The 53,715-nt window shown below is 72.1% G+C and carries 59 protein-coding genes; 17 read left to right on the forward strand and 42 right to left on the reverse strand.

The features are described from left to right. Window positions 1-119: 119 nt before the first annotated feature. From J5Y09_RS13980 to J5Y09_RS13990, 3 genes are read right to left on the reverse strand one after another with little or no spacing between them, the layout of a single operon-like run. Window positions 120-1,133, reverse strand: coding sequence for a cytochrome d ubiquinol oxidase subunit II (locus J5Y09_RS13980; protein WP_209352424.1), 1,014 nt, complete (start codon window positions 1,131-1,133; stop codon window positions 120-122). Next, entirely contained in the window at window positions 1,130-2,461 is a 1,332-nt protein-coding gene (locus J5Y09_RS13985) for a cytochrome ubiquinol oxidase subunit I (RefSeq protein ID WP_209352425.1), read from the reverse strand. Before J5Y09_RS13985 ends, J5Y09_RS13980 begins: the two co-directional genes overlap by 4 nt. A 4-nt stretch (window positions 2,462-2,465) precedes the next feature. Then, complete coding sequence (locus tag J5Y09_RS13990; protein WP_209352426.1) at window positions 2,466-3,029, reverse strand: GbsR/MarR family transcriptional regulator; 564 nt, start codon at window positions 3,027-3,029, stop codon at window positions 2,466-2,468. 143 nt (window positions 3,030-3,172) lie between these two features. Between J5Y09_RS13990 and J5Y09_RS13995 the strand changes: the two genes are divergently transcribed. Continuing rightward, window positions 3,173-4,144 carry a Bug family tripartite tricarboxylate transporter substrate binding protein gene (locus J5Y09_RS13995; protein ID WP_209352427.1) on the forward strand — a complete coding sequence of 324 codons (972 nt, stop codon included), beginning with the start codon at window positions 3,173-3,175 and terminating at the stop codon, window positions 4,142-4,144. Between the two features lie 72 nt (window positions 4,145-4,216). On the opposite strand, the gene J5Y09_RS14000 is transcribed toward J5Y09_RS13995, so the two are convergent. After that, window positions 4,217-4,699 (reverse strand): peroxiredoxin, encoded by a 483-nt coding sequence (locus J5Y09_RS14000; protein ID WP_209352428.1) that lies wholly within the window; start codon window positions 4,697-4,699, stop codon window positions 4,217-4,219. Window positions 4,700-4,801: 102 nt separating this feature from the next. Between J5Y09_RS14000 and J5Y09_RS14005 the strand changes: the two genes are divergently transcribed. Then, window positions 4,802-5,389, forward strand: a complete 588-nt coding sequence (locus J5Y09_RS14005; RefSeq protein WP_209352429.1) for a YqgE/AlgH family protein — start codon at window positions 4,802-4,804, stop codon at window positions 5,387-5,389. 124 nt (window positions 5,390-5,513) lie between these two features. Beyond that, a complete protein-coding gene (locus tag J5Y09_RS14010) occupies window positions 5,514-5,855 on the forward strand; it encodes a DHCW motif cupin fold protein (RefSeq protein WP_209352430.1) in 342 nt (113 codons plus the stop codon). Here the strand turns inward: J5Y09_RS14010 and J5Y09_RS14015 are convergent. From J5Y09_RS14015 to J5Y09_RS14025, 3 genes are read right to left on the reverse strand one after another with little or no spacing between them, the layout of a single operon-like run. After that, the gene (locus J5Y09_RS14015; RefSeq protein WP_342451476.1) at window positions 5,852-6,205 is read right to left on the reverse strand and encodes an MmcQ/YjbR family DNA-binding protein; all 354 of its coding nucleotides are present in this window, start codon (window positions 6,203-6,205) and stop codon (window positions 5,852-5,854) included. The two genes, J5Y09_RS14010 and J5Y09_RS14015, sit on opposite strands and share 4 nt — an antisense overlap. Beyond that, window positions 6,202-7,062 (reverse strand): TIGR01459 family HAD-type hydrolase, encoded by an 861-nt coding sequence (locus J5Y09_RS14020; RefSeq protein ID WP_209352431.1) that lies wholly within the window; start codon window positions 7,060-7,062, stop codon window positions 6,202-6,204. Before J5Y09_RS14020 ends, J5Y09_RS14015 begins: the two co-directional genes overlap by 4 nt. Next, window positions 7,062-8,120 carry a quinone-dependent dihydroorotate dehydrogenase gene (locus tag J5Y09_RS14025; RefSeq protein WP_209352432.1) on the reverse strand — a complete coding sequence of 353 codons (1,059 nt, stop codon included), beginning with the start codon at window positions 8,118-8,120 and terminating at the stop codon, window positions 7,062-7,064. Before J5Y09_RS14025 ends, J5Y09_RS14020 begins: the two co-directional genes overlap by 1 nt. Before the next feature lie 80 nt (window positions 8,121-8,200). Here J5Y09_RS14025 and J5Y09_RS14030 point away from each other — a divergent pair, with 80 nt between their 5' ends. After that, a complete protein-coding gene (locus tag J5Y09_RS14030) occupies window positions 8,201-9,058 on the forward strand; it encodes a DMT family transporter (RefSeq protein WP_342451477.1) in 858 nt (285 codons plus the stop codon). Here the strand turns inward: J5Y09_RS14030 and J5Y09_RS14035 are convergent. Then, a complete protein-coding gene (locus J5Y09_RS14035) occupies window positions 9,036-9,722 on the reverse strand; it encodes a hypothetical protein (protein ID WP_209352433.1) in 687 nt (228 codons plus the stop codon). The two genes, J5Y09_RS14030 and J5Y09_RS14035, sit on opposite strands and share 23 nt — an antisense overlap. 62 nt (window positions 9,723-9,784) lie before the next feature. Beyond that, the gene (locus J5Y09_RS14040; RefSeq protein WP_209352434.1) at window positions 9,785-10,141 is read right to left on the reverse strand and encodes a DUF952 domain-containing protein; all 357 of its coding nucleotides are present in this window, start codon (window positions 10,139-10,141) and stop codon (window positions 9,785-9,787) included. Between the two features lie 125 nt (window positions 10,142-10,266). On the opposite strand from J5Y09_RS14040, the gene J5Y09_RS14045 reads away from it, so the two are divergent. Both J5Y09_RS14045 and J5Y09_RS14050 read left to right on the forward strand, forming a co-directional pair. Then, window positions 10,267-11,691, forward strand: a complete 1,425-nt coding sequence (locus J5Y09_RS14045) for an ethylbenzene dehydrogenase-related protein (protein ID WP_209352435.1) — start codon at window positions 10,267-10,269, stop codon at window positions 11,689-11,691. A 3-nt stretch (window positions 11,692-11,694) separates the two neighbouring features. Further along, window positions 11,695-12,249 carry a DUF2231 domain-containing protein gene (locus J5Y09_RS14050; RefSeq protein ID WP_209352436.1) on the forward strand — a complete coding sequence of 185 codons (555 nt, stop codon included), beginning with the start codon at window positions 11,695-11,697 and terminating at the stop codon, window positions 12,247-12,249. Window positions 12,250-12,258: 9 nt separating this feature from the next. On the opposite strand, the gene J5Y09_RS14055 is transcribed toward J5Y09_RS14050, so the two are convergent. Next, window positions 12,259-12,678 (reverse strand): cell wall hydrolase, encoded by a 420-nt coding sequence (locus tag J5Y09_RS14055; RefSeq protein WP_209352437.1) that lies wholly within the window; start codon window positions 12,676-12,678, stop codon window positions 12,259-12,261. After that, on the reverse strand, window positions 12,675-13,010 hold the full coding sequence (locus J5Y09_RS14060) for a hypothetical protein (protein ID WP_209352438.1): 336 nt from the start codon (window positions 13,008-13,010) through the stop codon (window positions 12,675-12,677). Before J5Y09_RS14060 ends, J5Y09_RS14055 begins: the two co-directional genes overlap by 4 nt. Window positions 13,011-13,092: 82 nt before the next feature. On the opposite strand from J5Y09_RS14060, the gene J5Y09_RS14065 reads away from it, so the two are divergent. After that, entirely contained in the window at window positions 13,093-13,314 is a 222-nt protein-coding gene (locus tag J5Y09_RS14065; RefSeq protein WP_408904059.1) for a hypothetical protein, read from the forward strand. 1 nt (window position 13,315) lies between these two features. Here the strand turns inward: J5Y09_RS14065 and terL are convergent, their stop codons facing one another. The 14 genes from terL to J5Y09_RS14135 form a co-directional block, all read right to left on the reverse strand. Further along, on the reverse strand, window positions 13,316-14,755 hold the full coding sequence (gene terL, locus J5Y09_RS14070; protein ID WP_209352440.1) for a phage terminase large subunit: 1,440 nt from the start codon (window positions 14,753-14,755) through the stop codon (window positions 13,316-13,318). Further along, window positions 14,733-15,047 (reverse strand): hypothetical protein, encoded by a 315-nt coding sequence (locus J5Y09_RS14075; RefSeq protein WP_209352441.1) that lies wholly within the window; start codon window positions 15,045-15,047, stop codon window positions 14,733-14,735. Before J5Y09_RS14075 ends, terL begins: the two co-directional genes overlap by 23 nt. Then, window positions 15,044-17,323: a phage tail fiber domain-containing protein gene (locus tag J5Y09_RS14080; RefSeq protein WP_209352442.1), complete on the reverse strand. Its 2,280-nt coding sequence runs from the start codon at window positions 17,321-17,323 to the stop codon at window positions 15,044-15,046. Before J5Y09_RS14080 ends, J5Y09_RS14075 begins: the two co-directional genes overlap by 4 nt. 34 nt (window positions 17,324-17,357) lie before the next feature. After that, window positions 17,358-17,798 (reverse strand): hypothetical protein, encoded by a 441-nt coding sequence (locus J5Y09_RS14085; RefSeq protein ID WP_209352443.1) that lies wholly within the window; start codon window positions 17,796-17,798, stop codon window positions 17,358-17,360. Next, the gene (locus tag J5Y09_RS14090) at window positions 17,798-19,675 is read right to left on the reverse strand and encodes a phage tail protein (protein WP_209352444.1); all 1,878 of its coding nucleotides are present in this window, start codon (window positions 19,673-19,675) and stop codon (window positions 17,798-17,800) included. The genes J5Y09_RS14085 and J5Y09_RS14090 overlap by 1 nt, the downstream gene beginning before the upstream one ends. A 3-nt stretch (window positions 19,676-19,678) precedes the next feature. After that, the gene (locus J5Y09_RS14095) at window positions 19,679-20,248 is read right to left on the reverse strand and encodes a phage connector family protein (protein WP_209352445.1); all 570 of its coding nucleotides are present in this window, start codon (window positions 20,246-20,248) and stop codon (window positions 19,679-19,681) included. 168 nt (window positions 20,249-20,416) lie between these two features. Then, window positions 20,417-21,250: a phage capsid protein gene (locus J5Y09_RS14100; protein ID WP_198378299.1), complete on the reverse strand. Its 834-nt coding sequence runs from the start codon at window positions 21,248-21,250 to the stop codon at window positions 20,417-20,419. A 284-nt stretch (window positions 21,251-21,534) separates the two neighbouring features. Continuing rightward, entirely contained in the window at window positions 21,535-22,155 is a 621-nt protein-coding gene (locus J5Y09_RS14105) for a hypothetical protein (RefSeq protein ID WP_209352446.1), read from the reverse strand. Between the two features lie 10 nt (window positions 22,156-22,165). Further along, window positions 22,166-22,921 (reverse strand): hypothetical protein, encoded by a 756-nt coding sequence (locus tag J5Y09_RS14110; protein ID WP_209352447.1) that lies wholly within the window; start codon window positions 22,919-22,921, stop codon window positions 22,166-22,168. Between the two features lie 31 nt (window positions 22,922-22,952). Then, window positions 22,953-23,681 carry a capsid assembly protein gene (locus J5Y09_RS14115; RefSeq protein ID WP_209352448.1) on the reverse strand — a complete coding sequence of 243 codons (729 nt, stop codon included), beginning with the start codon at window positions 23,679-23,681 and terminating at the stop codon, window positions 22,953-22,955. Between the two features lie 5 nt (window positions 23,682-23,686). Continuing rightward, on the reverse strand, window positions 23,687-25,090 hold the full coding sequence (locus tag J5Y09_RS14120) for a portal protein (protein ID WP_209352449.1): 1,404 nt from the start codon (window positions 25,088-25,090) through the stop codon (window positions 23,687-23,689). Window positions 25,091-25,094: 4 nt separating this feature from the next. After that, the gene (locus tag J5Y09_RS14125; protein ID WP_209352450.1) at window positions 25,095-25,328 is read right to left on the reverse strand and encodes a hypothetical protein; all 234 of its coding nucleotides are present in this window, start codon (window positions 25,326-25,328) and stop codon (window positions 25,095-25,097) included. Window positions 25,329-25,487: 159 nt separating this feature from the next. Beyond that, on the reverse strand, window positions 25,488-25,916 hold the full coding sequence (locus tag J5Y09_RS14130) for a hypothetical protein (protein ID WP_342451478.1): 429 nt from the start codon (window positions 25,914-25,916) through the stop codon (window positions 25,488-25,490). After that, the gene (locus J5Y09_RS14135) at window positions 25,913-26,287 is read right to left on the reverse strand and encodes a hypothetical protein (protein ID WP_209352452.1); all 375 of its coding nucleotides are present in this window, start codon (window positions 26,285-26,287) and stop codon (window positions 25,913-25,915) included. Before J5Y09_RS14135 ends, J5Y09_RS14130 begins: the two co-directional genes overlap by 4 nt. A 183-nt stretch (window positions 26,288-26,470) precedes the next feature. Between J5Y09_RS14135 and J5Y09_RS14140 the strand changes: the two genes are divergently transcribed. From J5Y09_RS14140 to J5Y09_RS14145, 3 genes are all read left to right on the forward strand, one after another. Further along, window positions 26,471-27,121: a S24 family peptidase gene (locus tag J5Y09_RS14140; protein ID WP_209352453.1), complete on the forward strand. Its 651-nt coding sequence runs from the start codon at window positions 26,471-26,473 to the stop codon at window positions 27,119-27,121. Continuing rightward, window positions 27,118-27,249: a hypothetical protein gene (locus J5Y09_RS24625; RefSeq protein WP_280845654.1), complete on the forward strand. Its 132-nt coding sequence runs from the start codon at window positions 27,118-27,120 to the stop codon at window positions 27,247-27,249. The genes J5Y09_RS14140 and J5Y09_RS24625 overlap by 4 nt, the downstream gene beginning before the upstream one ends. Window positions 27,250-27,360: 111 nt before the next feature. Continuing rightward, the gene (locus J5Y09_RS14145) at window positions 27,361-27,921 is read left to right on the forward strand and encodes an imm11 family protein (protein WP_209352454.1); all 561 of its coding nucleotides are present in this window, start codon (window positions 27,361-27,363) and stop codon (window positions 27,919-27,921) included. A gap of 67 nt (window positions 27,922-27,988) precedes the next feature. On the opposite strand, the gene J5Y09_RS14150 is transcribed toward J5Y09_RS14145, so the two are convergent. After that, on the reverse strand, window positions 27,989-29,095 hold the full coding sequence (locus J5Y09_RS14150; protein WP_209352455.1) for a DSD1 family PLP-dependent enzyme: 1,107 nt from the start codon (window positions 29,093-29,095) through the stop codon (window positions 27,989-27,991). 37 nt (window positions 29,096-29,132) lie between these two features. Here J5Y09_RS14150 and J5Y09_RS14155 point away from each other — a divergent pair, with 37 nt between their 5' ends. Further along, window positions 29,133-30,383, forward strand: a complete 1,251-nt coding sequence (locus J5Y09_RS14155; protein WP_209352456.1) for a flavin monoamine oxidase family protein — start codon at window positions 29,133-29,135, stop codon at window positions 30,381-30,383. Window positions 30,384-30,460: 77 nt separating this feature from the next. Here the strand turns inward: J5Y09_RS14155 and J5Y09_RS14160 are convergent, their stop codons facing one another. The 6 genes from J5Y09_RS14160 to J5Y09_RS14185 form a co-directional block, all read right to left on the reverse strand. Beyond that, on the reverse strand, window positions 30,461-30,808 hold the full coding sequence (locus J5Y09_RS14160) for a gamma-glutamylcyclotransferase family protein (protein ID WP_209352457.1): 348 nt from the start codon (window positions 30,806-30,808) through the stop codon (window positions 30,461-30,463). Continuing rightward, window positions 30,805-31,785 carry a Bug family tripartite tricarboxylate transporter substrate binding protein gene (locus J5Y09_RS14165; protein WP_209352458.1) on the reverse strand — a complete coding sequence of 327 codons (981 nt, stop codon included), beginning with the start codon at window positions 31,783-31,785 and terminating at the stop codon, window positions 30,805-30,807. Before J5Y09_RS14165 ends, J5Y09_RS14160 begins: the two co-directional genes overlap by 4 nt. Before the next feature lie 185 nt (window positions 31,786-31,970). Further along, window positions 31,971-33,383, reverse strand: coding sequence for a phosphoglucomutase/phosphomannomutase PgmG (gene pgmG, locus J5Y09_RS14170; protein ID WP_209352459.1), 1,413 nt, complete (start codon window positions 33,381-33,383; stop codon window positions 31,971-31,973). 11 nt (window positions 33,384-33,394) lie between these two features. Next, complete coding sequence (locus J5Y09_RS14175) at window positions 33,395-34,699, reverse strand: UDP-glucose dehydrogenase family protein (RefSeq protein ID WP_209352460.1); 1,305 nt, start codon at window positions 34,697-34,699, stop codon at window positions 33,395-33,397. A gap of 63 nt (window positions 34,700-34,762) precedes the next feature. Further along, a complete protein-coding gene (locus tag J5Y09_RS14180; protein WP_342451479.1) occupies window positions 34,763-36,724 on the reverse strand; it encodes a lysylphosphatidylglycerol synthase domain-containing protein in 1,962 nt (653 codons plus the stop codon). Next, a complete protein-coding gene (locus J5Y09_RS14185) occupies window positions 36,721-38,346 on the reverse strand; it encodes a lysine--tRNA ligase (RefSeq protein WP_342451480.1) in 1,626 nt (541 codons plus the stop codon). Before J5Y09_RS14185 ends, J5Y09_RS14180 begins: the two co-directional genes overlap by 4 nt. A gap of 180 nt (window positions 38,347-38,526) precedes the next feature. On the opposite strand from J5Y09_RS14185, the gene J5Y09_RS14190 reads away from it, so the two are divergent. The 6 genes from J5Y09_RS14190 to J5Y09_RS14215 all read left to right on the forward strand — a co-directional run bounded on the left by J5Y09_RS14190 (window position 38,527) and on the right by J5Y09_RS14215 (window position 44,548). Continuing rightward, on the forward strand, window positions 38,527-39,525 hold the full coding sequence (locus J5Y09_RS14190) for an aspartate-semialdehyde dehydrogenase (protein WP_209352461.1): 999 nt from the start codon (window positions 38,527-38,529) through the stop codon (window positions 39,523-39,525). Window positions 39,526-39,645: 120 nt separating this feature from the next. Next, entirely contained in the window at window positions 39,646-40,503 is an 858-nt protein-coding gene (locus J5Y09_RS14195) for a trypsin-like peptidase domain-containing protein (RefSeq protein WP_209352462.1), read from the forward strand. Between the two features lie 79 nt (window positions 40,504-40,582). Further along, on the forward strand, window positions 40,583-40,828 hold the full coding sequence (locus J5Y09_RS14200; RefSeq protein WP_209352463.1) for a type II toxin-antitoxin system CcdA family antitoxin: 246 nt from the start codon (window positions 40,583-40,585) through the stop codon (window positions 40,826-40,828). Next, window positions 40,828-41,154 (forward strand): CcdB family protein, encoded by a 327-nt coding sequence (locus tag J5Y09_RS14205; RefSeq protein WP_209352464.1) that lies wholly within the window; start codon window positions 40,828-40,830, stop codon window positions 41,152-41,154. The genes J5Y09_RS14200 and J5Y09_RS14205 overlap by 1 nt, the downstream gene beginning before the upstream one ends. A 23-nt stretch (window positions 41,155-41,177) precedes the next feature. Beyond that, window positions 41,178-43,970 carry an ATP-dependent DNA helicase gene (locus J5Y09_RS14210; RefSeq protein ID WP_209352465.1) on the forward strand — a complete coding sequence of 931 codons (2,793 nt, stop codon included), beginning with the start codon at window positions 41,178-41,180 and terminating at the stop codon, window positions 43,968-43,970. A gap of 65 nt (window positions 43,971-44,035) precedes the next feature. Further along, window positions 44,036-44,548, forward strand: a complete 513-nt coding sequence (locus J5Y09_RS14215) for a cupin domain-containing protein (RefSeq protein ID WP_209352466.1) — start codon at window positions 44,036-44,038, stop codon at window positions 44,546-44,548. A gap of 64 nt (window positions 44,549-44,612) precedes the next feature. On the opposite strand, the gene J5Y09_RS14220 is transcribed toward J5Y09_RS14215, so the two are convergent. The 10 genes from J5Y09_RS14220 to J5Y09_RS14265 form a co-directional block, all read right to left on the reverse strand. Continuing rightward, a complete protein-coding gene (locus J5Y09_RS14220; RefSeq protein ID WP_209352467.1) occupies window positions 44,613-45,866 on the reverse strand; it encodes a TRAP transporter large permease in 1,254 nt (417 codons plus the stop codon). Then, window positions 45,863-46,390: a TRAP transporter small permease gene (locus tag J5Y09_RS14225; RefSeq protein WP_209352468.1), complete on the reverse strand. Its 528-nt coding sequence runs from the start codon at window positions 46,388-46,390 to the stop codon at window positions 45,863-45,865. The genes J5Y09_RS14220 and J5Y09_RS14225 overlap by 4 nt, the downstream gene beginning before the upstream one ends. Before the next feature lies 1 nt (window position 46,391). Next, on the reverse strand, window positions 46,392-47,381 hold the full coding sequence (locus J5Y09_RS14230) for a TRAP transporter substrate-binding protein (RefSeq protein WP_209352469.1): 990 nt from the start codon (window positions 47,379-47,381) through the stop codon (window positions 46,392-46,394). A gap of 37 nt (window positions 47,382-47,418) precedes the next feature. Next, the gene (locus J5Y09_RS14235; protein ID WP_209352470.1) at window positions 47,419-47,718 is read right to left on the reverse strand and encodes a putative quinol monooxygenase; all 300 of its coding nucleotides are present in this window, start codon (window positions 47,716-47,718) and stop codon (window positions 47,419-47,421) included. Next, on the reverse strand, window positions 47,715-49,064 hold the full coding sequence (locus J5Y09_RS14240; protein ID WP_209352471.1) for an NAD(P)H-dependent oxidoreductase: 1,350 nt from the start codon (window positions 49,062-49,064) through the stop codon (window positions 47,715-47,717). Before J5Y09_RS14240 ends, J5Y09_RS14235 begins: the two co-directional genes overlap by 4 nt. A gap of 51 nt (window positions 49,065-49,115) precedes the next feature. Further along, complete coding sequence (locus J5Y09_RS14245; RefSeq protein WP_209352472.1) at window positions 49,116-50,042, reverse strand: LysR substrate-binding domain-containing protein; 927 nt, start codon at window positions 50,040-50,042, stop codon at window positions 49,116-49,118. Next, a complete protein-coding gene (locus J5Y09_RS14250) occupies window positions 50,042-51,067 on the reverse strand; it encodes a transketolase family protein (protein WP_209352473.1) in 1,026 nt (341 codons plus the stop codon). The genes J5Y09_RS14245 and J5Y09_RS14250 overlap by 1 nt, the downstream gene beginning before the upstream one ends. After that, window positions 51,064-51,897, reverse strand: a complete 834-nt coding sequence (locus tag J5Y09_RS14255) for a transketolase (RefSeq protein WP_209352474.1) — start codon at window positions 51,895-51,897, stop codon at window positions 51,064-51,066. The genes J5Y09_RS14250 and J5Y09_RS14255 overlap by 4 nt, the downstream gene beginning before the upstream one ends. Continuing rightward, the gene (locus tag J5Y09_RS14260) at window positions 51,894-52,646 is read right to left on the reverse strand and encodes an SDR family NAD(P)-dependent oxidoreductase (RefSeq protein ID WP_209352475.1); all 753 of its coding nucleotides are present in this window, start codon (window positions 52,644-52,646) and stop codon (window positions 51,894-51,896) included. The genes J5Y09_RS14255 and J5Y09_RS14260 overlap by 4 nt, the downstream gene beginning before the upstream one ends. A 92-nt stretch (window positions 52,647-52,738) precedes the next feature. Continuing rightward, on the reverse strand, window positions 52,739-53,656 hold the full coding sequence (locus J5Y09_RS14265) for a LysR substrate-binding domain-containing protein (protein WP_209352476.1): 918 nt from the start codon (window positions 53,654-53,656) through the stop codon (window positions 52,739-52,741). Window positions 53,657-53,715 lie beyond the last annotated feature (59 nt).

Consider the following 53,715-nt stretch of genomic DNA (forward strand, 5'->3'; position numbering starts at 1 on the left):
ATCCGCTCCCACGCCGTGTCGCTCAGCACCAAACGATCCAAGACGCCCAAGGCCAGCTCCCCAAAGGCAGCCTTGAATCACGTCACGCCGCCTTCGGGAATCCCAAGAGTCCACACGACCTAGTAGTAGGTGAGGTCGCGCGCCTTGCCGCCGAAGATGCGCCAGGCGAGGAAGGTGTAGGCGAGGATCACCGGCAGCACGAAGATCGCGCCGGCCAGGATGAGCGTCAGGCTCTCCGGCGCGCTGGCCGACTGCCAGATGGTCAGCCTTTCCGGCACCACATAGGGGAAGAAGGACCAGGCGAGCCCCGCGAAGAACAGCGAGAACAGCGCGACCGCACCCCAGAAGGGCACGCGCCGCAGCGCATCGCCCGGCAGCGGCATGTGGCGCAGCAGGCTGCCGATGCCCAGCAGAAGTGCGGCCGTCGCGATGGGCAGCGGTGCGAGTGCCAGCACCTCGGGGAAGGCGAACCAGCGGTCGAAGATGCGGCTGCTGACCAGCGGCGTGACGGCGGAGACGAGCAGGATGCCGATGCCCATCGGCCAGATCGCCAGCCGCGCCCAGCCGATCGCCGCGCGCTGCAGATCGCCCTCGGTGCGCCAGATCAGCCAGGCCGCGCCGATGAAGGCATAGGCGATAGCGAGTCCGATCGCGGCCATCGCCGCGAAGCCCGTCGCCGCCCAGCCATCGGCGAAGCCCAGCACGTAGCGCCCGAGCATCCAGCCCTGCGACAGCGCCGAGATCAGCGAACCCGCGACGAAGGCGTGGTCCCAGCGCCGCTTCTGCCGTAGGTCCGCGGCCTTGGCGCGGAACTCGAAGGCGACGCCGCGCAGCGTCAGCCCCGCGAGCATCACCGCGACGGGCAGGTACAGCTCCGTCAGGATCACGCCATGCGCCGAGGGGAAGGCCACCAGCAGCAGCCCGACGCCGAGCACGAGCCAGGTCTCGTTCGCGTCCCAGAAGGGGCCGATCGCGGCGATCATGCGGTCCCGGTCCGCTTCCACCGAGACGCGCGGCAGCAGGATGCCGACGCCGAGGTCGAAGCCGTCGAGCACAACGTAGAGCAGGATCGAAAGCGCCATCAGCCCGGCGAAGATCACCGGCAGCCAGTCGGGCGGGACGAAGGGCGTCATGCCGGCAGGCCCTTGGGCAGCGGTTCCGCCGTGGCGCCGGAGGCCTTGGCCGCGAGCCGGTAGATCGTGCCGACATAGGCCGCGAGCAGCAGCGCGTAGAGGATCAGGTACATCGCCAGCGTCGCGCCGATGCTCGCCGCCGGCACCGGCCCCGCCGCCTGCGCCGTGGTCAGCACGCCGTGCACGAGCCAGGGCTGGCGGCCGATCTCGGTCACGTACCAGCCGGCCAGCGTCGCGACCCAGCCGGAGAAGGTCATCCCCACCAGCCCCCACATCAGCAGCCGCGGCAGCGTCCCGCGCCGCCACAGCAGCCATGCGCAGGCCAGGGCGGTCGCGATCATCAGCATCCCGGTGCCGACCATGACGCGGAAGGCGTAGAACACGGGTGCTACGGGCGGATGCTCGCCGCGGAACTGGTTGAGGCCCGGCACCTCCCCGTCGAAGCGGTGCGTCAGCACAAGGCTTGCGCCGTAGGGGATCGCGATCTCGAAGCGGTTCTCCCGCGCCTGGTCGTCCGGGATGGCGAAGAGCACCAGCGGCACGCCGCCGCGCGTCTCCCAATTGCCTTCCATCGCCGCGACCTTGGCCGGCTGGTGTTCCAGCGTGTTCAGCCCGTGCATGTCGCCCAGCAGCAGCTGCGTCGGCGCGCCGATCGCGGCCATCACGATGCCGGTGCGCAGCACGGCCATGACGGACGGCGCGCGGTCCCCGCGCAGCCAGCGCCAGGCGGACATCCCCGCCAGCAGGAACGCGACCGTCAGCGCCGAGGCCATCAGCATGTGCGACAGCCGATAGGGCATGGACGGGTTGAACACGATCGCCCACCAGTCGGTCGCGTGCGCCACGCCGTCGCGCAGCTCGAAGCCCTGGGGCGTGTGCATCCAGGAATTCAGCACCAGGATCCAGAAGGCGCTCATCGTCGTGCCGAAGGCCACCAGGAAGGTCGCCCCCGTGTGCACCCAGCCGGGGACGCGGCGGAAGCCGAACAGCATGATCCCGAGGAAGGTCGCCTCCAGGAAGAAGGCCGTCAGCACCTCATAGGCCAGCAGCGGGCCGGCGATGTTGCCCACGCGCTCCATGAAGCCAGGCCAGTTCGTGCCGAACTGGAAGGACATGGTGATGCCGGAGACGACCCCGAGCGCGAAGGACAGGGCGAAGACCTTCACCCAGAAGCGGTAGGCGTCCATCCACTTGTCGTCGCCCGTCGCGTTGAAGCGCAGCTTGAAGAACAGCAGCACCCAGCCCAGCGCGATGGTGATGGTGGGGAACAGGATGTGGAAGGAGATGTTCGCCGCGAACTGGATGCGGGCGAGGATCAGCGCGTCCATCGGATCAGACCTCCTTCCGTCCGCGGACGAACTCGACGACGCGGTCCTTCGCGTCGAGCAGCCGCGTCACCTTCGACCCCAGTTCGAGAAGTGCCGCGAGACGCTCGGTCTCGAGCCGCCTCACATCCTCGTACCAGTTGGTCAGGCGCTCGATCAGCCCGTGCATCTCGGCCATGCGGGCCTGGGCGTGGCGTTCGGGTTCGCTGCCGGGCGTCTGCATCAGCAATTCGCGCAGCACCGACAGGGTCGGGTCGACCTCCCGCTTCTTCCGCTCCTCCGCCAACACGCGCAGGATCTGCCAGACATCCTCGGGCGTGGTGTAGTGGTCGCGCCGGTCGTCCGGGATGTGGCGCGGCAGCACGAGGTTCCAGGCCTGCAATTCGCGCAGGCCCATCGAGACGTTGGAGCGCGAGACGCCGAGCGCCTCGACGATGTCGTCGGCGCAGAGCGGCCGCGGCGAGACGTAGAGCAGCGCGTAGATCTGCCCCACCGTGCGGTTGATGCCCCAGCGGGACCCCATTTCCCCGAAATGGAGGACGAAGGCCTGGACGAGCGGAGGAAGATTCATCGAATTCCGGCTTTTCAGAATTTTTTGAAATCTACGAAGAGGTTTGATCCAGATCAAGTCCCCTTCCCGCTGGAACGGACCTTGCGTGCCCCCCGCCCGGTCGCGCCATGCTGGCGCCCGAACCCGCCTTGCCGGAGACCGCCATGATCCGCCGCCGCGCCCTGCCCGCCCTTGCCGGCCTCGCCCTGGCCGCCCCGGCCCTTGCCCAGGCGCCCTGGCCGAACCGGCCGATCCGCCTCGTGGTGCCCTATCCGCCCGGCGGCGCGTCCGACATCTCGGGGCGGCTGCAGGCGGAGGTGCTGCAGGCCGCCCTCGGCGTGCCCTGCGTGGTCGACAACCGGTCCGGCGCGGGCGGAACCGTGGGCACGCTGCACGTCGCGCAGGCGGCCCCGGATGGCTACACGGTGATGATGGCCAGCCCATCGAGCCATCTCGGCGCGCCGCTGCTGTTCCGCAACGCCGGCTATGACGGCGTGGACGACTTCACCGCCATCGCCACCTTCGCCACCGGCACGGCGGTCGTCTGCGTCCATCCCGGCGTGCCGGCACGCACCATCCCGGAACTCGTGGCGCATCTGAAGGCGAATCCGGGGAAGCTGAACTACGGCTCGGCCGGCGCGGGCGGTGCGAACCACATGCTCGGCGTGCTGTTCATGCTGCGCACGGGCACCGAGATGGCGCATGTGCCCTATCGCGGCGCCGCGCCGGCGCTGGCGGACCTGATCGCGGGCAACATCCAGGTGGTGTTCGACAGCTATTCCGGCGTGATCGGATCGATCCGCGCGGGCCAGGTGCGCGCGCTCGGCATCACCAACGCCACGCGCTGGCCGCTCGCGCCCGAGATGCCGACGGTGCAGGAACAGGGCGTGCCGGACTACGACCTGCCGTCCTTCTCGGCCGTGATGGGGCCGAAGGGCATGCCGGAGCCGATCGTGCGCAGGATGAACGAGGCGATCAACGCCGGCCTGCGCGACCCCGGGCTGCTGCGCCGGCTGGAAGCCAACGGCAACGTGCCCTATCCGAACACGCCCGAGGAATTCGCCCGCATCATGCGCACCCAGCGCGAGACCTGGCGGGAGCTGGTGCGCGTCTCAGGCGTCGAACCGCAGGGCTGAGGCCCGGCACGCGCCGGGCCTCGCCGAAGCCTGTCGTGCCGCGCGGCCGGACCCCCGGCCGCGCGCGCAGGATCAGAGGGCGGCGAGAACCGCCTGGCCGGACGACACCTCGAAGGCGCCGGGCGCCTCGACGGCGACATGCGTCACCTTGCCGTCCTTGGCCACCAGCGCGAAGCGCTGGCAGCGCACGCCGAGGCCGCGCGCCGTCAGGTCGAATTCCAGGCCCATCGCCTTGGTGAAGACGGCCGCGCCATCGGCCAGCATCGCCACCTGGTCGGTCACGCCCTGGTCCTTCGCCCAGGCGCCCATGACGAACACGTCGTTCACCGCCATGCAGGCGATCGCGTCCACGCCCTTGGCCTTCAGCGCATCCGCGTTCTCGACGAAGGACGGCATGTGCTTGGCCGAGCAGGTCGGCGTGAAGGCGCCCGGCACGCCGAACAGGACCACGGTGCGGCCCTTGAAGAACTCCCCGGTATCGACTTCCTTCGGCCCCTCGGCGGTGGCCTGCATGACCTTCACGGCCGGAATGGCGTCGCCCACACTGATCGGCATGTCGTCCTCCTCGTTGGCCAGCCGATGTAGCGCGGGCGCGCCGGGCTGTCATCGGGGCGGACGAGCCTTGCGGGACCGCGCGGGGTGATCCACCTAGGGGCCATGGCCACTTCGAAATCCTGGGCGAGCGCGGGCGCCGGCTACCTTGCCGGGCATCTCCTCATCGCGATGCCGGGCATGCAGGACCCGCGCTTCGACCATACCGTCGTCTGCCTCTGCGCCCATTCGTCCGAGGGCGCGATGGGGCTGATCGTGAACCGCCCGCTCGCCGGGCTCGCCTTCGACGACCTGCTCCGCCAGCTCGAGATCGAGCCGACACCGCCGCAGCGGCGCATCCGCATGGTCTCCGGCGGGCCGGTCGAGGGCGGCCGCGGCTTCGTGCTGCACAGCGACGACTGGACGGCCGAGGGCAGCATGCCCGTCGTCCCCGGCCTCGCGCTGACCGCGAGCCTCGACATCCTCAAGGCGATCGCGGCCGGCGGCGGGCCGAAGGCGGGCGTGCTCGCGCTGGGCTATGCCGGCTGGTCGCCGGGGCAGCTCGAGGAAGAGATCCAGCGCAATTCCTGGCTCAGCGTGCCGGCCGACGAAGGGCTGGTGTTCGGCGACGACACCACCCGCACCTGGGACGCGGCGCTGGCCAAGCTGCGCGTCGACCCGGCGCTGCTCTCCGCCGCGGCGGGGCACGCCTGAAGCAGCATCCGTCGCGCGGCACGGAGCCCGATCGCACACATCCGGCATGACCGGATGGCGCCGTATGGACGGCCGCGGCGCGCGCGGGCACGGTCCCGGGCGCGATACGCCCGAGGACCCGACCATGCGCATGTCCGCCATCCCCTTCGACACCACCGACTGGTCCGCGGTCGAACCCACCCGCCATGCGGGGGAGGAAGGCGAGGCGCTGTGGCGCACGCGCCATGTCGGCCCGGCGGACAACCCGATCCGCGTCCGCATGGTCGAATACTCCCCCGGCTACGTTTCGGACCATTGGTGCGAGAAGGGCCATGTGCTGCTGGTTCTCGACGGGGAACTCGAGACGACGCTGGCCGATGGCCGAGTCTTCACCCTGACGCCGGGCATGTCATACCAGGTGGCCGATGGGGCGGAGCCGCATCGCTCCCGCACCGCAAAGGGCGCGCGGCTGTTCATCGTCGACTAGTCCGGCAGCGTCGCGGCGAGCCGCTTCGGCGCCGTCATGCGCCAGGACCGGCGGACCAGCGCCGCCACCTCCTCCCAATCCGCGTCGCCGTCCAGCACCACGCCGATCCAGCCCTTGTGGCCGACATAGGGGGGCACGAAGAAGCGGTCCGGCGCGGCGGCGACAAGCACCTCCTGGCTGCCGGGCGGCGCCTTGCACCACATGGCCGCCTGCAGCCGGTCCGTCGTCGACCACATGCAGAAGATGCGGTCGCGGATGCGCCAGGTGGCGATGCCCCAGGTCTCGCGTTCCGCCGCATCCGGCAGGGCGAGGCAGATCGCCCGCAGCCTTGCGAGCGCGCGCAGGTTCACCAGCGCAGAGAGCGCAGCGCCGCGATCGGGCGCACGCCCTCCTCATGCGCCACGGCGGCGAGATGCTCCGCGGACGGATCTTCCCCATGCGCATCGGCCGCGAGGCCCGTCAGCGCCCAGAGCGCGTCGAGCCCGGCCGCCTGAGCGCCGGCGAGGTCGGTGTGCGGGCTGTCGCCGATGGCCAGCACGCGGTGCCGCGGCGGATCGCCGAGCAGTTCGAGCACCGGCTCGTACACCTCGGGGTCCGGCTTGCCGACCTCCCGCACCGCGCCGCCCAGGGCGAGGTAGATGTCGGCCAACGCGCCGGCGCAGATCACCTTCTTGCCCGCCACCATCACCGCGCGGTCGGGATTGACGCAGACCATCGGCAGCCGCGCCGCGGCGCAGGCTTCCAGCACCGGGCGATAGGGATCGGCGCTTTGCGGGCCGAGCCTGTCGTCGGGGCCGGTGTTGAGCAGGAAGGTGGCCTCGCGCGGCTCGGCGACGATCTCGGCCACGCCTTCCTCGACCACCGACAGGTCGCGCTCCGGGCCGATATGGACGCAGCGCTGGCCCAGCGACGCGAAGAAGGAATCGCGCCGCGCCTTGAGATGCCGCCAGGACACCTCGCCCGAGGACATGATGCCGTCATAGAGCGCGCGGTCGAGCCCCATGCGGTCCAGCATGGACGCGACCATCCAGGCCCGGCGCGGCGCGTTGGTCAGGAAGACGATGCGCTTGCCGCGCGCCTTCAGCGCCGCCAGCGCCTCGGGCACGCCCGGGTAGGGCTTGCGCCCGTCATGCACCACGCCCCAGAGGTCGAGCACATAGCCGTCATAGCGGTCGGCGATCGCTTCGATGCCGTCGAGGATGTCCATCACGCGTCCCTGCCGACGGCGTCGGCGACCGAAGTGAATCCATCGCGCTTCAGCAGCGCGGCGAGGCCATCGGCGATGCGCCGCGGCAGCACGGGCCCGGCATAGGCGAAGCCCGTATAGATCTGCACGAGCGAGGCGCCGGCGCGGACCTTCGCGTAGGCCTGCTCGGCCGTCGCGATGCCGCCCACGCCCACCAGCGCGATGCGCCCGCGCGCGATGCGGAACACCTTGCGCAGCACCTCGGTCGAGGGCGCGAACAGAGGCTGTCCCGAAAGGCCGCCCGCTTCCTTCACGAGCGGCGACCGCAGCGACGCCGGCCGCGCGATGGTGGTGTTGGAGACGATCAGCCCCGCCACGCCGCGCGCCAGGCACGCATTGACGATCGGCTCCAGCGCGTCGTCCGCCAGATCGGGCGCGATCTTGACCAGCAGCGGCGGCGTGCGCGGCAGGGTGGACCGCTTCGCCGCGATGGCGTCGAGGATCGACGCGAGCCGTTCCTCCCCCTGCAGGTCGCGCAGGCCGGGCGTGTTGGGGGAGGAGACGTTGACCGTGACGTAGTCGGCATGGGGCGCGACGGCGGCATAGAGCGCCGGATAGTCGCGCTCCGGATCGGCACCTTCCTTGTTGATGCCGATATTGGCGCCGAACACCGCGGGCAGCGGGCGCGGAAGTGCTGCGATCCGCGCGACGTAGCCGTCCAGCCCGCCATTGTTGAAGCCCATGCGGTTGATCACCGCCGCATCTTCCTGCAGGCGGAACAGGCGCGGGCGCGGATTGCCCGGCTGCGGGCGGGGCGTGACGGTGCCGGCCTCGACGAAGCCGAAGCCGAGCCGCATCAGGGGTGCGACCGCCACCGCATCCTTGTCGAAGCCGGCGGCGAGCCCGATCGGGTTGCGGAAGCGCAGGCCCAGGCAATGGGTCTCGAGCACCGGGTCGTCCGTGCCCGCATCCCGGCCCGCGAGCCCGGCCGCGAGGGCCTTCAGCGCGAGCCCGTGCGCGGTCTCGGCATCCAGGCCGCGGATCAGCGGCATCAGGGCGGAAGCGATGGCGGGGGTCATGGCGGGCGTCTTCTGCCCCGGTTGACGCGGCGGGGGAAGCCCGTCCAGAAGCGGGCACAACGGCACGGCGGGATCAGAGGGTGCGGGGCCCGGTCTTCCTGGTCGCGGCGATGGCGCTGTTCGGCGTGCTCGACGCGAATTCCAAACTCCTTGCCGGCACCTATCCGGCGAGCCAGGTGGTGGCGTTGCGCTACGCGACGCTGCTGCTGGTGCTGTTCGCGGCGCGCGCGGCCGTCCCCGGGGCGGGCGGGACGCTGTCCACGGCGCATCCCTTCCTGCACCTCGCGCGCGCGACCTGCATGCTGGGCTCGGGGCTGGGCTTCTTCCTCGCGCTGCGGGAGATTCCGCTGGCGGAAGGCTACCTAGTCTATTTCACGGCACCCTTCCTGACGCTCGGGCTCGCCGCGCTGGTGCTGAAGGAACGGACGGGGCCGGCGGTCTGGTGGTGGTCCTTCCTCGGCTTCGCGGGGGTGCTGCTGGCGATGTGGCCGGGGCTCGCCGCGGGCGGGCCGGTGGGCGCCTATTTGTGGGCACTGCTGGGAACGGCCTGCTACGCGGCGGTGCTGACGATCAACCGCCTGCTGCGGCACGAGACCGGGGCGGCGGTGCTGATCCTGTGGTCGTCCCTGCCCGGGCTGATCGTGCTGTTCCCCTTCGCGGCGATGGAATGGGTGGCGCCGGGGCCGCGCGACCTGCTGGCGCTGATGGCGAACGGGCTGTTCGCGGGCGCGGCGACGCTCTGCCTCGCCATCGCCTTCCGCCACGATTCGGCGGCACGGCTCGCGCCGCTCGAATTCTCCGCGCTGATCTTCGCGGTCGGCTTCGACCTGTTGATCTGGAACGTATGGCCGAGCGGCTGGACGCTGGGCGGGGCCGTGATCGTCGTCTTCGCCTGCCTGATGAGCCAGCGGGCGGCTAGTTCAGCCGCACGACCTTGAACAATTCGCGGTTGTTCTGGCTCGTGTCGTAGACCTGGGCATAGAAGGTCCAGGCGGTGCCGTTGCGCACGCCGATCACCGTCGCGCGGTTGTTGCCGGCATAGTCCCGCCCGCCGCCATTCGGATCCTTCTCGAAGGTCGCCGCCGTGCCGCCGCCGCCCATGCCGCCGGTCAGCGCGCCATGCACGCTGGCCCCGGCCACCGCCGGCTGGATGTGGGAGAGGATGCGGTCCCCGCCCCCGTTCGGGCTGCCGATGCCGAAGCCGCAGCCCGACAGCTGCGATGTCAGCATGATGTCCGGCCCGCCCGCGCCCGGCACGACGACATGGGTCGTCGCCGGCCCGTCGGCGGCCTGCGTCATGGCGATATAATGCGCCTCGAACTCGGTCGCCGGGTCGGGCGCCGGCTTGGGCGGCAGCGCCACCTTCATGAACTTGATCAGCCGCCGCTGCTTCTGCAGGCCGAGCAGCCCGCTCAGCCCGGTCGTGAAGCCCGGCATGGAGATCGTCTCGTTGTCCTGCTGGTTCGCGTTGGCGTAGCGGAAGGTGGCGACGCCGGACGCCTTGGCCGCGCCGCCCGCGATGTCCAGGCGATAGTGCCGCAGGAAGGCCTCGGGGGTCGCCCGCATCTCCCCGAGCAGGGCCGCGAGGGTCGGCATCGGCATCGCACGTCGCCCCGTTCCTGGTTCGCGCCACGCTATGTCGCGGCCGATGCCCTCGGCAAGGTTCAGGCGATATCGGCCGGGAACACGTGGAGCCCATCCGCGCCGAGCGGCACCGCCACGACGCGCGTGACCGCCGAGAGCGGCAGCGGGGCGTACAGATGCGGGAACAGCCCCGGCCGCTTGCCGCCCGATGCGTGTTCCCATTTCAGCGCATCGCCGAGCGCCGCGGCATCGGCCTCGACCAGCAGCAGGTCCGGCACGCCGGCGCGGTGCTTCGCCGCACTCGCCCGCACCTGGCCGGCCGCGGAGAAGTGCAGGAAGCCGTCGCGCGCATCGTCCGCGCTGCCGGCATAGGCGCCGGCGGCCTCGGCGGCGCGCCAATCGGCTTCGCGCACCAGGGTGTAGATCTTCGCGTCCATGGGCCCTCGCCTCCGACCGCCTCCCTGAACTTGCGCAATCGCAAGGACACGGGACGCATGCCCGCGCATTTGCTCCGTCGACGCTGCCCGCGCAAGCCGCCGGCACGCGCGAGGGGGAGAACCAAATGCGCCGTACCGCATTGCTGGCGACGGGAGCCGTCTTCGTCGCCGCGCTCGGCTATTCCTGGCTGACGCATGGCCGCGGCGTCGTGCGCGACGACCCCGCGCGACACATCAGCGTTCCCGCGACGCTGACCGTGCCGCTCAGCGTGCAGGTCGCGCACAACGGCACCGACGTGCTGTTCCGCTACCGCTGGCCCGCGCCCAATCCCGGCATCTTCCACGACATGCTGCGCTACGAAGGCGGTGCCTGGCAGGTGCGCGGCGCGGCCGTGCCCGGCTCGCAGCCCGACGGGCTGCACGAGGACCGCGTGTCGATGATGCTGGACGACGGCAGCGTGCCGGAATTCGGCCGCTACGGCGGTTATGTCGCGATCGGCGCGCGGCTGGCCGGCTTCACCGACGAGGCGAGCGGGCGGGAAGTGCGCGAGCATCCCGAACTCGGCCGGCGCCTGGGGCTCGACGAGCCGACCAAGTACCTGCCCGCGACGCGCAGCGACCCTGCCGACTTCGCCGCCGTGGTGCCGGAAGCCGAGCAGCGCCGGCTGCAGGCGGCGGGCTACTTCCTCGACCTGTGGCACTGGCGCGCGGCGCGATCCAACCCGGTCGGCGTGGCCGACGACCAATTCATCACCGCCGGCCGGCTGAGCGACGCCGGTCGGGGCATGTACACGACGAACTGGGACGGGCCGAACCGCCGCCCCGCGCGCATGTTCGACCCTGCCCAGGCCGGCGGCCGCGCCGCCTTCCGGTGGGAGGACCTCACCCAGGGCCGCATCGGCCAGGACGACGTCAACGCGCTGACGGACCGGAATTCGGTTCCCTTCGATCCGAACCATGCGTGGCGCGATGGCGACACCATCCCGCGCCGGCTGCTGCGCGCGCCGCAGGGATCGCGCGCCGACATCGCCGTCGCCGGCCGCGCGCGCTGGGCCGATGGCACCTGGGACGTGACGCTGCGCCGCCGCATGGATACCGGCGCGCCGCAGGAGGACAAGATCATCCGCGACGGCGGCGTCTACCAGGCCGCCTTCGCCATCCACCGCCAGGCGACCGGCGGGCGGTGGCACTACGTCTCCCTGCCGCTGTCGATCGGCTTCGGGCGGGCGGCGGACGTGCAGTCGGCCCGCTTCGAGGGCGACAGCCCCGACTGGTCGCAGCCAGCCCATGCGGTGACGCTGTTCTACCCCGGCCAGGTGAACTGGCCGCTGATCGTGGGCGACCGCCACCCCGGCGCCGACCGCGTGCGCGCCGGCGTGCCGGTCCGCTTCCGCCACAGCGAGGACCAGCTCGCCCATTACGGCGTGGAGATGGAGTTCAACGAGGCGATCCAGCGCCAATGGCGGCTGACGCTGCTGGCCGGCATCGGGCTGATCGCCGCCTTCGGCATCGCACTGACCGCCACCATCGGTCGCCGGACGGGAGCCTGAGCCATGGCCGCCAATCACATCCTGCTCGTTCACTTCCCGATCGCGCTGCTGACGGTGGCCATGTTCGCCATCATCCTGCGCGCCTTCTCCGGCGGCACGCTCGCGCGGGCGGTGGACCACGCGCTGGTGCCGCTGCTGGCCGTCGGCGTCGTGACGACCGCGATCGCCTACGCCATCGGCTTCCGGGTCTGGCCGGCGGAGGCGATCACCAGCTCCCCGCTCGGGCGCAACCACATCCTGTCGGCGAGCTGGACGCTCGCCTACTGGGCCGTGCTGCTGCTGGTCCGCTGGCGCGGGGGCGAGGCGGTGTGGGACGGGCTCTCGCGCTGGGTGATGGTCGGGCTTGCGCTGCTGGGCAGCCTGCTGCTGACCATCACGGGCACGCTGGGCGGGCACCTGACGGGCACGCCGACCGCCGCCTCCCAGGCGCTGCGCGCCATGGGGTGGGAGGTCTACACGACCTTCTACGTGCCCGACACGACGCTGTACGCCATCGGCGGGGCGTCGCTGGCGCTGCTGCTCATCGCGCTGGCGGCGCGGCGCGCCAGGCCGGGCTGACGGTATGCCTCAGCCGAGGTCCTCGGCGCGGTAGAAGCAGAAGCCCCCGATCTCGGCCGAGGCCGCGCGGCCGACCGCCCAGCCGGGCAGCGCCGCCGCGTCGTGCACATGGGTCGCCCCGCCGGTCGGGTCGGGCAGCGCGCCCGCGATCGCGCGCGCGGCGACGCGCCGGCAGATCGCCAGCGCCCCGTCGCCCGGCGGGACCTCCATCAGCGCGGCGTGGCGCGGATGGTTGCGGTTCCAGCAGGGGAACTGGAAGGGCGCGCGGCAAACGCCGCCGATGCCGCTGCCCCAATGCGCCGGCCCGCCCGGTTCGGCCGCGCGGCGCGCGCGGTTGACGACCAGCGCGGCCAGGCCCTCGATCGCGCGGACGGGCCGGCCCGCCGCCTCCCCCCACAGCGTCAGGGCGAGCACCTCGGCGGCGCTCATTCCCGTTCCTCCGCGCGGCGCGCGGCCTGCGCGACGGCGATGCTGGCGCGGGAGACCTCCTCGATCTTCGCCTCGATGCGCACCAGGTGGTCCGACAGGCGGCGGTCGAGGTCGCGGATCAGCGACAGCGGCACATAGGTGCGCGCGACCTCCAGCTTGAACTGGGCGAGGTCGTCGCGCGTGCGCGTCAGCGCATCCGAATCGCGCTGGTCGCCGCGCTCGATGCGCGCATGCACGTCGCGCCGGAGCCCGTGGATCATCCAGAAGAGCGCGGCAACGACGGGCGCCTCCACGGCGGTGATCCACCAGAGCGGTTCGATCTGGATGGGCATGGTCATGCCTCCTGCTTGCGGACTTGAAGGAAGGCGTCGGCTTCCCCACCCTTGGGCGAAGCCCCGGGGAATGCGCGCCGCCATGTGGAACGAGCCCTATCTCGAGACCTGCTGCCGTTCGGCCCTGCACCGGCTGACGCTGGTGGGGCCGCATGGCCGCCCGCCCGGGCTCAAGGACGGGCCGTGCCTCAACCGCCTCACCGCGATGGGCCTGGCCCGGCCGCGGGAGGATGGGCGCTTCGAGATCACCGATGCCGGCCGCGCGCGGCACGGCAGCGAGATCCTCAAGCGCCGCGCCGCCTAGGTCAGCGCCAATCCGGCCGCCGGGGCGGCGGCCGCGCGCGCACCAGCCTGACCGGGTCCGCCAGCAGGCAGCCCGCCACGGCGTCGAGCGCATCGTCGCGGACCCCCGTCGCACCGGGGCGCCATTCGGCCATCTCTGCAGCGAAGGGCGTGCGCAGGACGCTGTCATGGGCATGCAGCCGCCGCGCGGCCAGGGCGGGTTCCAGCGCGGCGAGGATGCGGTCCTCCTTCGCGCGGGTGCTCGCATGGTCGATGACGGTGCAGGCCACACCTTCCTCGGCGAGGACGCGGCGCAGCAGGGCGGGCAGGAATTTCCCGAGCCCGTTGGTCTCGACGCGCACGGCGGGCAGCAGCGTTTCCTCCAGCAGGCGGGCGACGGCGCGGCATTGCTGCGTCGCCGGGTCATCGGCCGCCGACGGGTCGTGCACCAGGTAGGCGAGGCGATGGAGGAAGGCGCGCCCTTCGCCATCCGCGTAGCAGCAGGCCAGCACCGAGGCGTCGCCGCCATCCGGGCGCCCATAGGCCGGGTCCCAGAAGGCGCCGCCCGAGACGAGGCGATGGCCGAGCAGCGTCAGCACGCCCCTGCCCTGCGCCTCCCGCCAGTCGGGCTCGGCCGCGTAGCGGATGATGGCGGCGGGATCGAGCCGCACGGCACCGGAAGGGACCGGCTGGAGCAGCATCTGCCGGCGGAACTCGGTCGGCCCGACGCGGTCGCGCAGCGCGGCGATCGCGTCGCGCGGAAAGCGCTCGGGCCAGGCGGAGGCGCCGGCGGCGTTCATCACCGGCAGCACCAGGCGGCGGTAGCCGGCCAGGAAGGCGCCTTCGTCGCGCGCGTCGCGATAGAGGCTGTCCTCGCAATGCGGCGTGCCGACGAACAGGATGGTCCCGCCGGGGACGAGGATGAACTCCGTCTCCGCCAGCCTCTCCCGCAGCTCGGCGCGCTTGGTCGGCGTGTCGCAATTGCCCGCGACCTCGACATCGTCGCAGACGATGACCTCGGCGCGGTTGCCGGTGACGTTGCCGCCGATGCCCTGGGCGAGCATGGAGGGGTCGCGCAGCGCGCCGTCGCGCGCCACGGTGAAGCGGTCCGCCGCCCAACCATCGGCCGCGCCGCGCAGCAGGTGGCGGCACAGCGGGTGGCGTTCGACGATGCGCCGCACATTGGCGACCATCTTCACCGCAAGCGACGCATCGGCGGCGAGGACGAGGATGCGCGTCTCCGGCCGACATGCGAGCAGCCACGCGCACCAAAGGCCGATGAGCGTGGACTTGCCGCAGCCGCGGAAGGCCATCAGCAACAGCCGCGCATCGCCCGCCGCCTGGCGCGCATCCAGCCAGCGCGCGATGCGGCGGTGGATGGCGGGCGTCTCGTGCCGCTGGCGGCGGTTCCAGATCCAGACGAATTCCAGGAAGGCGGCGTCAGCACTCCCCTTCGCCGGCATCGATGTGGTCCTCCGAAGATTGCGCGAGGGCCGCGCGGGCCTCGACCAGCATGGTCGTCGCCTCCTCAACCTCAATCACCGGCGCGCCCAGGGAGCGGCCGATCTTGATGAGCATGTCCAGGTGCGAGAGCGCGGCCTTGCAGCCGGCCTGGTAGGTGGTGAAGGCTTTTGCCGCGTCCTCGATCGACGGGTCCGGGCCGCCACGCAGGAAGCGAAGGTAGTCGTTGACGACGATGTCGAGCGCGCTGCGCAGGGCGGTGCCGTGCGGGACGACGTCCCGCGCCTCGGTCACGTCTTCACCACGCGGGCGCGCACGGTGCCCGCGCCGAGGTCGATCGCGACGCCGCTGCGGTTCCAGGCGGTGACAGTGACGACATCCGTCGCCCCCACCTGCGCGAGGAAGACGACGCCCGAGGTGGCGAGCGAGTAGGAGGCGGAGGCAAAGTCCCCCGGCCGCGCGCCGGCCAGCGGCAGGTTGATCTGCGACGTCGCGCCCGGCGCGAGCGAGGGCGGGTCCCAGGCCGCTTCCGCGACCAGCGCGCGCGCGCCATGCGGCAGGTCCGGCAGGCCGTACAGCAACGGTGGCGCGTGCAGGGGGTCGCAGGCGAGCCGCATGGCCCGCACCTCGTAATCCGCCCCGATGCGCGCCACGCCGATGATGGCGAAGGCGACCTGCGGCGCGAGGCGCACCACCTGCGGGCGCGCGAAGGTGGCGTCCAGCATATCCGCCGTGCCCTGCCACCAGCGCGCCGTCGCGTTCCAGGCCATGGACTGGCCGGAGGCGAGCACAAGCGGCACGCCGCCGTCCGACAGCAGGTTGCCCGCCGCGTCGAAGCCCATGACGAGGAGCCGCGGCGCATCGGCGTCGACGGCCAAAGCGAAGTCCCTGCAGCCGCGCGCATCCACCACGAAACCGAGGCCCCGCCCGCCCGTCAGCACCACGCCGCGGTCGGTGAAGCCGTAGCCGTCCAGCGCGGGAAGGGCGAAGTCCGCGATGGTGGCCGGCGTGCCCGCCACATTGGTGGACAGGCAGGCCAGCCGCTCGAACCCCCATTCGGTGTTCGACCAGCGGATGCGCGCGGCGCGGAGATTCGCGACCGAGGCGACCTCCCGCGTCGCCTCCCGGAAGGCCGCCGCCTGGTGGAAGCGGCGCAGCGCGGCGCCGGCGCGCGTGGCGGTCGGCGCGTAGTCGACATCGACCTCATAGGCCTGGGATGCCCAGGCGACCTCGTACACATGGTCCTGCGCCGCGCCGGTGTGGCGCGCGACGAAGGGGCTGCAGCCTTCCATGCGCAGCCCGCGCACCCAGACCGCGCGGCTGCTGACTTCGGACAGGAAGGGGATGCCGCTGATCGGCCGCCCTTCCGCGCGGAGCTCGAAGTTCGGCCCGTCGAACAGATGCCTGTTGTGCGCGACATAGGCGCCGGGCGCGGCCGAGAAGCGCACGCCGAAGCGGTCCGTGTTCACGTTGACGGTGCTGCCGATGGTGAAGTGCCCGCCGATGTAGCGGACCGAGGTGTTCCACCCCGCCGCCGTCTCGGTGCGGATGTCGAGCCCGATGCGGCTGTTGCCGATGCGCCCGAGGATCAGCGTCGTGTCCTCGAAGCCGCGCTCCACGCCCAGGGTGCGGACGCCGATGGTGAAGCCTTCCACCTGGCGGATCTCGACGAGCGAGGCATCGAGGTTGCGCAGCAGCAGCCCGATGTCGCCGTCATCCGTCCAGTCCGAGATCGTCGCGCGCAGAACGCGCAGCCCCTCGTAGCGCTTGGCCGCGTTGCGCACGGCCGCGCCGTCGCCGAGCGTCAACGCGACCGTCCCCGCCGGCCCGGCATACAGGATGGCGCCGCGCATCGTCAGCCCCGCCGCCCCTTCGCCGAGCGTCAGCGGCTGGGTGGTGCGGAAGGTGCCCTCCCCGATCTCGAGCAGGCGGCCCGAGGCGGCGGCGGCGGCCATGGCGGCGGCGAGCGCGGGCCCGTCATCGGTCACGCCATCGCCTGTCGCCCCGAAGTCGCGCGCGGTCAGGCGCTCGGACAGCTTGTCCTCGACCGTGCGCGGCACGCCGCCGGGAAAGGGCACGCCGAGGCTTCCCGTGCCGCGGTCGAAGACCGTCACGTCGCCCAGGCTGTCGAAGCCGAGCACGCGGTCGGCCCGCGCAGCGCGCGCCGGCAGCGTCAGCGCGCCGCCATCGGCGGGGCCGAGGCGCAGCGCGCCGGCGACATCCTCCGCCACCTGCTGCAGCGCGGCGACCTGGTAGTCGAGCTCGTCGTTCAGCGTGCGCGCGCGCAGGATGCCGTTGTCCTGGAAGTCGGTCAGCCGTGCGAGGGCGAGGCGCCGCCGCAGCGTGACGCGCGTGCCGGGTGCGGGGGCTTCCGCCAGCGAGACGGTGCCGCCATCCGAGCGCCCCGCGCCGGAGACCACCGCGCCGCCGGACAGCAGCGCGCCGTCGAGCCGGATCTCGAGATCCTCCGGCGCGAAGATGGGAAAGGGGTAGGGAAAGGCGGATTGCACGCCGTCCGCGACATACTGCACGCGCGGCGCCACATCGCCGATCGTGATGTGTTCGGCCATCTGGAAACCTCGGGGGTCTGGAGGGAACGGCGGGTCAGTCGAGCAGGCTGCGCACGGCGCCGCCGAGGCTCTGCCCGGCACGGAGGAAGGAGGTCAGGCTGCCATCGGGGGCGAGCAGCGAGCGTCGACCAGCGGCAAGCCGCGCCTGCGTCACGGCGGCCTCCTCGGCCGCGTCCTGCGCGGCATCCCGGCGCAGCCCGGCCGCCAGCGCGGCGGCGGAGCCTTCGTCAGGCGACACGCCACCCGCGGCGAGCCGCGCGCGGACGGAGGCGATGGTGCGGGCGAGCGCCTGGCTGCGCTCCCGCGCCCGCGCCGCGGCCTGGGTGGTCGCCTGCGCATCCTGCGCTTCCTGCTGCGCGCGCAGGTTGTCCGCCTGCGCGCGGGACGCGGCGCGCTGCTGCTGCGCCTGGCGCACCTGGCCATAGGCGCTGATGCCCGCGCCAGCGAGGGCGGCGAGCGATGCGAGCTGGGCCATCAATCGGTCATCCTCGTCTCGGTGGTGACGGAAAGCAGCGTCATCGGCAGCGGCGCCGCACCTTCGATGCGCCAGAGTGGGCGCAGCCGGTCGCGCCGCCAGCCGAGGCCGCGCAGCGTGACGTCGCCGGTGAAGGGCGCGGGCGGCGCGTCGAGCAGCGCCGTGTCGAGCCGGCGGAACGGCACGGGCTGCGCGCCGCGGCCGAGATCGACCTCGAGCGCCGCGGTCTCCAGCAGCCGGAAGGTGACGGAGACGAGGCGCAGCGGGCCGCTCGTCGCGCCGCCGCCGGCCATGATGTCCTGCGGCAGCGGCTCGACCTCGTGCCGGAAGGACAGGCCGGCCTGCACGCTGCGCGCGGGCGGGTCGAGCGTGACCGCCCCGCTTGCGACGGCGACGGGTGCGCGCGGCGCTCCGTCCGCCAGCACGGCGACGTCCCGCCCTTCCAGATGCGCGAGGCCGCTCCACACATCCTGCGGCGCTGTCGCCGTGCCGCTCAGCGCGGCATCGAGGCCGAGGCCGGGTTCGAAGCGCTCCAGCGCGCAGGCGCCCTCGCGCTCCGTCGCGACCCAGACGGTGCCCTCGCTTTCCGCCACGGCGCGGAAGGCGCCCGCCGTCTCCTGCCGCGTCCAGGCCGTGACCTGTTCCGCGCGATACAGCGTGAGCGTGCCGAGCCCGCCATCCTCCATGACCAGGTGCAGCAGCCGCAGCCGCTGGTCATACGCCATGGAGACGGGCGCCTTGACGATGTGCCGGGCGAGGATGGCGAGGTCGTTGGCCTGGTAGGCCTCCCCCACCTCCGCATAGGCGAATTCGTGCACGCCCTGCCCGCCGCGCGCGACGAAGACCGTCGCACCATCGACATCCACCGGCTGCACGAGCCGGTCCACAGGCGAGCCCACGCGCGTCTGCCGGTCGAGCTGGATGGAAGACGGCGTCAGCGGATCCCCGCGCACCATCCACTCCGCGCCCGAGGTAAAGACCTGCAGGTGCCGCCCGGAGAAGACGCCGCGGATCGCGTTCACCTGGTCCGAGACCAGGCCGAAGGCGATCGCCTCGTCATCCAGGCCCGCGCCGGGGTCGAAGTCGAAGAGATCGCCGGTGCGCGACAGCATCAGCCGGTTCGGCAGGTCCCGCGTGCCGCCGATGACCAGCCGTTCCTGGTGGAAGCAGCAGGTCACGGGCCAGCCGCGGGCGGGGCCGATCGCCGCTTCCTCCCAGTCCGTGGTCGGCACGGCGGCGGCAAGCGTGTCCTCGACCGTCGCGTTGACCAACGTCGGTGAGGCGACGGACAGGATCCGCACGCGCTTGCCGCCGATGCGCAGGCGCGTGCCGGCATGCGCGGCGACGAAGGTCGGCGCGCTCACGGTCAGCGTTACCGCGCCGGTGATGGCACTGGCCGTGATCGTCACCTCGGGCGGGGCAAAGCGGAAGAAGGGCTCCCGCACGAAGGCCCAGGGCACGATCGTCCAGCCGCCGGCCGTGCGCGTGATGCGCTGCGGCGGCATCTGCGGATGCACGAGCAGCAGCGTGTCCGCGCTCTGCGTGAAGCCGATCTGCGGCAGCATCGCCGCAGTCCAGGGGCCGGCGAGCGTGGCCACCACCGCATCGCCCTGGAAGACGCGCAGCGCGCCGTCCGTCAGCACCATCAGATAGGTCTGCTCGGTGTTGAACTCGAAGGGGATCAGCCGCGCCGCACCCGGCAGCGTCGCGACATGGCGCAGCCCGGGCCGGCGCGTGACGCCGCCGGTGGGCTGGAGGAAGACGTTGCGCAGGCGCCGCGCGCCGTTCTCGAAGGCGCGCAGGTCGCCGCGGCCGAGCAGTTCGGGCGCGAGTTCCCCCGCGGCGAAGCTCGTCTTGGCACGCTTGACGGCGGGCATGGGTCAGCCCCGCACGTCGATGAGCGGGAACCCCTCGATCGCGCGCGGGCTCGCCTGCTGGCTGTCGACCTGGCGCGCGGCGCGCAGCTCGCCCTCCGCCAGGCGGAACAGCATCTCGGCGCGTGACGCGCTCTCGGTCAGCGGGATGCAGAACTCGGCGGCAAGCCGCGCCACCAACGCGGCGGCGAAGAAGGGCGGGAAGGCGCTTTCGTCCGGGCGGAACACATGGGTCAGCACGACGGCGTCGGCATCGGTGAACAGCCGGTCCTCCTGGATGCGATAGACCAGGCCCCGCGCACGGCCACCCGCACCGGCCGACAGCGCGCGCAGGAACCCCGGCGGCAGCTGGAAGGCGTGGGCGAAGTCCGCGCGCGGCACGGCGGCCAGGCGCGGCAGCGCGGATTGCGCCGTGGCGAAGGACCAGGGATGGGCCGACAGCAACGCGTCGCGCAGGCCGGGATAGAGGTTGGCGGCGACCTCCGCCTCGGCAGTGCCTTCCTCAGGCGAGGCGATGGGCTGCGCGCCGATGCGCAGCAGCGCGCGCGAGCAGAGCGCGAGGGCGGAGAGCGCCATCGGGGGACTCCTCGTGATGTGGGAAAAAGTCGGGGGGAAGGGAACTTCCCCCCGTGCCCCCCAACCTTCTTTCTCGTCTGGGAACTGACCCCGGAGGTCAGTCTCCAACAGACAGAAAAGGTTGAGGGGGGTCCGGGGGGAGAAGTTCACTTCTCCCCCCGCCCTTCGCTATTCCTTCGCGCGCATCCGCACGACGCCGGTCGGGTCGATCATCACCGCCCCCTGCGACATCATGTTGTTCACGAAATGCGCGGCGCGGTCGCCATGCCAGGTGATGTCCGTCACCACCTCGCTCGCCACCGCGTGGCCGACCGCGGTGCGATGGTAGAAATAGCAGTAGCGCAGCGTGCCCGCCTTGGTCAGGCCGGAATGCGGCATCCACAGCGCGCCGAGCCAGCGCTTGGCCTGCGTGCCCTTCCAGGGCAGCGCATCCTCGCCGACATAGTCGGACTTCGCGAATTCCTCGATCTGCAGCAGCTCGCTCCACTGCTTCCAGCCGACGACCGCGAAGCGCTGGCCGTCGTCCGGCACATCGGCCGCACCCAGCATCTCGAAGGCCATCAGCACCTTCTGCTTGGTCAGCCCGTCGGCGTCGGTCAGGCCGACGCCGGTGCCCGTCGCCTCGGCGGTGGCGGTGTCGAGGGCCGCGATGATCAACTCATCCGTCTTGCGGCCGAGCGCATAGGCGCCGGCGTTCGCGATCACGGTGCGCTCGTCGATGCTGGTCTTGATCTCGTCCAGCCGGTCGATCCACTCGCCGGCGTAGTAGTCCTGCAGGAAGCATTCGGCATTGGCGTAGGTGAGGTTCATCACCGGCACCGCGCCGTTGCGCGCCTTGGACGCGGCCACACCCTTGCCCACGCGGGGGAAGAGCGTGCTCGCCCCCTTCACGTTGGACTTGCTGCGCACGGTGGGGCGCAGCTTGCTGCCCTGGCGCTGATAGGCCTCGGCGACCTCGGCCTCGAACTGTTTCACGAAGGCGCTCTCGATCGTGCCCGACATGCGGGTGTCCTTTCATGCTGTGTGCGGGGGATGCGCCTTCGCCCGGTTGGCCGCGCGGGGCCGGGCGTGGCGCGGCGCGCGCGCCCCTTGAGGGGTTGTGCGCGGGCCGGAAACTCAGGGGGCGGGCGGCGCTGCCTGGCTCAAGGCGCGCCACCCGCCCCCGGGCCGCGGCGCGCAGGCGCGCGGCGGCCGCCGGCGCGGCGAGCGGCGGGAGGGGCCGCTCGAGCCGCGCCGGAAGGGCGGGTCGTGTGGGGTGATGCGGGTTCGGTGTGGCGCGGGCGCGCTCAGCCGTCGATCATGAAGGGTGCGTAGGGCGCGAGAACGTCCGCGTAGTCGTCTTCCGTCAGCCTCGGATCTACGGCGGCAATGGCCGCAGCCCTTGCATGCCGTCCGATAGCGCCGGGCGGCAAGGCGTCGCGAACAAATTCGGCCGGCCCGGCATAGGCAGCCAATTCGTCAGCAATGCAGTGGATCGCGAAGCTCCGATCCGCGGGAAATAGTAAGCAGAAGAGAGGAAACTGTGACTCGAAGAAGCGACTCATATCGTCAGCGTTGGTCGGGATACGCCAGACCGCGCGGTCCCTGAATTCACCGGTCGAGACCGACGTGCCAAGAAGTTCGTCATGACCTCGTCGCTTTGCTGCATCTGCGAGATAGGCGACCCATTCCGGACGCCACAACTCACGCGCAGGTGCGATCTGAACACGCCACTTCTGCTGGCCAAGCCATGCGTTCGACAAGCGTGTGAAGCTACCGCCCTCCGCGCCGGTCCAGACTTCCAGCATCGTCCACCCGAGATCACGAAGAACGCTTTGCTGTTCGCGATTTCCCGCCTGTGAGAGATGGTCGATCGCATTGCCGAAGGTGGCCGCATAGGTCGCTTCCGGCGTGGTGTTCTTCGACACAAGACGTCTCCTAACGAGATGGCGGATAGCGGAAGATATCGGTAGGGCGGAAACGCCCCTCCCCGACAGGTTCAGCGATTTCCAGCGTCAGCTCACCACGGCTCAGCGGATGCGTTGCCCGCCGAAGGGTAGCCAATCTGCCGTCGGCAAGGAATCGCTGTTCGACATCCGGTCCTCGGCGGATCGCATCTCCGACAGGACTCAACGATTCGATGTCGCGTTGGCGGCCGGCGCTTCCACCTGGCCGGCTATACTGCGAGACACCCGCGCTGTGGGCATCCCGCATTGGCACCGTGTCTCGGTCGTTTCTGATGCTGTCAACGCGGTCGCGCCCGGCAGCGTCCTGCCACCGACGACGCTCAGGCGCGGGCCGTTGGCCAGTATCTCGGCCACTCGTTGATCCACCAGACCCGCGCCCATCGGAAGGCGCGCGCCGGAGCGGTCGAAGCATGCGGTCCAGCAGGCCAACCTGCACGACGTCAGGAATGTCCGTGGACCGACGCGGACCGGACGCCTGATGCGTTGCGGTTCCTGTGGCTTCCTCCCCCGGCGGCGCAGCGCGCCAATGCGCCGCCACGGTATGGCCGTTGCGCGTATACGCCTTCACCCAGACCGCCGCCCGTGGTGCGGCATCGCGCGGATTGAGGGCGCGAAAGCCATCCGTGACCCAGGCATTGAACGCAGCACGCTCCGGATGCCCGGGCTTCCAGTACCGTGCATCGCGCATGGCCTCGCGCAGCTCGGCCTGCGTGATCCTGACCGGCATGGACATCCTCCGAGGTTCCGAAAAGCGCCGCTCAGCCCGCCCCGCCCACCATCCGCCGGAACCCATCCGTCACGCGGCGGACGAACTCCGGCTCGCGCGTGCGCCAGTAGCGCGGGTCGCGCATCATCGCGCGCAGCTCCGTCTCCTCCGACGCCGCGCCGTCATCCGCGCGGCGCGCGACGGGCGGCTCGTTCTTCGCCATCATGCCGTGCAGCGCGATTACGCCCTCGGCGGTGGTGGACATCGCCTCGAGCACCGGCGGCGGCAGGTTCGCCCGCCCCCAGGCGGCGACCTGCGCGGCGACGCGGCGGAAGCGTTCCTCGCCGCCGAAATGCGCGCGCAGCGCGGCGATCTGGCGCTCGGCCTCGAATTGCTGCGCGGCCTCGGCGATCAGCGGCACCAGGCGCTCGGCGGCCAGGTCGTAGACGAGTTGCGCCTGCGCCTGGCTGAAGCCGGCTTCGTGCAGGCGATGGTTGATCGTCTCATCCGAGCAGCACAGATCGTGCTTCGGCGAAATCTCGTAGCCATCCGGGCCGTCGGGCACACCAAGGGCGCGGCGATGGCGGGCGCGTTCCTCCTCCGGCGCCTCGGGACCCGGCGGCGCGTGGCGCTGGGACAGGCGGCGCTCCAGCTCGCGATAGGATTTCAGCAGCGCGTCGACGCGGACCGAGCCCGTCTCCGGGTCGCGGAACTTCTCCGGCACGTCGTCGCGCGCGGTGGCCCCTTCGGCGAGCGCGGTCTCCAGCAGGTCCTCGGGCATCTTTCTCACTCCTTCGCGGTCGGGGTTTCGGGGATCAGCACCTCGGCGGGTGCGGACAGGGTTCGGCCGAGCCATCGCGCAGCCGCGGGCAGGTCGAGTTGCGCGACCGCCTCCGGCCCCATGGCGCGCACGGCCTGGAGGAACAGCAGCGTGTTCGCCGCATCGGCGCGGCCCTGCACCTGCGCGAGCGGGCTGCGGTAGCGCGGCACGGCCTCCCGCCCATCGACCACCAGCGAGGGGATCTCCCCGCGCCGGCGCAGGATGGACATGCAGCGCGCGACCAGCGGCGCAAGCAGTTCGGCCTGCAGCCGCCCATAGGTCGCGCCCAGCAGCCGTGCCGTCTCGGCGGCGCGTTCCAGCACTTCCGTCGCCGTCATGCGCGCCCGCTGCTCCGGCCCCAGCCGGTCGGCCAGCAGCGCGGTGCGGATCCGCGCGCGCAGGTCGGCAAGGACCAGTTGCGAGACGTCGAAATTCCCCGGCGCGGCGAGCGGCGTGAGGCCCGAGGACCCCGGCGCCTTGGGGATGATGGCGCCCGGTTCGAGCCGCACCGTCGCCGGGTTCAGCACGCCGTCATCCTCCGCCTGCCAGATGCCGGTCGCGGCGATGGAGGCGTTCTTCAGCACGAGTTCCACCACCTTGTTGGCGGTGCGGATGTCCGGCAGCGCCTTGGCGACGGGACCGCGGCCATAGCTTTCCCCAGGCGCCTTCAGCCAGCGGAAGGCGATGAAGGGGCTTTCCGCGAAGCGGCCTTCCGCCAGCGTCACGGGCGCCGTGTCCGTCACCAGCACGGCGCGGAAGCGGTGGCCGTCGCGATCCGGCCAGACGGCCTCGATGACGCGGTGGCGGGGCGTGTCCTCGCCCTGCCCGTCGCGTGGCGGCGCCGTGGCGGGAAAGCGCGCGGCGAGCGCGGCGGAGGTGAGTCGCGCGGCGCGGAACACGGTGTCGAGCCGCCCGGCCGGCCCTTCCTCGAGCACCGCCTCGCGCAGCGGCACGGCGGTGAAGCGCAGCGCGGAGGCCTCGCCCGGCGGCGCTTCCTCCACCAGCAGCAGGCCGGTGCCGGCGATCACCAGGTCGAGGAAGGCCTGGTGCATCTCGAGCGCGAAGTTCGATCGGTCGAGATGCGCCTGCAGCGTCTCGGCCGCGTCTTCCATCGCGGCGGCCGCGGCGGGGTCGGCGCTGCCGCGCGCGGGCGCGAGGCCGAACCAGCGCGACCAGGGCGGCGTCAGTTCCGCAAGCAGCGACGCGGCGAGCTGTTCCGCCGCATCCGCCGCGGTCGCGTCGAACAGGGCGACGCGCCCGCCGGTCGCGGGCGGCAGCACGTGGTCGTAGCAATCCTGCCACAGCGCATCCTGCGCGCGACGACGGTCGAGCGCGGCGGCGTGGCGGATGACGATGTCCTCCGGCGTCATGGCGTCATTCCCCCAGCAGCGACTTGCGCGTCGCGGCGAAGTCGGCGCGCGCGCCGAGCAGCCCGGCGGCGGAGGTGGCGATGGTGCCGGGCAGGCCGCGGCGGGCGCGGGCGCGGGTTTCGGCGCGGCCCGCCGCGGCGCTTTCCTCGACGGCCGCGGCCGGTGCGGGTGCCGGGTCCGCCGGCGCGGCGGCGGGGGCGATGACGACAGGCTTCGGGGCGCGGAACAGGCCACCCATGCGCGCGCGGCTCCTCTGCTGGGGTGTCGGGACCCGGTCGCGGGGCGCCGAAAAGCCACGGGCCCGCCCCTGGTGGGGGGCGGGCCCGCGGAAGTCGGTCCTGGGAACGGGAGGAAGGCCTCCGGGCGCAATTCGCCCCTTGGCAAGGGGAGAGATAGGTCAGGCGGAGGCGGAAGTCAAGACATTTTTCCTATTGCGCTGAAGTGCGCGAAACAGTCCGCGCGGCGTCAGCGCGAAGGGCGCGCCGGGGCCGAGCAGCGCGCGGCAGACCGCCACGCAGGTGAAGGGAAACAGCGGCGGCAGGCGGGTGGCGCGCGCGGGCGCCGGCGCGAAGGGACCCAGCACGGCGAGCCCCGCGCGACGATACAGCCGCGGCAGGTCGTACTCGGCCGGCGCGTTGACGCGCAGCGCGAGCAGCCGGCCCGACAGCGGTTCCACCACCGTCCAGCCGGCCTCGTCGCGCAGCGCGGCGAAGCAATGCCGGAACCCCTTCGCGAGCGGCCAGAGCCAGGCCTGGTCGGCCGCGCCGCCGAAGGCGATCCAGACCTGCTGCGGCGCGTCGCGCACCGAGCCGATCCTGGGACTCACAGCACGATTCCCTTGACGCGCAGCGGCCATTCGAGCCGCGCGAGCGCGACCCGCCACTGCGCCGCGTCGGCACGTTCCGACAGGTGGCGCGGGTCGGGGGCGACGCCGCGTTCGCCCCAGGCGCGCAGCACGCGCGCATGGATCAGGTCGATGCGGCGCTGGCGGTACAGCCGGTCGAGGCACTTGATGACGTCGTCCGGTTCGCAGGGCCGCACCTTCTCGCCCTTGCCGGCGACGATGCGCGCGCCGTCGCGGCGCGCGATGAGGGCAGCCATGGTCCAGAACCAGGCTTCCTCGGCGGATCGGAAGGGCTCCGCGGCGGCGATGCTGGCGAAGGCGGGGGCGTGGGCGGTGCGGGGGCTGGGGCGCATGGGGGGGCTCGCCTGGTTGGTGAACAATAGGGGAACATTAATCGTTACGGTCGTGTCCCGCAAGCCGAAAAAGGTAACTGTTCCTATTGCATTCCGACACCAGACCTAGGATATGTTCCCCAGGGCAAGCGCGACATCTGGATTCGCGTCCTTGGCCCGCGGAATGGAGGCCCCGACCCGCCCATGCGGCACGACGACATCTGGCGCGCCCTCGACGCCCTGGCCGCCGAGCACGGGCTTTCCGCCTCGGGCCTCGCCCGCAAGGCCGGGCTCGATCCCACCGCCTTCAACCCGTCCAAGCGCACCGGCGCCGATGGCCGCGCGCGCTGGCCCTCCACCGAGAGCGTCGCGAAGGTCCTAGACGCCGTCGGGCGCAGCATCGACGATTTCGCCAGCCTGGTCTCGGGCCTGCCGGCGCTGCCGCGCGGCGGCGCGCGCGGTGGGACAGGCCGGCGCGTGCCCCTGATCGGCCTCGCCCAGGCGGGTGGGGAGGGCTATTTCGACGATGGCGGCTATCCCGTCGGCGGCTCCTGGGACGAGATTTCCCTGCCCGAGATCGGCGACCCCAACGCCTATGCGCTCGAGATCTCCGGTGAATCCATGGAGCCGGTCTTCCGCGACGGCGACGTCGTCGTCGTCTCCCCCGCCGCCCCCGTGCGCCGCGGCGACCGCGTGGTGGTCCGCACCGCGAAGGGAGAGGTCATGGCCAAGGAACTGCGCCGCCAATCGGCCAAGCGCATCGAGCTCGCGAGCCTCAACCCCGCGCATCCCTCCTACAGTTTCGAACTGCCGGAGATCGCGTGGATGCATCGGATCGTCTGGGCGAGTCAGTGAAGACGGCGCTGCCTCTCATTCGCGATGGCGACACGATAGGCCAGACGCCGACGCAGCGCATCGTCGTGCGGTTCGGCGAACGCCATGGCATGCCGACCTACCGCGTCGATCTCTCCGCCGTCGCTTAGGTTCCCGAGTCGAGGTACGCGATGGCGGCAATCATTCGGTTCGCAAACGACAGCCGCTTTCGACCGTCGGTCAATGGAGCGCCATCGGAGCGGGCGATTGGGTGGAGTGGCGTGCTCACCGACGCCGCTTATCAGCGATCGAAGTTTCTCGGCTTCGATTTCGGCAACAAGGGCATCCGTTTTGACCCGGCGGATGTGAAGACCGAGTTCTGGCTCACCTCGAAGCACCAGGCGCTGGCCGACTTCCTGCCGGTCGTGGCCTGCTGGGGCGTCTCGGTGGAGTTCCGGGCGGTGGTGGAACACTTCGAATCCGGCCTGCACCAGTTCTTCCCGATCATGATACGCCGGCCCAACGGCAAGCCAATCGAGCGCCTGGATGGGCGGGACGTCGCGCCAGGCCAGTACTTCATCATGAACCCGCTGGTGCGCATCAACTCCCTTCTGCCCGAGGAATGCATCGGCAAGCAGGGCCAGCGCCGCAAGACGCTGAACGACGTGGTGAAATACGTCGACGACCTGTGCGTCTCGCGCACCGAAATCGCGGGCCGACATCTTTGGGTCGATGCCTACTTCTCGGGGGGAGGTGAGCTCTTCGTCTCGGACGCATTGCTTGCCGCCTTGCGCGCGAAGGAGCTGAAGGGCTTTCTCATGCAGAAGGTTCGCGAGGCGTAACCCCGCGCGATCCGCAGTCTCAGCCGTGGTACCACGCGCGGCACCGCGGCAGCGACCGCCTACTCCCTCACGCCATTCCACCCCTTGCCGCGATCGGCCACAGGCATTCCACCCGCCCCTTCCGCACGCCGACATACCAGTCGTAGCGATCCACCGTCGGGTCGCAATGCCCGGGCACGAGCCGCAGCTTCTCCCCCAGCGCCGGCGGCGCGCCATCCTCGATCAGGATCTTGCCGTGCTCGTCCGACGCGCCGGCATAACGCAGCCCCGGGCGCTCCCACACGCCGGGCATGCCGGAATCGACCGCGACACCCTTGTGCCCGCAATCCACCACGGCAACGCCGGGCGTGGCACGGCTCATCACCTGCGACAGCACGAACAGCGCGTGGCGGAAGGGCGGCGCGTCGTCGTTCTTCGCGTAGTCCACATCCATGAAGGCGTAGGAGCCGGCCTGGATTTCCGTATAGACGCCGCTCGCCGCTTCGTGCCGGAAGGTGCCCGTGCCCGCGCCGCCGACGATCGGGCAGTCCAATCCACGCTGCTTCAGCTGTTCCACCGTCCGCCGCGACCGCGCCGCGGCTTCGGCGATCGCACCCGCGCGCTGTTCCGGCGTGCGCATGTGCTGCGCGCTGCCGTGATACGCCTGCAAGCCGCCGAACATCAGGTGCTTGCTCGCGGCGATGCGCTCCGCGAGGGCCACCGCCGGCGGCCCGTGTTCCACCCCCGCGCGGCCCATGCCGACATCGATCTCGACCAGCACGGGCAGCCGCACGCCGGCCGCTTCCGCCGCCTGTTCCGCCATCGCCACCTGCGCGGCGTCGTCCACGCACAACCCGACCTTGCAGATGCGCGCGAGCGAAGCGAGCCGCGCGAGCTTGCGCGGGCTGACCACCTGGTTCGTCACCAGCACGTCCGGGATGCCGCCCCACGCCAAGGCTTCGGCCTCCGCCACCTTCTGCACGCATTGCCCGACCGCGCCGCGCTGCATCTGCAGCTTCGCGACCACCGCCGATTTGTGCGTCTTGGCGTGCGCGCGCAGCTTCGCGCCCGTCGGCGCCAGCAGCGCCGCCATGGTGTCGAGGTTGTGCTCGAAGGCGTCGAGGTCGATCAGCAGCGCCGGCGTATCGACCTCGTCCTCGCGCATGCCGGGTTCGGCGGGCGGCGCTTGCAGCATGGTTCATCCCCTGGCCGTGTCGCGGCATGATGCGGCGATGTTCCCTTCCGATCCAGACGTCCTCGTCATCGGCGCCGGCTGCGCCGGCATCGCCGCGGCGCGAAGCCTCGCAGCACGGGGGCGAAGCTGCCTGGTGCTGGAAGGCGGACCGCGGGTCGGCGGGCGGGCCTTCACGGAGACCGCCTCGCTCGGCCTGCCCTTCGACCATGGCGCCTCCTGGCTGCACCAGGCCGACGAGAACCCGCTGACGCCTCTCGCCCGGGCGATGGGCGTCGAGATGCTGGACCACGATTCGCTGCGCGACCGGCGCCTCTTCACCGATGGCCGCCTCGCCACGCACGATGAACGCCGCGACTACGCCACCGCCGAGGACGCCTTCTGGGCCGCGATCGACGCCGCCGCGTCCGATGGCCGCCCCGACCGCCCGGCCGCCGAGGCCGCGCCGCGCGGCGGGCGCTGGGACGCCACCGTCGCGCATTGGGAAGGCGCGCAGATCTGCGCTGCGGAACTGTCCCGCATGTCGCTGCGCGACTTTGCCTCCACCGCGCTGGATGGGCCGAACATGATCCTGCGGGAGGGCGTGGGCGGCCTCGTCACACGCCTCGCACAAGGGTTGCCGGTGCGGCTGGACGCGCGCGTGGACCGGCTGCGCTGGGGCGCGCGCGGCGTGGTCGCGGAAGGCGCCTTCGGTACCGTCGCGGCGCGCGCGGCGATCGTCACCGTCTCGACCGGCGTGCTCGCCGCCGGCGGCATCGCCTTCGACCCGCCGCTGCCTGCCACGACGCGCGACGCGATCCTCGCCTTGCCGCTCGGCCTGCTGACGAAGGTCGCCTTCCGCGCGGACGATCCGGCCCTGCCCGACCTGCCGCCCTTCGCGAGCCTGCGCCGCGCCGTCGCGCACGCGCACGACCGGCCCATGTCCTTCGTCTCCCGCCCCTTCGGCGACCCGGTGCTGGTCGCCTTCTGCGGCGGCGCCCGCGCCTGGGAGATGGCGGGCGACCCGGCCCGCGCGGACGCCGAGGCGCGCGCGGAAGCGGCAACCATCTTCGGCACGCAAGGCGCCGCTGCACTTGGCCGCGCCACGGTCACGCGCTGGGCGGAAGACCCGCTCTTCCGCGGCGCCTACAGCCACGCGGTGCCAGGGGCACAGACCGCACGCGCCGCGCTCGCGGCGCCGCTCGGCGACGGGCGGCTCGTCTTCGCGGGAGAAGCCTGCCATCCGCGCTTCGCGGCGACGGTGGCGGGGGCGTGGCTCAGCGGCGAGGCAGCGGCACAGCACATCGCATGACCCGACCGGAGGGGCGCCGCCCCTCCGGGCCACCCCGCCAGGGGGCTACGGCCCCCTGGACCGCGATCCGTTGGCGCTTACCCTGGCCAGGGACGCACGAGGTCGGCGCGCCAGGTGGGGGCGATCCAGGCGCGGGCGCGCATGGGGCCACGCGGCGTCGCGACCGTCAGCGGCACCAGCGCATAGGCGCTGCCCTCATAGTCCGACAGGCGCGCGAGCGCGGCGGGGCCGGCGCGCACCACCGCGCCTTCGACGGCCGCGCCCGCATCCTCCACCAACGTGGGATAGGGCGTGCCGCGCAGATGCACGCGCCGCCAGCCCTCGAGCCGCGCCGGCATCATCCGCCGCGGCAGGGACGGCTCGCCCGACATGCGGGCGAGCACATCGGGGTCGAGCAGCGTTCCATAGACGAACAGCGGCGTCATTCGATCTGGAGCTGGAGGGCGCGGACCAGCGGCCGCACCTGCTCGATCTGGGCGCGGACAGAGGCGCCGAATTCCTCCGCGCTGTTGCCGCCGGGCTCGGCACCGAGCTCCTGGATGCGGGCGGCGAGGGCGGGGGAGCGGGCGGCGGCCGCGATCTCGCGGTGCAGGCGGGCCAGCACCGGCTCGGGCGTCCGCGCGGGCGCGAAGAAGCCGTTCCAGCCGAGCAGGGTCAGGTTGGGCAGCCCCATCTCCCGCACCGTCGGCACGTCGGGCAGGGCGGAGGGGCGCGTATCGGAGAGCGTCGCGATGGCGCGGAGCGCGCCGCTGCGGACATGCTGGAGCGAGGAGGAAAGCTGGTCGCCGCCGAACTGCACGCGGCCGGCGAGCATGTCCTGCACCAGCGGGGCGGCGCCGCGGAAGGGGACGTGCTCCATCCGGATGTCGGCGTCGCGCTTCAGCAGCTCGCCGATCAGGTTCATCGTGCTGCCGGGGCCGGTCGATCCGTAGAAGGGCGGCTGCGGCTGGGTCTTCGCCCAGGCGACGAATTCCCGCAGGTTTCTTGCCGGGACCGCCGGGTTGACCAGCAGCAGCATGGGCACGTTGGCGCCGAGGGTGATGGGCGCGAAGTCGCGTTCGATGGAGTGCGGCGCGCGGTTCGCGAATTCCAGCGCGGCGGTGGTCGTGCTGAAGGTCAGGTTGTGGAACAGCAGCGTGTAGCCGTCGGGGGCGGCCTTCGCGACGACGTCGGCGCCGATGGACCCACCGCCGCCACCGCGGTTCTCGACCACGACGGACTGCCCCATCGTTTCGGTGAGCCGTTGCGCGTAGAGGCGTGCGAGGACGTCGGTGGTCCCACCCGCCGGGAAGGGCACGATGATGCGGATGGGGCGCGTGGGGAATTCCTGCGCGCGGGCAAGGCCCGGTGCGGCAAGGGTGGCGCCGGCGGCGAGCAGCAGCGTGCGGCGAGGGAATGTCATGCCCGGGTCTCCTCCAGGGCCCTGTCCCGGGCCCGCTGAGGCAAGGCTAGACCGTCACGCGGCCACTCTGGAAGCCGGGGCGTCGCGGGGCCCGCCGCGTCGTGGCCGAACGACCATCCGCGCGCGCCCCGGCCCTGGCGCCAAGGCGCGGACCGCGCATCGGGATGTCGGCTGGCGGGTGGCCGTCAGTGCCCCGCATTCTCCGCCGAGAAGTCCGGCGCCTCGAGCCCGCTCGCCACCAGCTGCTTCACCAGCTGCGCCTTCAGCCGCTCGAGCCCCGCCTCGGAGGACGCCTCGCAGCGCGCCACCAGCACCGCCTGGGTGTTCGACGCCCGCAGCAGCCACCAGCCATCCTCGGTCAGCACGCGCACGCCGTCGACGTCCTGCACCTTCGCACCCTCGGCGGCCAGGCGGTCCTTCACTTCCTTCACCACCACGAACTTGCGCGCTTCCTCGCAGTTGAAGCGCAGCTCGGGGGTGTTGATCACCTGCGGCAGCGCGGCACGGACCTCGGACAGCTTGCCCGCCATGCGCGCGACGATGCCGAGCAGCCGCACGGCGGAATACGGCGCGTCGTCGAAGCCGTACCACTTGTCGGCGAAGAAGATGTGGCCGGACATCTCGCCCGCGAGCGGGCTGCCGGTCTCGGCCATCTTCGCCTTGATCAGGCTGTGCCCGGTCTTCCACATCAGCGGGTTGCCGCCCGCCTTGGCGATTTCGTCGAACAGGACCTGGCTCGCCTTCACGTCGGCGATGATGGTCCCGCCCGGCTTCGCCTTCAGCACGTCGCGCGCGAGCACGATGAGAAGCTGGTCGCCGAACAGGATGTGGCCTTCGTTGTCCACCACGCCGATGCGGTCGCCGTCGCCGTCGAAGGCGATGCCGAGATCGGCCTTCTCCCGCGCCACCTCGGCGATGATCTGCTCGAGGTTCTTGGCGACCGTCGGGTCCGGATGGTGGTTCGGGAAATTGCCGTCCACATCGCCGTTGATGACGAAATGCGTCCCCGGCAGCCGCGCGGCCAGCGCCTTCACGATCGGCCCGGCCGAGCCGTTGCCCGGGTCCCACACCACCTTGAGCTTGCGGTCGCCGCCGTCCCAGTCCTGCAGCACGCGGTCGGCGTAGCGGCCCGCGATGTCGACGGACCGGTCGCTGCCGGCGCGTTCCGCCACCACGTCGCCCTCCGCGGCCATGCGGCCGATCTCCTGGATCGCCGCGCCGTAGAAGGGCTTCTTGCCGATCATCATCTTGAAGCCGTTGTAGTCCGGCGGGTTGTGGCTGCCCGTGACCATCGCCGCGCCGTCCGCTTCCTGGTCGTAGGCGGCGAAGTACAGCATCGGCGTGGCGCAGAGCCCGATGCGCACCACGTCCAGCCCGCAGGCGCGCAGGCCGGCGACCAGCTGCGCCTCCATCTCCGGCGAATGCAGCCGCCCGTCATAGCCGACGGCCACGCGCTTGCCGCCAGCGCGCACCACGACGCTGCCGAAGCAGCGGCCGATCGCGAAGGCATCCTCGGGCCTGAGCGTTTTGCCCACGATGCCGCGGATGTCGTATTCGCGGAGCACCGTCTGGTCGAAGCGGTGGCGGAAGGCGGTCATGCTCAATCCCCTCAGGGCCGGCCGATGGAGGAATAGGTGAAGCCGGCCGCGCGCATCGCCGCCGGGTCCCACACGTTGCGCAGATCGAGGATGATGTCGCCCTTCATGGCCGCCTTGAGGCGATCCGGCGGCAAGGCGCGGAATTCGTTCCACTCGGTCAGCACGACCAGCGCATCCGCCCCCTGCACGGCGGAGATCGCCGTCTCCGCGAAGCGCACCGCGGCGGGCAGCGATTGCCGCGCATGGGCGGGCTGCGGGTCGAAGGCCGTGACCTCGACGCCCGCCGCGACCAGCGCAGGCAGGATGACGAGCGAGGGCGCGTCGCGCATGTCGTCCGTCTCCGGCTTGAAGGTCACGCCGAGCACCGCGACGCGCTTGCCCGCATGGGCGGGGCCCAGGGCGGCGAGGATGCGCTGGGCCATCCGCGCCTTGCGCGCCTCGTTCACCTCGATCGTGGCTTCCACCAGCCGCACCGGGCTGCCGGCATCCTGCGCCGTGCGCGCCAGCGCCAGCGTGTCCTTGGGGAAGCAGGACCCGCCGTAGCCCGGGCCGGGATGGAGGAACTTCCGCCCGATCCGGCCATCGAGGCCCATGCCGCGCGCCACGTCGTGCACGTCGGCGCCCACCTTCTCGCAGAGATCGGCGATCTCGTTGATGAAGGTGATCTTGGTCGCGAGGAAGGCGTTGGCGGCGTACTTGATCAGTTCCGCGCTCTCGATGCTGACGGCGAGCACCGGCGTCTCGATCAGGTACAGCGGGCGATAAAGGCGCCGCAGCACGGTCGTCGCGTGGTCGTCGTCCACGCCGATGACGACGCGGTCGGGGCGCATGAAGTCGCCGATCGCGCTGCCCTCGCGCAGGAATTCGGGGTTGGAGGCGACGCTGATCGGCAGGTCCGGCCGCACGCGGCGGCATATCGCCTGCACTTCCCGCCCCGTCCCCACCGGCACGGTGGATTTGGTGACGAGCACGAGCGGCCCGTCCGCCGCCTTCGCCACCTGCTCCGCCGCCGCATAGACGTAGGACAGGTCGGCATGCCCGTCCCCGCGTCGCGTCGGCGTGCCGACGGCGAGGAACACGGCATCCGCGCCCTTCACCGCCGTAGCGAGGTCGGTGGTGAAGGTCAGCCTTCCGTCCTTCACGTTCTCGGCAACGAGCTTGTCGAGGCCGGGCTCGTAGATCGGCATGCGGCCGGCATGCAGCCCTTCGATCCGGTCCGGATCGACGTCCATGACGGTCACGTCGACGCCGAACTCGGCGAAGCAGGCGCCGGAAACGAGGCCGACATAGCCCGCGCCGATCATGGCGATGCGCATCGGGATCCCTCCGGTTGCGGGATGGGCGTGGAATGGCGCGGAAGCGGGGCGCTGGCAAGGCGGTCAGCGCGCATCCTCGGCTCCCGGCAGCAGCGGCAGCAATGCCTCGAGGTCCCGTTCCGCCCGGCAGACCAGCCAGCGCGGCGCGCCGTCCTGGCTGGCCACCGGGAAGGCGGTCAGGCCGATATCGCCATAGACGCGCAGCAGGTCCGGCCCGACGCGCCAGAAGGCCGGGTCGACGCGCGCCTGCTCGCAGATGTCACGAAAGCGCCAGATGGCCGAGACACGGTCGCGCGCCTCCCCTTCCGGGTCGCCGAGCCCGAGCCAGACGCCATCGCGCTTGACGAAGGCGAAGCCCGCCCGGCCGGCTTCCCCGAACACCACCCCGTCCGCCAGTGGCGGCGGCACGGCGCCCACCGCCGCGAGCCTTTCGCGCGCCGCCTGGTCGAAGGGCAGCGCCGGCGGCCGCGCCGGGCGCAACAGCCGCGCGGCCGCGACCAGCAGCAGCACGCCGGCGAGGCCGACGCCGAAGCGCAGCGTGCGCGGCGCTTCCTCGGCGAAGACCACGCCCCACCAGGAACTGTCGGCGACCCCGCCGCCATAGGCGACGAGGGCGAGGGTGAAGGCGCAGAGGCCGAGCGCGGTCAGCGCCGCGGCCGTCTCGACCGAGAGCGGCTCGCTCGTCAGCCGCGCGCGGCGATAGAAGGCCGGCCGCACCGTGGCGAGCAGCAGGGCGACGAGCAGGAAGCCCGTCGTCAGCCACCAGGGTTCCCCGCGCAGCCAGGCGATCATCGCGCCGTTCAGCAGCAGCAGCAGCGTCGCCCACCAGGAGATGGCAAGCCGCCGCACCAGCCCATAGGCCGCGACCAGCAGCAGCGACCCCACGACCGAGGCCGCGAAATGGCTCGCCGCCTCGTCCAGCAGTTCGAACACGCCTTCGAGCGGGCCGGGCTTGGGCGGCAGCGCGCCGATGAACAGCAGCACCAGCGCGGCGAGGCCGGTCAGCGCCGCCAGCGCCGGCACCTCGAAGGACATCGCGACGCCGCGCTCGGGCGCGAGGCGGTCGAGCAAATGGCGCCGCTGGCTCACCTCGAAGGCCGCGAACATCAGCCCCGCGAGGAACAGCGGCACGATGTAGTAGTACAGGCGGAACAGCAGCAGCGCACCGACGACGACCGGCGTCGGCAGGTAGCCCGACAGCGCGAAGAGCATCGCCCCGTCGAAGACGCCGATGCCCCCCGGCACGTTCGCCGCGATCCCCGCCGTGTAGGCCGCAACATAGATGCCGAGAAAATGCAGGAAGGTGAGCCCTTCGGCCGGCGGCAGCAGCGCCCAGAAGATCAGCGCCGTCACCGCGACGTCGGCGCTCGCCAGCGCGGTCTGGCCGACCGCCATGCGGAAGCCGGGCAGGTCGATCTGGTGGCCGAACAGGCGGAAATGCGGCACGAAGCGCGCGAGCAGGATATAGGCGCAGACGATCGCCCAGAGCAGCAGCCCCAGCGCCTGCATCGCCCAGCGCGCCGTGTCGTCCCCGAAGAAGGGCAGGACTTCCGGTTCCACCACCAGCACCAGCCCGCCCAGCGCGAAGCCGCCCAGGCCGAAGGTGAGCGAGGTGAAGGCGACGACCTTGGCGATCGCGACCGGCGGCAGCCCCCAGGCTGCGTAGAAGCGGTAGCGCACCGCGGCCCCGGAGACGGTCTGGAAGCCGAGATTGTTCGCCATGGAATAGGCGACGAAGGAGGCGAGCGAGGTCCGCGCGTAGGACACCGGATGCCCCGCATAGACCGAGCCCAGCCGGTCATAGGCGGTCAGGATCAGGTAGGCGAGCAGCGTGAAGCCCGCCGCGGCCCAGAGCGAGGCGGCCGGCGTCGCGTGCAGCGCGCCGCGGATGTCCGCCCAGGCGAGGCCGCGGAATTCCCTCTGCACCACGAACAGCGCGCCGAGCAGCAGCAGCAGCCCGAACACCGTCGGGCCGTGGCGCTTGAGGAGCGCCAGGGCGCGCCGCGGGCCTGAAGGCTCGTTCACGCCGCGGGCGTTTCCGTGCGCGCGAGCGCGGCCTCGATCAGCCCGATCGTGCCCGCGATGCCGTACAGCGCCACGAAGCCGCCGAAGCGCGGCCCTTCCTGCTGCCCCAGCAGCACCTGGTACAGCGCGTTGAACCAGGCGCGGGAGACGCCGGGCTTGCCGTCCTTGCCCGGTTCCAGGAAGGGATCCCGCCGGCCGGCGTCGTAGACGATGTCCTGCGCGGCCTTCGCACGCTCCTCCGGCGCCATCGCCTCGAGATCCGTCGCGCGGTCGCGCAGCGCGGCCATCAGCGCCGACAGCGCCTCGCGCTCGGCCGCGCTCGGCAGGCGGAAGCGCTTCGTGGGCAGGACGAAGTCCCGGTAGTAGTGGATGGCGTGCTCCACCAGCTTGCCCAGCAGCGGCTGCGACGCGGGCGTCGCCCCCGGCGCGTAGCGGCGCAGGAAGCCCCAGAGCATCTCCGGATCGTCGGCGTTCACCACCGAGGCGAGGTTCAGCAGCATGGTGAAGGAGACCGGCGGCTCCGGGTCGTTCGGCGCGGCCCCCCCATGGATGTGCCAGGCCGGCACGGCGGGGTCCGCCACGACGCGCAGCCGCGCCCGGTGCTGCAGGTATTCGTCCACCGCGCGCGGGATCTGGTCGAAGTAAAGCCGCTTGGCCCGCTGCGGCTGGTTGTACATGAACTGCGACAGGCTTTCGGGCGGCGCGTAGCGCAGCCATTCCTCGATGGTCAGCCCGTTGCCCTTGGACTTGCTGATCTTCTGGCCCTGCTCGTCGAGGAAATGCTCGTAGGTGAAGGCCTCGGGCGGCTCGCCGCCCAGCACGCGGCAGATGGCCGAGGACAGGCGCACGGAATCGATCAGGTCCTTGCCCGACATCTCATAGTCGACGCCGAGCGCGTACCAGCGCAGCGCCCAGTCCGCCTTCCACTGCGCCTTGCAATGGCCGCCGGTGATGCGCGTGCCGTGCCGCTCCCCGGTCTCGGGGTCGATCCAGACGAGCAGGTCGTCGGCCGGGCGGACCTCCTCCATCGGCACCTGCATCACGACGCCGGTCTTCGGATGGATGGGCAGGAAGGGGGAATAGGTCGCGCGCCGCTCCGGCCCGAGCGTCGGCAGGATCACGCCGCGCACCTCCTCGTGCCGCTCGGCCATGCGCAGCAGCGCGGCGTCGAAGCGGCCGGAGCGGTAGTACTCCGAGGAACTGGCGAACTCGTATTCGAAGCCGAAGGCATCCAGGAACGCCCGCAGCCGCGCGTTGTTGTGGTGCCCGAAGCTCTCATGCGTGCCGAAGGGGTCGGGGATGGCGGTCACCGGCCGGCCGAGATGCCCGGCCAGCATCTCCTTGTTCGGCACGTTGTCCGGCACCTTGCGCAGCCCATCCATGTCGTCGCTGAAGGCGATCAGGCGGGAGGGCAGGCCGGTGAGGCGCTCGAAGGCGTGCCGCACCCAGGATGTGCGCGCCACCTCCCCGAAGGTGCCGATATGCGGCAGGCCGGACGGGCCGTAGCCGGTCTCGAACAGGGCCTGACCCTTGCCGGACTTCGCCAGCCGCGCGGCGACCTTGCGCGCTTCCTCGAAGGGCCAGGCCTTCACGGCGTTGAGGTCGGCGGGGGCGGTCGTCACGGTGGTGCACTCATTCGGTCACGGCGGTGGCGCCTTATAGGTGGCCCGGGGCGGAAGGGCGACCCCGGCAGCGCGCCATGCCCGGCCCGGGGAGCCGCCCCGCGCCGGAAAGCATTGGTGCGCCGGGCCCTTTGCGCTATCCAGCCACCCCCTTCAGACCCTGAAAGGACACACAGGGACATGCGTGTCGGCATCGTCGGCGCCACCGGAGCGGTGGGCCGGGAACTCGTGGACGTTCTGGGGCGCCGGGCCTTCCCGGTCTCCTCCCTGAGGCTCTTCGCCTCCGCCCGCAGCGCCGGCATGAAAACCACGACCCCCTTCGGGGAGACGGAGATCGAGGAATTCTCCGACGCCAAGATGCGCGACCTCGACCTCGCGCTGCTGGCCGTCTCGGGCGACTTCGCCAAGGCCCATGCGCCGCGGATGGTCGAGGCTGGGGTGACGGTGGTCGACAATTCCTCCGCCTTCCGGCTGCAGGACAACGTGCCGCTGGTGGTGCCGGAGGTGAATGCCTCGGCGATCGGCGCGCACAGGCTGATCGCCAACCCGAACTGCACGACGGCGATCCTCGTCGTCGCGCTCGAGCCGCTGCGCCAGGCCTTCGGGCTGCGCCGCGTCATCGTCTCCACCTACCAGGCGGCGTCCGGCGCCGGCGCGGAAGGCATGGCGGAGCTGGAGCGCGAGACGCGGCGTGTGCTGGTGGACGGCGCCAAGCCACAGCACGACGTCTTCCGCTGGCCGCTCGCCTTCAACGTCATCCCCCAGATCGATTCCTTCCAGCCCAACGCCTACACGCGGGAGGAGATGAAGGTCGTCTGGGAAAGCCGCAAGATCATGGGCCTGCCGGACCTGCCCATCTCCTGCACCGCGGTCCGCATCCCGACCATGCGCGTGCACGCGGAAGCCGTGACGATCGAGACCGAGCGGCCCGTCACGCCCGAGGCCGCGCGGGAAGTGCTGCGCCGCGCCCCCGGCGTGAAGGTGGTCGACGACCCGGAGAACGGCATCTATCCGATGCCGCTCACCGCGACCGGGCAGGACGATGTCGAGGCCGGGCGCATCCGCGCCAACCCGGTCTTCGGGGATCGCGGGCTCGACATCTTCCTCTGCGGCGACCAGCTGCTGAAGGGCGCCGCGCTGAACGCGGTGCAGATCGCCGAGCGGCTCAAGGCCGCCTGATCCGGCCAGGGGGGCGGCGACGCCCCCCTTCGGCGCCGCGGCCATCGTGAACCTTCGCCCCGCCCGGCGCGTGCTTCCGGGTTTCCGGTATCTTCACCTCCGGCGGCGATCCTCCGGGCCATGGCCCAAGGGATCGCCCTGCCCCGCGTCGCGGGCGCGCTGCTCCTCCTCCTCGCCGGCTGCGCGGGCGCACCGCGCGGCCAGGACTTCGCGGGCTGCCTCGATGCCGCCACACCCGAGGTCGCCGCCTCCGTCCTGCGCATCAGCGTCCAGCCGCGCGGCGCCGGGCCGGTCACGCGCGGCACCGGCTTCGTGCTGGCCGGCAGCGCCGTGGAACCCGGCGCGCCGAACCGCGTCGTCACCGCCGCCCATGTCGTCGCCCGCGCGCTGGAAGGCCCCTCGGAGGTCGACATCCTGCTCGCCCGCGCCGATGGCACGATGCTCGCGACCGCGCGCGTCGCCGCGACGGCGCGGCCGTGGAACCCGCTCGATGCGCTCGACCCCGCCCGCGCCGACCAGGCGGTGCTGGAGGTGACGGGCTTCGCCGACCCTGCCGCGCAGCGCGCCTTCGCCGCCGCGCCGGGCCTCACCCCGGCGCCGGACCAGCCGGCGGGCGCGCTGCTCGATATCCGCGTGGACGGTTCGCGGGGCATCGAGCCCGGCGCCTCCGGCGCGCCGATCCTCGGCCCCGATGGCCGCGTCCACGGCATCCTGGTGCATCGCCGGATCGAGGAATGGACGCGCAGCGCCTCCGATTCCCTGTCCGACCACCGCCGCGCGCGGGATGGCATGGCCGCCGCGGCGCAGCCCGTCCGCGGGGGGATCGCCCAGCCGCTGGCCGCCCCGGCCATCATGACCGAGACGCGCGGCGCGCCGCCCGCCGACGCGCCGCTCGACATCCTCGCCCCCGCCTTCCCGCGCCGCGACTGCACGCTCTATCGCGGGCGGGCGACGTATCGGAGCGTGGCGGCCGGCTGACGCGGCGCGCGGCTTGCCGCGACGGGTCCATGCGCATAACATGCGCAGAGCGCGGAATGACGCGCGCTGGAGCTGCCGCATGGGCCATGACCGCCGCCCCCCCAAGCGCCCCGTCAATCTCAGCCTGAGCGAGGAGCTGGTACGGGAGGCGCGCGGCCTGACGCCCAACCTCTCCGACACGGTCGAGGCGCTGCTGGCGGAATTCGTCGCCGCCGAGAAGCGCCGGCGCGCCGAGGCGGATGCGGAAGTCGCAGCACTTGTCGCCGCGTCCAACCGCTTCATCGCGGCGCATGGCGCCTTCGGCGACGAATTCAGCACCCTGTGATGGCGCAGTTCGACGTGCATCGGAATCCCGGGCGGCTGAAGGACGCGATCCCCTTCGTCGTCATCGTCCAGTCGCGCCGCTTCGACGCGCATGCGCGCCGGCTGGTCGCACCGCTGCTCGCCGCCGATGCCGCGGGCGCGGACCGCTACCCGGACCTCGCGCCGCGCTTCACCATCGAAGGGCGCGGCGTCGTGCTCGATCCGCTGCAGCTCCAGACCGTGCCGCGCGAGGTGCTCGGCCCACGCGTCGCGTCGCTTGCGGCTGACGCGCATGCGGCGCGGATCATCGCCGCCATCGACGCCGTGCTGTCGACCAGCGCCGGCTGACCGCGACGCTGCTATCCTCCGGCATGGCTTCCGCCCCGCGACTCGTCCTGCCCGACGTGCCCGTTCTCGTCGCCGGCGTCGGTCGCGCCGTGCTGCTGACGCGCGATGGCGAGATCGAGACCCTGCCCGCCGCCGCAGCGGCGCGCGCCGTCCAGGGCGCCGCGCCCATGCTCGTCCACGCGCCGGCCACCGCGCGGCGGCTCGGGCTGAACGGGCTGGGGGAGGCGCATGACCTGCTCGAGCTCTTCGCCTTCTGCCGCCCGGCGGAATCCTGCGCGCCGACGCCGCGCGGCCTGGCGCTGGCGCTCGACCTGCCCCAGCCGAAGGACGAGGCGGCGGCGGCGGCGCTGCTGCCCGAGATCGCGACGCTGCTGCTGCGCCACCTCGCCGACGGCCGCGACCATCCGCGCAACCGCGACGCGGCGGGCCTCGCCGCGCGCATGGGCGAAGCGGGCTGGCCCTGGGCGACATCCGTGCTGGCCGCCCTTGGCGAGCCCAAGGCCAAGCCCGATGCGCGCGCCTACAAGGTCTGGCGCCGCCTGCCGGAATGGGAGGACGCGGCGCCGGCCCCGCCAGCCGCCTCCTTCACCGTCGAGCCCGCCGAGGCGCGGCGGCGGCTGGCCGAGATCCTGGGGCCCGATGCCGAGCAGCGGCCGCAGCAGGCGGACTACGCCTCGGCCGCCGCGGCCGCCTTCGCGCCCCGGGCCCATCCGGGTGCGCCGGCGCTGGTGCTGGCCGAAGCGGGCACCGGCACAGGCAAGACGCTCGGCTATGTCGCGCCGGCCAGCCTCTGGGCCGAACGCAACGGCGCGCCGGTCTGGATCAGCACCTACACCCGCAACCTGCAGCGCCAGATCGACCAGGAGACGGCGCGGCTGTTCCCGGACCCGGAGGAGCGGCGGCGCCGCGTCGTGCTGCGCAAGGGGCGGGAGAACTACCTCTGCCTGCTGAACCTCGACGACATGACGTCGGGCGTGCCGGTGCCGCATCTTGCCGTGGCCCTCGGGCTCGTCGCGCGCTGGGCGCTCGCGACGCGCGACGGCGATTTGCTGGGCGGCGACTTCCCCGGCTGGATGGTGGAGCTGTTCGGCCCGGGCGCGATCCTGCCGCTGGCCGACCGCCGCGGCGAATGCATCCGCTCCGCCTGCCCGCACTACAAGGCCTGCTACGTCGAGCATTCCATCCGCCGCGCCCAGGCCGCGCGCATCGTCGTCGCCAACCACGCGCTGGTGATGGTGCAGGCCGCGCTTGGCGGCGGCGGTGAGGACGGCGCGCCGCTGCGCATCGTCTTCGACGAGGGCCACCATCTGTTCGACGCGGCGGACAGCGCCTTTTCCGCCGACCTGACCGGCGCGGAGATGACGGAGCTTCGCCGCTGGCTGCTCGGCGCGGAAGGCGGGCGGTCGCGCGCGCGCGGCCTGCGCCGGCGGCTCGAGGAACTGATCGGCGAGAAGCCCGAACTGAACGCGCAGCTCGAGGCGGCGCTCCAGGCCGCCCGCGCCCTGCCCGTCCCCGGCTGGACCACGCGCCTCGCCCAGCCCTCGCGCGCGGCGGCGGGGGAGGAAGCGCCCAACCCGGCCGAGGCCTTCCTCCGCGCCGCGCGGGAACAGGTGCTCGCCCGCACGCAGGAAGCGCGCGAGGCGGGGCTGTACGATTCCGAATGCGACCTGTTCCCGCTGACCGAGGACCTGCCCGTCGCCGCCGATGCGCTCGCCCGCGCACTGCACCGGCTGGAACAGCCGCTCGTGCTGCTGCGGGACAGGCTCGCCGCGCGGCTGGAGGAGGAAGCGGCGGAACTCGAGGTGGGCGATCGCATCCGCATCGAATCCGCCGCGCGGTCGATCGAGAACCGCGCCCTGCGGCCGCTGCGCGCCTGGCGGCAGATGCTCGCCACCATCGCGGCCGATCCGCCCGCGCCGGGCGAGCGCCCGACCTTCGTCGACTGGCTGAGCCTGCTGCGCCGCGGGGGGCAGGAGGCGGATGCGGGCATGCACCGCCATCACCTCGACCCGACCGAGCCCTTCGCCGCCGCGGTCGCCGCACCCGCGCACGGGCTGCTCATCACCTCCGCCACGCTGCGCGACGAGGCGGAGGCGGCCGAGGACGACCCCGACATCGCCTGGCGGGAGGCGGAGGCGCGCACCGGGGCGGCGCACCTGCCCATCCCCGCGATCCGCGCCGCCGTCCCTTCCCCTTTCGACTACGCGGCGCGCACGCGCTGCCTGGTCGTCACCGATGTCGCGAAGGAGAACACCGGCCAGGTCGCAGCCGCCTTCCAGGCGCTGTTCCTGGCGGCCGGCGGCGGCGGGCTCGGCCTGTTCACCGCCATCCGCCGGCTGCGGGACGTGCATGCGCGCATCGCCGGGCCGCTCGAGGAAGCGGGCATCCCGCTTTACGCGCAGCATGTCGATGCGATGGACAATTCCACGCTGGTCGACGTGTTCCGCGCGGAGGAGCAGGCCTGCCTGCTCGGTACCGACGCGATGCGCGACGGCGTGGACGTGCCCGGGCGCGCGCTGCGGCTGCTGGTGTTCGACCGCGTGCCCTGGCCGCGGCCGACCATCCTGCATCGCGAGCGCCGGCTGCATCTTTCGGGCGGCAGGCCCAAGGAATACGACGACCGCGTCGCGCGCCACCGGCTGCGCCAGGCCTTCGGGCGGCTGATCCGCCGCGCGGACGACAAGGGCGTCTTCGTCATGCTCGATGCGCGCTGCCCGTCGCGGCTGCTGCACGGCCTGCCGCCGGGGGTGCTGATCCGGCGGCTCGGCCTGGCCCAGGCGGTGGCGGAAACGCGCGCCTTCCTGGCCGAAGGCTGACCCCTTCCTTCCGGCGGGCCAGGGGAGCATTCTTTGCCCCCAATTCCGGCGGGAGGAGAAAGCCCATGCCCATGACGCTCGATGATTTCGTCGGCCGCGCCCGAGCCGCGCTGCAGGGCCACCCCGGCGCGGAAGGCCGGCAGATGGTCTGCGACCTGGTGCGGGAGGCGCTCGCCGACCCCGCCTTCGTCGCCGCCAACATCAACGACGCGACGCCGGAACGGCAGGTGCTGTACGAGGACCCCGACCTCGGCTTCACGGTCCTCGCCCATGCCTACAAGGACGCGAAGACGAGCGGGCCGCACGACCACGGTCCGTCCTGGGCGATCTACGGCCAGGCCGCCGGCGAGACGATCATGACCGACTGGGAATGCCTCGCCCGCCCGTCCGAGGGCGCGCCGGGCAAGGCGCGGCGCATCCGCGACTACGCGATGAAGCCGGGCGATGCCTACCTGTACGAGCCGGGCATCCTGCATTCCCCGCGCCGCGACGGGCCGACCCGCCTGCTGCGGATCGAGGGGATGAACATGGACCGCGTGAAGCGCCTGCCCTACCAGCCGGTCGACGCCGCGGCATGACGGCGTGCCGGAGAGGGGCCGCGCCCCTCTCCGGCGGTGTCGGGATCGGGCGCACCGCGCCGGGTCAGAAGCGCAGCGTCAGCGCCGGCACGTAGGAGATCAGCAGCAGCACCGCGACGGCCACGCCGAAGAAGGGCCACATCGCGCGCACCGTCTCGCCCATCTGCGCGCGCGCGATGGTCGACGAGATGAACAGCGTGGTGCCCACCGGCGGGGTGTAGAGCCCGATGCCGAGGTTGATCACCATCATCAGCCCGAGCTGCAGCGGGTCCATGCCGATCTGCGCGGCAAGCGGCAGGAAGACCGGCGTCAGCAGCAGGATCGCCGGCGGCAGGTCGAGCGGCCCGCCGATCAGCAGCATGATGAGGTTCATCGCCAGGATGATCAGGATCGGATGCTGCAGCGTCAGCCCGATCCATTCCGCGAAGCGCTGCGGCACCTGGTCGTAGGTGAGGATCCAGGACGCCGCGGCGCTGCCCATGATGACCAGCATGACGATGCCGGTCGCGATGCCCGCGTCCACGAAGGCGCGCAGGAAGCGCTTCCAGGTCATGTCCCGGTAGATGAGGATCGAGGCGGCGATGGCGTAGAACACCGCCATCACCGCGATCTCGGTCGGGGTGGCGAAGCCGAAGCGCAGCGCCAGCAGGATCAGCACCGGCAGCAGCAGCGCGGGCGAGGCCAGGAAAGCCAGGCGCGCGAGGCGCCGCAGGTCGAGCCGCGCATCGGCTTCGGCCGGGCGGCCCTTCCACCAGCACACCGCGAGGAAGCCGCCGGCCATCATCAGCCCCGGCAGCACGCCCGCCATGAACAGCGCGCCGACCGAGACGCCCGATACGACGGAGAACAGGATCATCGGGATCGATGGCGGGATCAGGATGTCGATCACCGCCGAGGTCGCGTTGTTCGCCGCGCAGAGCCCAGGCGCGTAGCCCAGCCGCCGCTGCCAGGGGATCAGCACCGAGCCGAGCGCCGAGGCGTTCGCGACCGCCGAGCCCGAGACGCCGCCGAACACCACCGAGCCGACGACGGTCGCCTGCAGCGGGCCGCCGCGGAAGGGGGCCATCGCCTCGCCGGCGAAGCGCAGCAATTCCTGCCCCAGCCTGCCATCCATCATCAGCGCGCCGGCGAGGATGAAGAAGGGCAGCGCCAGCATCGGGAAGGACTGGGTCTGGGCGAACATCTGCTGCGCCACGAGCATCAGCGGCAGCTGGCCGTCCCACAGCACCGCGATGCCGGAGGCCATGACGAGCGCATGGGCCACCGGCACCACCGCCATCATCAGGACCAGGAAGGCGAGGACGAGGACGAGGCTCATGTCACCGCGGTCTCCCCGCCCTCGCGCGGCAGGCCCTCGGGGCCGAGCAGCGCGACGCGGACCATGTTCGTCACGGTGCCGACCACCAGCAGCGCGCAGCCCGCCGCCACCGCCCAGTAGCCATGGGCCCCGGACAGGCCCAGCACGGGGGAACGCTCGATGGCGGCGATCTCCGCCACCTCCAGCGACGATCGCGCCAGCACGACATAGGTGACGACGACCAGAGCGTGGCCCGCCAGCAGCAGCAGCCGGGCGGCGCGGCGCGGCAGCAGGAACAGCGCCGTCTCGACGGCCACATGGCCGCCGGTCTGCACCGCCAGCGCAACGCCGGCCATGATGAACCAGGGGAAGAGCCGCTCCGGCACCTCCTGCGCCCAGTCGAAGCCGCCCGTGTCGAAGATGTAGCGGGCGACGACATTGGCGCCGAGCGCCACCATCAGCGCGATGCCGGTGACGACCAGCACCAGCTGGCACAGCCCGCGCACCGCCGCGTCAACGCCTTCGACGGCGCGCGGGCCGGCCATGTCAGGACACCGCGGCGCGCAGCTGGCGCACGAAGGCGCCGATCGGCCGGTTCTGCCAGGCATCCAGCACGCCCGCGGTGGCGGCGCGGAAGGCAGCCTGGTCCGCCACGTTCACCTCGACCGAGGACATGCCGCGGTATTCCGCCAGCAGCTGCACGTCGGCCTGCTGCATCAGCATGCGGTTGTGCTCGGTCGCCTCGCGCGCGGCCTGCGTCACCAGCGCGCGGTCGGCCTCGGCAAGCCGGCCCCAGGCGGCGCGGGAGGCGAGGAAGGGCGAGCATTCCCACTTGTGCGCCGTCAGCGAGATGAAGCGGTTGACCTCGTGCAGCTTGGAGGCGTGGATGTTGGCGAGCGGGTTCTCCTGCCCATCCACCACGCCCTGCTGCAGCGCGACGTAGAGTTCCGAGAAGTTGATCTGCTGCGTCGCCGCGCCGAGCGCCTGGAAGGTGTCGATCGTGGCCGGGTCCGCGGGGGTGCGGATGCGCAGGCCGCGCAGGTCCTCCGGCCGGTTGATGGCGCGGCGGCGGTTGGTGATGTGGCGGATGCCGTTGTCCCAGAAGCCGAGCGAATGCAGCCCCACGGCGGCCAGCTTCGTCGCCAGCTCCTGCCCGACCGGCCCGTCCACCACGCGGTAGGCGGCGGGCGCGTCGGGGAACAGGAAGGGCAGGCCGAGCGCGGCGATCTCCGGCACCAGGGAGGATGTCGGGCCCTGGCTGTTCACGCTCATGTCGAGCGTGCCGGTGCGCAGCGCCGTCAGCATCGCGACGTCGTCGCCCAGCTGCGCGGCGTGGGCGACGCGCATCTCGATGCGGCCGTTGGACAGTTCGCGCAGCCGGGCGGCCATGCGTTCGGCGGTGACGCCGCGCGGATTGGCCGCGGCGGTGCCGTGCGCCAGCGTCAGGCGCACCTGGCCCTGGGCGCGCAGCGTGGCCGGCGCGGCAAGGATGGCGGCGCCGGCGAGCGCGGCGCGGCGGGTGATGGCGATGTTCATTGGTTCCTCCCTTTCGATGTCCGCCCCGTGGCCGGGGCTAGCCTGGTGGTTGAAGCGACGCGAAGCGCACCGGCAACTGGTCGGCCAGCGCGGGAAAGCCGTCCCGGAAGCGCGCGAGATGCGGCGTCTGCAGATGCGCCTCGAAGGCGGCGCGATCGTCGTAGATCTCGTAGAACAGCACCCTGCCCTCGCCGTCCTCGAGCAGCGTGACGTCGAAGCGGCGGCAGCCGGGCTCGCTGCGCAGCGAGCCCTCCGCATCCGCGCGCGCCAGTGCCAGGAAGGCATCCAGGCAGCCGGGCTTGGCCTGGAACTCGGCGAGCACGACGAAGCCGCTCATGCCGCCTTCGCCCCGGCCGGGGCGCCGCCGCGCTCCATCTCCCGCCGCAGCGCCAGCACGTCGAGGTCCTGCGTGATCTCGACATCGTCGAAGGAGACGAGGCTGCCCTGCGCCACCGGGCGCCGCAGCTTCACATTGTGCGCGAGCCCGATCGGCAGCGCGCGCGCGGCCAGGCTGCGCGTGGCGGGAATGGCGTCGGCCCAGACCGTGAAGCCACCCTCGCCGTCCAGCATCTCGCCCGGCTGCAGGTTGCGCTTGGCGATCGCGACCGCGTCGCCGCGGAACTCGCGCGGCGTGCCGGTGGGTTCCCCGCGCAGCACGGCCGAGAGGACGGAGACGCTGGTCTCGAGCCCGATCATGTGGAAGGGCCGCCACATCGAGCCGTACCAGCCGGACTTGTCCACCAGCAGCCCGTACTGGCCGAAGCAGGCGCGGGTGTACTCGTTGTTGGCGCGGAAGGTGACGAAGACGCCGTACTGGATGTTGTTGTGCACCACGCGCCCGTCGGGCTCGTGGCTCGCGGCGATGTCGACCAGCCCGGCGCGCGGCAGGCGCCCGCCCTCGGCGCGCGGCTTGAACACCTGCGCGAGGTCGTGCAGCCCGGTGGGCGGGAAGGCCAGCCCGTCGTCGGGGCAGTCGAGGCCGGTGCCGTTGGCCACCGCGGCCATCTCGATCGCCGCCTTCGTGCCGTCGGTGAAGGAGTTGTACATCTTCGGGTTAAAATCGCCCTTCGCCACCTCCTCCTCGGTCCAGCCGAAGAAGCCCCAGACCGTGTCGGGGGTGGAGAAGCGGTAGCGCGGCTCGAAGTTCATGCCCTTGCCGGCGGAGACGAGCTCGAAGCCGCAGGCGCGCACCCAGTCGACCAGCTCGCAGATGATGGCCGGCTGGTCGCCATAGGCCATGGAGTAGACCAGCCCCTTGGCGCGCGCCTTCGCCGCCAGCAGCGGGCCGCAGAGCACGTCGGCCTCGACGTTCACCATCACGACGTGCTTGCCGCCTTCGATGGCGGCGAGCGCGTGGCGCACGCCGGCGATCGGATGGCCGGTCGCCTCGATGATGCATTCGATGCCGTCGAAGGCCGCGAGCGCCGCCGCGTCCTCGAGCACGCAGGTGCCGCCCGTGCGGTGCGCTTCCTCGAGGCTGCGCGCGGCGTATTTCTCGCCCGGCCAGCCCACGCGCGCGAGCGAGGCGCGCGCCTTCGCGCCATCGAGGTCCGCGATGCCGACGACATGGAAGCCCGGGATGCGCTGCGCCTGGGCGAGCACCATCGAGCCGAACTTGCCGGCGCCGATCAGCCCCACCCGCACCGGGCGCCCGCGCGCCGCCAGCAACGTCGAAAGATTCACCGTCCCCTCCCTCGGGAATGTCGTGGCGGCGAGGCTAGGAGGCCGCTTTCATCAGGAACAAACGAGATTTTCGGCGGGTTGCTTCAGTTTTTCTAAAGATTGCTCCCGCCAGGCCAGCGCCTCGGCGCGCAGCCAGTCGGCGAAGGCGCGCACCCGGTGGCGGCGCATCCGGTCGGCCGGGCAGACCAGCCATTGCGTCGTGCGGCGGATCGCCGGCGGCGCGGCGACCGGGCAGGCAAGCCGGCCATCGGCCATCGCGTCGCCCATCATCAGCGTGCTTTCCAGCGCGATGCCCATGCCCGCGATGGCGGCGTCCACCGCCATGTGGCTGCGGTCGAACAGCACGCGGCGCGCGGCGGGCATCGGCGTGCCGGCGGCGGCGAACCAGGCGGCCCACTTCACCTGCGACTTCACCGAATGGATCAGGCGATGCGCGCCCAGCTCCTCGGCGCGCAGGCTGCCGGGGGCGGCGAGCGCGGGGGCGCAGACCGGCAGGAACACCTCCTCGGCCACGGGCTCGACGACGAGGCCGGGCCAGTCGCCTTCCCCGTGCCGCACCTCGAGGTCGACGCCCTCCCGCGCGAAGTCGGTCGGCTCGTTGGTCGCGTCCACCCGCAGCTCGATCTCCGGATGGGCGTCGAGGAAGGCGGGCAGGCGCGGCAGCAGCCACTTGGTCGCGAAGCTCGGCGTCGCGCGCAGGATCAGCGAGCCGGAGGAGAGCGAGCCGCGCACATAGCGCGTCGCCTCCGCGATGCGCTCGACATGCGGCGCGATCATCTCGAGGTAGCGCTGGCCCGCCTCGGTCAGCGCGATGCGCCGGCCCTGGCGCGTCAGCAGCGCGGTGCCGAGTTGCACCTCCAGCGCCGAGACCTGCTGCGAGACGGCGGACGGCGTCACGCCCAGCTCCTGCGCCGCGCGCGTCAGGCTGCCGGCGCGCGCCGCGGCGTGGAAGACAGCGATGGCGCGCAGCGGCAGCATCAGCCGACCCATTCCCGGATGCGCGCCGCCATGGCGGCGGTGGAGATGCCGTAGCGGTCGTGCAGCGTCGGCAGCGCCCCGGCGTCGAGGAATTCGTCCGGCAGCGCCACCTGGCGGAACAGCGCCGGGCGCACGCCCTCGCGCAGCAGCAGCCCGGCCACCGCCTCCCCCAGCCCGCCGTTGATCGTGTGGTTCTCGGCGACGATCACGGCACGCCCTTCGACGCGGCAGGCGGCGAGGATCGCCTCGGCGTCGAGCGGCTTGATGGTCGGGCTGTGCAGCACCGCAAGGCCGATGCCGTCGCGCCGCAGCGCCTCCGCCGCCTCCAGCGCGCGCATCGTCATGAAGCCGGCGCTGATCACCAGCGCCTCCTTGCCCTCCCGCAGCATCTGCGCGCGGCCGAGCTTGAACTCGTAGCCGTATTCGTCGAGCACCAGCGGCACCTGGCCGCGCAGCAGGCGCAGGTAGACCGGGCCCGGATGGTCGGCGATGGCCGGGACGATCTGCGAGATCTCGTGCGCGTCGCAGGGGTCGATGATCGTCATGTTCGGCAGGCCGCGGAAGATCGCGAGATCCTCCGTCGCCTGGTGGCTCGGCCCGTAGCCGGTGGTCAGCCCCGGCAGGGCGCAGCAGATCCTGACCGGCAGGCCTTCCTCGGCGATCGCCATGGCGATGAAGTCGTAGGCGCGGCGGGACGCGAAGACGGCATAGGTGGTGGCGAAGGGGATGAAGCCCTCGCGCGCGAAGCCGGCCGCCGCGCCCATCAGCACCTGCTCGGCCATGCCCATCTGGAAGAAGCGCTCGGGATACGCCTGCGCGAAGACGTGCAGGTCGGTGTATTTCGCGAGGTCGGCGGTCAGCCCGACGATTTCGGGCCGCTGCTGCGCCAGCCGCGCGAGCGCGTGGCCGAAGGGGGCGGGCGCGGTGCGCTGGCCCTCGCCGGCGATGGAAGCGATCATCGCCGAGGTGGTCAGCCGCGTGCCGGGCGCGGCCTTGGCGGGCGCGCGGTACTTGTCCCGCTTCATGCCGGCTTCTCCGTCTCCAGATGCGCGAGCGCCTGCCGCCATTCCTGCGGCTCGACGCGCAGGAAGTGGTTGCGCTCGCGCGCCTCGAGGAAAGGCACGCCCTTGGCCATGCGCGTGTCGCAGATGATGCAGCGCGGGCCGGGCCCCGGATGCGCGCGGGCGGCGTCGAATGCGGCGACCAGCGCCGGGATGTCGTTGCCGTCGACGCGCTGGGTGAACCAGCCGAAGGCTTCCCATTTCGGGCCCAGCGGCTCGAAGTCGGACACGCCGAGCGAAGGGCCGTCGGCCTGCATCCCGTTCACGTCCACCAGCGCGATCAGGTTGGACAGGCGGTGGGAGCCCGCGCTCATCGCCGCCTCCCAGGTCGAGCCCTCGTCGAGCTCGCCGTCGCTCAGCAGGTTCACCACCCAGGCGCCGTTGCCCTTGAGCCGCAGCGCCAGCGCCATGCCCACCGCGACCGTCAGCCCCTGGCCGAGCGAGCCGCCGGTGATCTCCATCCCCGGCGTGTAGGCCGCCATGCCGGACATCGGCAGGCGCGAATCATCGGACCCGTAGGTCTCGATCTCGTCCTCGGGGAGGATCCCCGCCTCGATCAGCGCGGCATAGAGCGCGATGGCGTAGTGGCCGATGGACAGCAGGAAGCGGTCGCGCCCCTCCCATTCCGGATCCTCCGGCCGGTAGCGCAGCGCGTGGAAGTAGGACACGGCGAGCACGTCGGCCACGCCCAGCGCCTGGGCGATGTAGCCCTGGCCCTGCACCTCACCCATGCGCAGCGCATGGCGGCGGATGTTCCAGGCGCGCCGCGCCAGGGAGGGGGCGTTGGCGATCATCCGTGGATCAGCATGCCGCCGTTGACGTCGATCACCGCCCCGGTGACGTAGGCCGAGAGGTCGGAGGCGAGGAACAGGTAGCAGCCCGCCACGTCGCTCGCCTCGCCCAGCCGGTCGAGCGGGATGCCCTTGCGGATCTCGACCCGCATCTCGTCCGTCAGCTTGCCACCCGTGATGTCGGTCTGGATCAGGCCGGGGGTGACGCAGTTCACGCGGATGCCGAAGGGGCCGAGTTCGCGCGCCATCGCCTTGGCGAGGCCGAGCACGCCGGCCTTGGCGGCGGAGTAGTGCGGCCCGCCGAAGATGCCGCCGCCGCGCTGGGCGGAGACGGAGGACATGCAGGCGATCGACCCGCGCCGCCGTTCCTTCATGTGCGGCACGAAGGCCTGGGACAGGTACAGGACGCCCGAGAGGTTGACGTCGAGCACCTTGCCCCAGTTCTCCGGGCCGATCTCCATCAGCTTCAGCGGCTGGGTGATGCCCGCGTTGTTGAGCAGGATGTCGCACTGGCCGAAGGCGGCCAGCACGGCGTCGGCGGCGGCCTTGCAGGATGCCGGGTCGGTGACGTCGCAGCCGATCCCGACATGCTGCGGGCCGAGTTCCGCGGCCGCGGCCTTCGCGCCCGCCTCGTCGAGGTCGAGGATCGCGACGCGCGCGCCATGCTCGGCGAAGAGTTTCGCGGTGGCGCGGCCGATCCCGCGCGCGCTGGCGGCGCCGCTGATGGCGGCGGTGCGTCCCTGGAGCAGCATTCGTTTCCCCCAATTCGGTTGGGGGAAGCTTCGGCCTTAGCCAATCTCACCGTCCAGCGCGGAAATCTCGCCATACGGTGATCTGGATTCATCTATGGCGCGACGCCGTCCAGCCGCAGGTCCATCGCCAGTTCCTTGGCCAGCCATTCTGCGAAGCGGCGCACGCCCCGCGCGTAGCGGCGATCCTCCGGGAAGACCAGGTAGTGGCCGGTATAGGTCACGTCCTCCGCCCGCCCGAGCAGCGGGCGCACCAGCCGCCCCTCGGCCAGCTCGCGCTCGGCCAGCAGGGTGGATTCCAGCGCCACGCCGAGCCCATCCTCCGCCGCGCGGAGCGAGAGGAAGGAACGGTCGAAGCGCGGCCCGCGCGGTTCCGGCGCGATCAGCCCGTTGGCGGCGAACCACTCGGTCCAGCGCACCTTCTTCGACGTGCTGTCGATCAGCGGATGTTCCATCAGCGCCTGCGCGTCCCGGATGCGCGAGGCCAGCGCCGGCGCGCAGAGCGGCGTCACCACCTCCGTCCCCAGCGGCAGCGTCACCAGCCGCAACCCGCCATAGAAGGCGGCAGAAGGCGCGCCGTAGATGATGTCGGCGTCGAACTCGTCATGCAGGAAGCGCGGATAGTCGGTGCCCGCGGCGACCCGCAGCTCGAGCCCCGGCGATTCCTCGAGCAGCCGCGACAGGCGCGGCACCAGCCATTGCGCGGCGAAGGACGGCGCGGCGTGCAGCCGCAGCAGTTGCGTGCCGCGCGCCGTCACCGCGCCCAGCCCCAGCCGCAATTCCCCGAAGCCGCGGGCGACATGGTGCGCAAGGCGCTCGCCCTCGACCGTGGGCTGGATCGAACGCCCTTCCCGCCGGAACAGCGCCACGCCGAGATTCTCCTCCAGCCCGCGGATCGCGTGCGACACGGCTGAGGGCGTCAGGGCGAGTTCCGCCGCCGCGGCGCGGAAGGACCCGGTGCGGGTGGCGGCCTCGAAGGCGCGCAGGGCGGACAGCGGCAGGTGGCGCAGCATGGCGCAGGATGGTGAACCGCTTTCACCATCCCGCGCAAATTCCTCGCTGGACGGTGAAG

The sequence above is a fragment of the Roseomonas nitratireducens genome (assembly GCF_017813355.1).
GTDB classification, from domain to species: Bacteria; Pseudomonadota; Alphaproteobacteria; order Acetobacterales; family Acetobacteraceae; genus Neoroseomonas; species Neoroseomonas nitratireducens.

Coding starts and splice junctions, on each gene's coding strand:
- J5Y09_RS13980 (WP_209352424.1), bottom strand. CDS start 1,133: ATGACGCCCTTCGTCCCGCCCGACTGGCTGCCGGTGATCTTCGCCGGG.
- J5Y09_RS13985 (WP_209352425.1), bottom strand. CDS start 2,461: ATGGACGCGCTGATCCTCGCCCGCATCCAGTTCGCGGCGAACATCTCC.
- J5Y09_RS13990 (WP_209352426.1), bottom strand. CDS start 3,029: ATGAATCTTCCTCCGCTCGTCCAGGCCTTCGTCCTCCATTTCGGGGAA.
- J5Y09_RS13995 (WP_209352427.1), top strand. CDS start 3,173: ATGATCCGCCGCCGCGCCCTGCCCGCCCTTGCCGGCCTCGCCCTGGCC.
- J5Y09_RS14000 (WP_209352428.1), bottom strand. CDS start 4,699: ATGCCGATCAGTGTGGGCGACGCCATTCCGGCCGTGAAGGTCATGCAG.
- J5Y09_RS14005 (WP_209352429.1), top strand. CDS start 4,802: ATGGCCACTTCGAAATCCTGGGCGAGCGCGGGCGCCGGCTACCTTGCC.
- J5Y09_RS14010 (WP_209352430.1), top strand. CDS start 5,514: ATGCGCATGTCCGCCATCCCCTTCGACACCACCGACTGGTCCGCGGTC.
- J5Y09_RS14020 (WP_209352431.1), bottom strand. CDS start 7,062: ATGGACATCCTCGACGGCATCGAAGCGATCGCCGACCGCTATGACGGC.
- J5Y09_RS14025 (WP_209352432.1), bottom strand. CDS start 8,120: ATGACCCCCGCCATCGCTTCCGCCCTGATGCCGCTGATCCGCGGCCTG.
- J5Y09_RS14035 (WP_209352433.1), bottom strand. CDS start 9,722: ATGCCGATGCCGACCCTCGCGGCCCTGCTCGGGGAGATGCGGGCGACC.
- J5Y09_RS14040 (WP_209352434.1), bottom strand. CDS start 10,141: ATGGACGCGAAGATCTACACCCTGGTGCGCGAAGCCGATTGGCGCGCC.
- J5Y09_RS14045 (WP_209352435.1), top strand. CDS start 10,267: ATGCGCCGTACCGCATTGCTGGCGACGGGAGCCGTCTTCGTCGCCGCG.
- J5Y09_RS14050 (WP_209352436.1), top strand. CDS start 11,695: ATGGCCGCCAATCACATCCTGCTCGTTCACTTCCCGATCGCGCTGCTG.
- J5Y09_RS14055 (WP_209352437.1), bottom strand. CDS start 12,678: ATGAGCGCCGCCGAGGTGCTCGCCCTGACGCTGTGGGGGGAGGCGGCG.
- J5Y09_RS14060 (WP_209352438.1), bottom strand. CDS start 13,010: ATGCCCATCCAGATCGAACCGCTCTGGTGGATCACCGCCGTGGAGGCG.
- J5Y09_RS14065 (WP_408904059.1), top strand. CDS start 13,093: ATGTGGAACGAGCCCTATCTCGAGACCTGCTGCCGTTCGGCCCTGCAC.
- terL (WP_209352440.1), bottom strand. CDS start 14,755: ATGCCGGCGAAGGGGAGTGCTGACGCCGCCTTCCTGGAATTCGTCTGG.
- J5Y09_RS14080 (WP_209352442.1), bottom strand. CDS start 17,323: ATGGCCGAACACATCACGATCGGCGATGTGGCGCCGCGCGTGCAGTAT.
- J5Y09_RS14085 (WP_209352443.1), bottom strand. CDS start 17,798: ATGGCCCAGCTCGCATCGCTCGCCGCCCTCGCTGGCGCGGGCATCAGC.
- J5Y09_RS14090 (WP_209352444.1), bottom strand. CDS start 19,675: ATGCCCGCCGTCAAGCGTGCCAAGACGAGCTTCGCCGCGGGGGAACTC.
- J5Y09_RS14095 (WP_209352445.1), bottom strand. CDS start 20,248: ATGGCGCTCTCCGCCCTCGCGCTCTGCTCGCGCGCGCTGCTGCGCATC.
- J5Y09_RS14100 (WP_198378299.1), bottom strand. CDS start 21,250: ATGTCGGGCACGATCGAGAGCGCCTTCGTGAAACAGTTCGAGGCCGAG.
- J5Y09_RS14110 (WP_209352447.1), bottom strand. CDS start 22,921: ATGCCGGTCAGGATCACGCAGGCCGAGCTGCGCGAGGCCATGCGCGAT.
- J5Y09_RS14115 (WP_209352448.1), bottom strand. CDS start 23,681: ATGCCCGAGGACCTGCTGGAGACCGCGCTCGCCGAAGGGGCCACCGCG.
- J5Y09_RS14120 (WP_209352449.1), bottom strand. CDS start 25,090: ATGACGCCGGAGGACATCGTCATCCGCCACGCCGCCGCGCTCGACCGT.
- J5Y09_RS14125 (WP_209352450.1), bottom strand. CDS start 25,328: ATGGGTGGCCTGTTCCGCGCCCCGAAGCCTGTCGTCATCGCCCCCGCC.
- J5Y09_RS14135 (WP_209352452.1), bottom strand. CDS start 26,287: ATGCGCCCCAGCCCCCGCACCGCCCACGCCCCCGCCTTCGCCAGCATC.
- J5Y09_RS14140 (WP_209352453.1), top strand. CDS start 26,471: ATGCGGCACGACGACATCTGGCGCGCCCTCGACGCCCTGGCCGCCGAG.
- J5Y09_RS14150 (WP_209352455.1), bottom strand. CDS start 29,095: ATGCTGCAAGCGCCGCCCGCCGAACCCGGCATGCGCGAGGACGAGGTC.
- J5Y09_RS14155 (WP_209352456.1), top strand. CDS start 29,133: ATGTTCCCTTCCGATCCAGACGTCCTCGTCATCGGCGCCGGCTGCGCC.
- J5Y09_RS14160 (WP_209352457.1), bottom strand. CDS start 30,808: ATGACGCCGCTGTTCGTCTATGGAACGCTGCTCGACCCCGATGTGCTC.
- J5Y09_RS14165 (WP_209352458.1), bottom strand. CDS start 31,785: ATGACATTCCCTCGCCGCACGCTGCTGCTCGCCGCCGGCGCCACCCTT.
- pgmG (WP_209352459.1), bottom strand. CDS start 33,383: ATGACCGCCTTCCGCCACCGCTTCGACCAGACGGTGCTCCGCGAATAC.
- J5Y09_RS14175 (WP_209352460.1), bottom strand. CDS start 34,699: ATGCGCATCGCCATGATCGGCGCGGGCTATGTCGGCCTCGTTTCCGGC.
- J5Y09_RS14190 (WP_209352461.1), top strand. CDS start 38,527: ATGCGTGTCGGCATCGTCGGCGCCACCGGAGCGGTGGGCCGGGAACTC.
- J5Y09_RS14195 (WP_209352462.1), top strand. CDS start 39,646: ATGGCCCAAGGGATCGCCCTGCCCCGCGTCGCGGGCGCGCTGCTCCTC.
- J5Y09_RS14200 (WP_209352463.1), top strand. CDS start 40,583: ATGGGCCATGACCGCCGCCCCCCCAAGCGCCCCGTCAATCTCAGCCTG.
- J5Y09_RS14205 (WP_209352464.1), top strand. CDS start 40,828: ATGGCGCAGTTCGACGTGCATCGGAATCCCGGGCGGCTGAAGGACGCG.
- J5Y09_RS14210 (WP_209352465.1), top strand. CDS start 41,178: ATGGCTTCCGCCCCGCGACTCGTCCTGCCCGACGTGCCCGTTCTCGTC.
- J5Y09_RS14215 (WP_209352466.1), top strand. CDS start 44,036: ATGCCCATGACGCTCGATGATTTCGTCGGCCGCGCCCGAGCCGCGCTG.
- J5Y09_RS14220 (WP_209352467.1), bottom strand. CDS start 45,866: ATGAGCCTCGTCCTCGTCCTCGCCTTCCTGGTCCTGATGATGGCGGTG.
- J5Y09_RS14225 (WP_209352468.1), bottom strand. CDS start 46,390: ATGGCCGGCCCGCGCGCCGTCGAAGGCGTTGACGCGGCGGTGCGCGGG.
- J5Y09_RS14230 (WP_209352469.1), bottom strand. CDS start 47,381: ATGAACATCGCCATCACCCGCCGCGCCGCGCTCGCCGGCGCCGCCATC.
- J5Y09_RS14235 (WP_209352470.1), bottom strand. CDS start 47,718: ATGAGCGGCTTCGTCGTGCTCGCCGAGTTCCAGGCCAAGCCCGGCTGC.
- J5Y09_RS14245 (WP_209352472.1), bottom strand. CDS start 50,042: ATGCTGCCGCTGCGCGCCATCGCTGTCTTCCACGCCGCGGCGCGCGCC.
- J5Y09_RS14250 (WP_209352473.1), bottom strand. CDS start 51,067: ATGAAGCGGGACAAGTACCGCGCGCCCGCCAAGGCCGCGCCCGGCACG.
- J5Y09_RS14255 (WP_209352474.1), bottom strand. CDS start 51,897: ATGATCGCCAACGCCCCCTCCCTGGCGCGGCGCGCCTGGAACATCCGC.
- J5Y09_RS14260 (WP_209352475.1), bottom strand. CDS start 52,646: ATGCTGCTCCAGGGACGCACCGCCGCCATCAGCGGCGCCGCCAGCGCG.
- J5Y09_RS14265 (WP_209352476.1), bottom strand. CDS start 53,656: ATGCTGCGCCACCTGCCGCTGTCCGCCCTGCGCGCCTTCGAGGCCGCC.